This is a genomic window from Blastococcus capsensis (assembly GCF_030165005.1).
Taxonomy (GTDB): Bacteria; Actinomycetota; Actinomycetes; order Mycobacteriales; family Geodermatophilaceae; genus Blastococcus; species Blastococcus capsensis.
The window spans coordinates 1-56,835 of record NZ_JASNNW010000020.1 but is presented as its reverse complement, the minus strand read 5'-3'; the positions used below and the strand labels follow the sequence as shown (position 1 = coordinate 56,835).

The 56,835-nt window shown below is 74.2% G+C and carries 56 protein-coding genes (1 of these 56 only partly in view); 12 read left to right on the top strand and 44 right to left on the bottom strand.

Annotated elements, in window-relative coordinates; all coding sequences use genetic code 11:
• Positions 1-303 carry the 5' portion of a tautomerase family protein gene (locus tag QOZ86_RS15955; protein WP_284492969.1) on the bottom strand. 99 nt of this gene lie to the left of the window's left edge, so only the first 303 of its 402 coding nucleotides appear in the window; its start codon is at positions 301-303; the stop codon falls past the left edge of the window.
• Between the two features lie 167 nt (positions 304-470).
• Between QOZ86_RS15955 and malQ the strand changes: the two genes are divergently transcribed.
• On the top strand, positions 471-2,306 hold the full coding sequence (malQ, locus tag QOZ86_RS15950; RefSeq protein ID WP_284492968.1) for a 4-alpha-glucanotransferase: 1,836 nt from the start codon (positions 471-473) through the stop codon (positions 2,304-2,306).
• A gap of 91 nt (positions 2,307-2,397) precedes the next feature.
• On the opposite strand, the gene QOZ86_RS15945 is transcribed toward malQ, so the two are convergent.
• Positions 2,398-2,598: an LPXTG cell wall anchor domain-containing protein gene (locus tag QOZ86_RS15945; RefSeq protein ID WP_284492967.1), complete on the bottom strand. Its 201-nt coding sequence runs from the start codon at positions 2,596-2,598 to the stop codon at positions 2,398-2,400.
• A gap of 118 nt (positions 2,599-2,716) precedes the next feature.
• Between QOZ86_RS15945 and QOZ86_RS15940 the strand changes: the two genes are divergently transcribed.
• From QOZ86_RS15940 to QOZ86_RS15925, 4 genes are all read left to right on the top strand, one after another.
• A complete protein-coding gene (locus tag QOZ86_RS15940) occupies positions 2,717-3,046 on the top strand; it encodes a hypothetical protein (RefSeq protein WP_284492966.1) in 330 nt (109 codons plus the stop codon).
• Between the two features lie 78 nt (positions 3,047-3,124).
• Positions 3,125-3,325 (top strand): hypothetical protein, encoded by a 201-nt coding sequence (locus QOZ86_RS15935; RefSeq protein WP_284492965.1) that lies wholly within the window; start codon positions 3,125-3,127, stop codon positions 3,323-3,325.
• 70 nt (positions 3,326-3,395) lie between these two features.
• Entirely contained in the window at positions 3,396-3,635 is a 240-nt protein-coding gene (locus QOZ86_RS15930; protein ID WP_284492964.1) for a hypothetical protein, read from the top strand.
• Positions 3,623-4,405 (top strand): DUF998 domain-containing protein, encoded by a 783-nt coding sequence (locus QOZ86_RS15925; protein ID WP_284492963.1) that lies wholly within the window; start codon positions 3,623-3,625, stop codon positions 4,403-4,405. Before QOZ86_RS15930 ends, QOZ86_RS15925 begins: the two co-directional genes overlap by 13 nt.
• A gap of 193 nt (positions 4,406-4,598) precedes the next feature.
• On the opposite strand, the gene QOZ86_RS15920 is transcribed toward QOZ86_RS15925, so the two are convergent.
• Positions 4,599-5,345 carry an SDR family oxidoreductase gene (locus QOZ86_RS15920; protein ID WP_284492962.1) on the bottom strand — a complete coding sequence of 249 codons (747 nt, stop codon included), beginning with the start codon at positions 5,343-5,345 and terminating at the stop codon, positions 4,599-4,601.
• A 62-nt stretch (positions 5,346-5,407) separates the two neighbouring features.
• Between QOZ86_RS15920 and QOZ86_RS15915 the strand changes: the two genes are divergently transcribed.
• Both QOZ86_RS15915 and QOZ86_RS15910 read left to right on the top strand, forming a co-directional pair.
• Positions 5,408-5,788: an HAD family hydrolase gene (locus QOZ86_RS15915; protein WP_284492961.1), complete on the top strand. Its 381-nt coding sequence runs from the start codon at positions 5,408-5,410 to the stop codon at positions 5,786-5,788.
• Positions 5,789-5,802: 14 nt separating this feature from the next.
• Positions 5,803-7,347 carry a helix-turn-helix domain-containing protein gene (locus QOZ86_RS15910; protein WP_284492960.1) on the top strand — a complete coding sequence of 515 codons (1,545 nt, stop codon included), beginning with the start codon at positions 5,803-5,805 and terminating at the stop codon, positions 7,345-7,347.
• A 79-nt stretch (positions 7,348-7,426) separates the two neighbouring features.
• Here QOZ86_RS15910 and QOZ86_RS15905 read toward each other — a convergent pair whose 3' ends face one another.
• The 3 genes from QOZ86_RS15905 to QOZ86_RS15895 form a co-directional block, all read right to left on the bottom strand.
• Entirely contained in the window at positions 7,427-8,185 is a 759-nt protein-coding gene (locus QOZ86_RS15905) for an SDR family NAD(P)-dependent oxidoreductase (protein WP_284492959.1), read from the bottom strand.
• Between the two features lie 91 nt (positions 8,186-8,276).
• On the bottom strand, positions 8,277-9,035 hold the full coding sequence (locus QOZ86_RS15900) for a DUF5995 family protein (protein WP_284492958.1): 759 nt from the start codon (positions 9,033-9,035) through the stop codon (positions 8,277-8,279).
• 8 nt (positions 9,036-9,043) lie between these two features.
• Positions 9,044-10,909, bottom strand: a complete 1,866-nt coding sequence (locus tag QOZ86_RS15895; protein ID WP_284492957.1) for a PucR family transcriptional regulator — start codon at positions 10,907-10,909, stop codon at positions 9,044-9,046.
• A 337-nt stretch (positions 10,910-11,246) separates the two neighbouring features.
• On the opposite strand from QOZ86_RS15895, the gene QOZ86_RS15890 reads away from it, so the two are divergent.
• Positions 11,247-12,251, top strand: coding sequence for an oxamate carbamoyltransferase subunit AllH family protein (locus QOZ86_RS15890; protein ID WP_284492956.1), 1,005 nt, complete (start codon positions 11,247-11,249; stop codon positions 12,249-12,251).
• A gap of 9 nt (positions 12,252-12,260) precedes the next feature.
• On the opposite strand, the gene QOZ86_RS15885 is transcribed toward QOZ86_RS15890, so the two are convergent.
• The 27 genes from QOZ86_RS15885 to pyrR all read right to left on the bottom strand — a co-directional run bounded on the left by QOZ86_RS15885 (position 12,261) and on the right by pyrR (position 41,405).
• Positions 12,261-12,749: an SSI family serine proteinase inhibitor gene (locus QOZ86_RS15885; protein WP_284492955.1), complete on the bottom strand. Its 489-nt coding sequence runs from the start codon at positions 12,747-12,749 to the stop codon at positions 12,261-12,263.
• A gap of 50 nt (positions 12,750-12,799) precedes the next feature.
• Positions 12,800-13,666: an ATP phosphoribosyltransferase gene (hisG, locus tag QOZ86_RS15880; RefSeq protein ID WP_284492954.1), complete on the bottom strand. Its 867-nt coding sequence runs from the start codon at positions 13,664-13,666 to the stop codon at positions 12,800-12,802.
• A 93-nt stretch (positions 13,667-13,759) separates the two neighbouring features.
• The gene (locus QOZ86_RS15875) at positions 13,760-14,023 is read right to left on the bottom strand and encodes a phosphoribosyl-ATP diphosphatase (protein WP_284492953.1); all 264 of its coding nucleotides are present in this window, start codon (positions 14,021-14,023) and stop codon (positions 13,760-13,762) included.
• Positions 14,020-14,547, bottom strand: coding sequence for a 6,7-dimethyl-8-ribityllumazine synthase (gene ribH, locus QOZ86_RS15870; protein ID WP_284492952.1), 528 nt, complete (start codon positions 14,545-14,547; stop codon positions 14,020-14,022). Before ribH ends, QOZ86_RS15875 begins: the two co-directional genes overlap by 4 nt.
• A 97-nt stretch (positions 14,548-14,644) precedes the next feature.
• Positions 14,645-15,964 carry a bifunctional 3,4-dihydroxy-2-butanone-4-phosphate synthase/GTP cyclohydrolase II gene (locus QOZ86_RS15865; protein ID WP_284492951.1) on the bottom strand — a complete coding sequence of 440 codons (1,320 nt, stop codon included), beginning with the start codon at positions 15,962-15,964 and terminating at the stop codon, positions 14,645-14,647.
• Positions 15,961-16,584 (bottom strand): riboflavin synthase, encoded by a 624-nt coding sequence (locus QOZ86_RS15860; protein ID WP_284492950.1) that lies wholly within the window; start codon positions 16,582-16,584, stop codon positions 15,961-15,963. Before QOZ86_RS15860 ends, QOZ86_RS15865 begins: the two co-directional genes overlap by 4 nt.
• A 1-nt stretch (position 16,585) precedes the next feature.
• A complete protein-coding gene (gene ribD / locus QOZ86_RS15855; RefSeq protein WP_284492949.1) occupies positions 16,586-17,689 on the bottom strand; it encodes a bifunctional diaminohydroxyphosphoribosylaminopyrimidine deaminase/5-amino-6-(5-phosphoribosylamino)uracil reductase RibD in 1,104 nt (367 codons plus the stop codon).
• Positions 17,686-18,357 carry a ribulose-phosphate 3-epimerase gene (gene rpe, locus QOZ86_RS15850; protein WP_284492948.1) on the bottom strand — a complete coding sequence of 224 codons (672 nt, stop codon included), beginning with the start codon at positions 18,355-18,357 and terminating at the stop codon, positions 17,686-17,688. The genes ribD and rpe overlap by 4 nt, the downstream gene beginning before the upstream one ends.
• A 188-nt stretch (positions 18,358-18,545) precedes the next feature.
• Positions 18,546-19,931 (bottom strand): RsmB/NOP family class I SAM-dependent RNA methyltransferase, encoded by a 1,386-nt coding sequence (locus tag QOZ86_RS15845; protein WP_284492947.1) that lies wholly within the window; start codon positions 19,929-19,931, stop codon positions 18,546-18,548.
• Positions 19,928-20,908 (bottom strand): methionyl-tRNA formyltransferase, encoded by a 981-nt coding sequence (fmt, locus tag QOZ86_RS15840; RefSeq protein ID WP_284492946.1) that lies wholly within the window; start codon positions 20,906-20,908, stop codon positions 19,928-19,930. The genes QOZ86_RS15845 and fmt overlap by 4 nt, the downstream gene beginning before the upstream one ends.
• On the bottom strand, positions 20,857-21,390 hold the full coding sequence (def, locus tag QOZ86_RS15835) for a peptide deformylase (RefSeq protein ID WP_284492945.1): 534 nt from the start codon (positions 21,388-21,390) through the stop codon (positions 20,857-20,859). Before def ends, fmt begins: the two co-directional genes overlap by 52 nt.
• A complete protein-coding gene (locus QOZ86_RS15830; protein WP_284492944.1) occupies positions 21,387-21,641 on the bottom strand; it encodes a hypothetical protein in 255 nt (84 codons plus the stop codon). Before QOZ86_RS15830 ends, def begins: the two co-directional genes overlap by 4 nt.
• Entirely contained in the window at positions 21,638-23,599 is a 1,962-nt protein-coding gene (locus QOZ86_RS15825; protein WP_284492943.1) for a primosomal protein N', read from the bottom strand. Before QOZ86_RS15825 ends, QOZ86_RS15830 begins: the two co-directional genes overlap by 4 nt.
• A gap of 129 nt (positions 23,600-23,728) precedes the next feature.
• Positions 23,729-24,946 (bottom strand): methionine adenosyltransferase, encoded by a 1,218-nt coding sequence (gene metK, locus QOZ86_RS15820; protein WP_284492942.1) that lies wholly within the window; start codon positions 24,944-24,946, stop codon positions 23,729-23,731.
• Positions 24,947-25,093: 147 nt separating this feature from the next.
• A complete protein-coding gene (coaBC, locus tag QOZ86_RS15815; RefSeq protein ID WP_284492941.1) occupies positions 25,094-26,335 on the bottom strand; it encodes a bifunctional phosphopantothenoylcysteine decarboxylase/phosphopantothenate--cysteine ligase CoaBC in 1,242 nt (413 codons plus the stop codon).
• A gap of 187 nt (positions 26,336-26,522) precedes the next feature.
• Positions 26,523-26,786: a DNA-directed RNA polymerase subunit omega gene (gene rpoZ, locus QOZ86_RS15810; RefSeq protein WP_014376157.1), complete on the bottom strand. Its 264-nt coding sequence runs from the start codon at positions 26,784-26,786 to the stop codon at positions 26,523-26,525.
• Positions 26,787-26,846: 60 nt separating this feature from the next.
• Positions 26,847-27,446: a guanylate kinase gene (gene gmk / locus QOZ86_RS15805; RefSeq protein ID WP_284492940.1), complete on the bottom strand. Its 600-nt coding sequence runs from the start codon at positions 27,444-27,446 to the stop codon at positions 26,847-26,849.
• A gap of 41 nt (positions 27,447-27,487) precedes the next feature.
• Positions 27,488-27,844 (bottom strand): integration host factor, actinobacterial type, encoded by a 357-nt coding sequence (gene mihF / locus QOZ86_RS15800; protein WP_014376155.1) that lies wholly within the window; start codon positions 27,842-27,844, stop codon positions 27,488-27,490.
• A gap of 343 nt (positions 27,845-28,187) precedes the next feature.
• Entirely contained in the window at positions 28,188-30,278 is a 2,091-nt protein-coding gene (locus QOZ86_RS15795) for a GAF domain-containing SpoIIE family protein phosphatase (RefSeq protein ID WP_284492939.1), read from the bottom strand.
• On the bottom strand, positions 30,275-31,441 hold the full coding sequence (locus QOZ86_RS15790; protein ID WP_284492938.1) for an acyl-CoA dehydrogenase family protein: 1,167 nt from the start codon (positions 31,439-31,441) through the stop codon (positions 30,275-30,277). The genes QOZ86_RS15795 and QOZ86_RS15790 overlap by 4 nt, the downstream gene beginning before the upstream one ends.
• A 98-nt stretch (positions 31,442-31,539) precedes the next feature.
• Positions 31,540-32,418 carry an orotidine-5'-phosphate decarboxylase gene (gene pyrF / locus QOZ86_RS15785; protein ID WP_284492937.1) on the bottom strand — a complete coding sequence of 293 codons (879 nt, stop codon included), beginning with the start codon at positions 32,416-32,418 and terminating at the stop codon, positions 31,540-31,542.
• A 73-nt stretch (positions 32,419-32,491) separates the two neighbouring features.
• Complete coding sequence (locus QOZ86_RS15780; RefSeq protein WP_284492936.1) at positions 32,492-33,862, bottom strand: beta/alpha barrel domain-containing protein; 1,371 nt, start codon at positions 33,860-33,862, stop codon at positions 32,492-32,494.
• Positions 33,859-37,188, bottom strand: coding sequence for a carbamoyl-phosphate synthase large subunit (gene carB / locus QOZ86_RS15775; RefSeq protein ID WP_284492935.1), 3,330 nt, complete (start codon positions 37,186-37,188; stop codon positions 33,859-33,861). Before carB ends, QOZ86_RS15780 begins: the two co-directional genes overlap by 4 nt.
• Before the next feature lies 1 nt (position 37,189).
• Entirely contained in the window at positions 37,190-38,356 is a 1,167-nt protein-coding gene (gene carA, locus QOZ86_RS15770; protein WP_284492934.1) for a glutamine-hydrolyzing carbamoyl-phosphate synthase small subunit, read from the bottom strand.
• Positions 38,357-38,430: 74 nt separating this feature from the next.
• Positions 38,431-39,720: a dihydroorotase gene (locus QOZ86_RS15765; protein ID WP_284492933.1), complete on the bottom strand. Its 1,290-nt coding sequence runs from the start codon at positions 39,718-39,720 to the stop codon at positions 38,431-38,433.
• Positions 39,721-39,787: 67 nt separating this feature from the next.
• A complete protein-coding gene (locus QOZ86_RS15760; RefSeq protein ID WP_284492932.1) occupies positions 39,788-40,708 on the bottom strand; it encodes an aspartate carbamoyltransferase catalytic subunit in 921 nt (306 codons plus the stop codon).
• A 79-nt stretch (positions 40,709-40,787) separates the two neighbouring features.
• The gene (gene pyrR / locus QOZ86_RS15755; protein ID WP_284492931.1) at positions 40,788-41,405 is read right to left on the bottom strand and encodes a bifunctional pyr operon transcriptional regulator/uracil phosphoribosyltransferase PyrR; all 618 of its coding nucleotides are present in this window, start codon (positions 41,403-41,405) and stop codon (positions 40,788-40,790) included.
• Between the two features lie 233 nt (positions 41,406-41,638).
• Here pyrR and bldD point away from each other — a divergent pair, with 233 nt between their 5' ends.
• From bldD to QOZ86_RS15740, 3 genes are all read left to right on the top strand, one after another.
• Positions 41,639-42,196 (top strand): transcriptional regulator BldD, encoded by a 558-nt coding sequence (gene bldD / locus QOZ86_RS15750; protein ID WP_284492930.1) that lies wholly within the window; start codon positions 41,639-41,641, stop codon positions 42,194-42,196.
• A gap of 238 nt (positions 42,197-42,434) precedes the next feature.
• Positions 42,435-43,358: an ATP-binding cassette domain-containing protein gene (locus QOZ86_RS15745; RefSeq protein ID WP_284492929.1), complete on the top strand. Its 924-nt coding sequence runs from the start codon at positions 42,435-42,437 to the stop codon at positions 43,356-43,358.
• Positions 43,355-44,386 (top strand): ABC transporter permease subunit, encoded by a 1,032-nt coding sequence (locus tag QOZ86_RS15740; RefSeq protein WP_284492928.1) that lies wholly within the window; start codon positions 43,355-43,357, stop codon positions 44,384-44,386. Before QOZ86_RS15745 ends, QOZ86_RS15740 begins: the two co-directional genes overlap by 4 nt.
• Before the next feature lie 116 nt (positions 44,387-44,502).
• On the opposite strand, the gene QOZ86_RS15735 is transcribed toward QOZ86_RS15740, so the two are convergent.
• The 11 genes from QOZ86_RS15735 to aroC form a co-directional block, all read right to left on the bottom strand.
• Positions 44,503-46,218 carry a hypothetical protein gene (locus QOZ86_RS15735; protein WP_284492927.1) on the bottom strand — a complete coding sequence of 572 codons (1,716 nt, stop codon included), beginning with the start codon at positions 46,216-46,218 and terminating at the stop codon, positions 44,503-44,505.
• A gap of 178 nt (positions 46,219-46,396) precedes the next feature.
• Positions 46,397-47,644 carry a tetratricopeptide repeat protein gene (locus tag QOZ86_RS15730; RefSeq protein ID WP_284492926.1) on the bottom strand — a complete coding sequence of 416 codons (1,248 nt, stop codon included), beginning with the start codon at positions 47,642-47,644 and terminating at the stop codon, positions 46,397-46,399.
• Positions 47,645-47,676: 32 nt separating this feature from the next.
• Positions 47,677-48,450, bottom strand: a complete 774-nt coding sequence (locus QOZ86_RS15725; protein ID WP_284492925.1) for a class F sortase — start codon at positions 48,448-48,450, stop codon at positions 47,677-47,679.
• Positions 48,450-50,060, bottom strand: coding sequence for a DUF4331 domain-containing protein (locus QOZ86_RS15720; protein ID WP_284492924.1), 1,611 nt, complete (start codon positions 50,058-50,060; stop codon positions 48,450-48,452). The genes QOZ86_RS15725 and QOZ86_RS15720 overlap by 1 nt, the downstream gene beginning before the upstream one ends.
• Positions 50,061-50,627: 567 nt before the next feature.
• A complete protein-coding gene (gene nusB, locus QOZ86_RS15715) occupies positions 50,628-51,035 on the bottom strand; it encodes a transcription antitermination factor NusB (RefSeq protein WP_284492923.1) in 408 nt (135 codons plus the stop codon).
• A gap of 37 nt (positions 51,036-51,072) precedes the next feature.
• Positions 51,073-51,633, bottom strand: a complete 561-nt coding sequence (gene efp / locus QOZ86_RS15710; protein ID WP_348637984.1) for an elongation factor P — start codon at positions 51,631-51,633, stop codon at positions 51,073-51,075.
• A complete protein-coding gene (locus tag QOZ86_RS15705; protein WP_284492922.1) occupies positions 51,633-52,736 on the bottom strand; it encodes a M24 family metallopeptidase in 1,104 nt (367 codons plus the stop codon). Before QOZ86_RS15705 ends, efp begins: the two co-directional genes overlap by 1 nt.
• Before the next feature lie 23 nt (positions 52,737-52,759).
• Positions 52,760-53,194: a type II 3-dehydroquinate dehydratase gene (aroQ, locus tag QOZ86_RS15700; protein ID WP_284492921.1), complete on the bottom strand. Its 435-nt coding sequence runs from the start codon at positions 53,192-53,194 to the stop codon at positions 52,760-52,762.
• Positions 53,191-54,249 (bottom strand): 3-dehydroquinate synthase, encoded by a 1,059-nt coding sequence (gene aroB / locus QOZ86_RS15695; RefSeq protein WP_284492920.1) that lies wholly within the window; start codon positions 54,247-54,249, stop codon positions 53,191-53,193. Before aroB ends, aroQ begins: the two co-directional genes overlap by 4 nt.
• Complete coding sequence (locus QOZ86_RS15690; protein ID WP_284492919.1) at positions 54,246-54,779, bottom strand: shikimate kinase; 534 nt, start codon at positions 54,777-54,779, stop codon at positions 54,246-54,248. Before QOZ86_RS15690 ends, aroB begins: the two co-directional genes overlap by 4 nt.
• Positions 54,776-55,954 (bottom strand): chorismate synthase, encoded by a 1,179-nt coding sequence (gene aroC / locus QOZ86_RS15685; RefSeq protein ID WP_284492918.1) that lies wholly within the window; start codon positions 55,952-55,954, stop codon positions 54,776-54,778. Before aroC ends, QOZ86_RS15690 begins: the two co-directional genes overlap by 4 nt.
• Positions 55,955-56,098: 144 nt before the next feature.
• On the opposite strand from aroC, the gene QOZ86_RS15680 reads away from it, so the two are divergent.
• A partial coding sequence (locus QOZ86_RS15680) for an FAD-dependent oxidoreductase (RefSeq protein ID WP_284492917.1) occupies positions 56,099-56,835 on the top strand: 737 nt, incomplete at its 3' end.

Sequence of the window (56,835 nt, the reverse complement as noted above, 5' to 3'; positions counted from 1 at the left end):
CTTGAGGCGGCGCTCCTCCAGGCCGCAGGCGCGCACGCACACGTCGACGATCCGGCGGGCAAGGATCTCGCGGGTCGCAGCAGGCCGGCCGGCGCGGATGTCGCACATGACCAGTCCCGCCGGCTCGGGATCCGCCGCACCGCACCGCCAGACACCGCCGGGCCCGAGGTCGTGGATCGAGACCGTGATGAAGTCGGGCGGGACGTCCATCACCTCGGCGTAGACGGATCCGAGCTGCCTGGCCAGGGACCTCTTGGAGTCGAGGTCCATGCGGAGCGGGAGGTCGAGCTGCAACGACGGCACACCGCGTCCTTCCCGGTCGAGGAGCGCACCACCGGAAGGCGTGGCACCGGTGTCCACGCTGTCGGACCGGGCGGGTGCGGGCAAGCCGGCACCCGCGGCCACCGGACGAGACCAGCGCCACGCCGGCCCGAACTGCGGGCGCACCGCACCCCGGCGAGGATCGCGGGGTGACGACGAAGCCGACCACCGACGACTGGGGCATCGATGCGAGCTGGCTGGACGCGCTGGACGAGGAGCACCAGGTAGCCCAGGAGACGATCGACGCGCTGCGGGCGGTCATCGGCGAGCCGCCGGCCGCCCTCGACGACCGGGCACCCATCGTCGCCCGCCCCGGCGACGCGCTCGAGGTGGACGAGGCCGACGTCGTCTGCGAGGACGGCGAGGTCCGGCACATCGACGGCGAGCTGCCCGCCGACTTCCCGCTCGGCTACCACTGGCTGCAGTCGCCGGAGGGCCACCGCCGGCGACTGATCGTCTCCCCGGGCCGTTGCTGGCTGCCCGAGGACCGCGCGTGGGGTTGGGCGGTGCAGCTCTACGCCGCCCGTGGCAGGGACAGCTGGGGCATCGGCGATCTGGGCGATCTGCGGACCATCCGGCGGATGGCCGCCGAGCAGGGCGCGGGGTTCGTGCTGATCAACCCGTTGCACGCCGTGGCGCCGATCCAGCAGCAGGAGGCGAGCCCCTACCTGCCGGCCACCCGCCGGTTCCGGAACCCGATCTACCTGCGGGTGGGCGAGGTGCCCGGTGTCGACGGCGTCGACCTGGAGGAGGACGCCGGACGCGCACTCTCCGAAGGGCCGCTGATCGACCGGGACGCGATCTGGGCCCGCAAGCGCGAGGTGCTCATGCGGATCTTCTTCGCCCACGGCGGCGGGGAGGCGTTCGCCCGGTGGCGCGAGGAGCAGGGTCGGACGCTGCAGGACTGGGCGACCTGGGCGGCGATCACCGAGGAGCACGGTGCCGACTGGCACACCTGGCCGGCCGAGCTGCGCCGGCCCGGCGGCCCCGGCGTCGCCGCCTACGCCGAGCAGCACGGCGCCGTCGTGGCCTTCCACGCCTGGCTGCAGTGGGCGCTGGAGCTGCAGTTCACCGCCGCCACCGACGGCATGACCGTCGTCCAGGACCTGCCGATCGGTTTCGCCGGCGGCGGTGCCGACGCCTGGGCGTGGCAGGAGGTGCTGGCCGACGGCGTGAGCGTCGGCGCACCGCCGGACGCGTTCAACTCGGCCGGCCAGGACTGGGGCTCCCCGCCGCTGATCCCGTGGCGGTTGCGCGACGCCGACTACGAGCCGTTCATCCAGTCGATCCGCGCCACGATGGCCGGCGCGGGCGGCCTGCGGATCGACCACGTCATGGGCCTGTTCCGGCTCTGGTGGGTGCCCTCGGACGGCAGTGCCGCCGACGGCGCCTACGTCCGCTATCCCGCCGAGGACCTGCTGAACATCGTCGCCCTGGAGAGCCACCGGGCACAGGCGCTGGTGGTCGGCGAGGACCTCGGCACGGTCGAGGAGGGAGTCCGGGAGGCCATGGCCGAGCACGGCATGCTCTCCTACCGGCTGCTGTGGTTCGAGGACGACGACCCGGCGGAGTGGCCCGCCGAGGCCATGGCGGCGATCACCACCCACGACCTGCCGACCGTGGCCGGACTGTGGACCGAGGCCGACGTCGACGAGCAGCGCGAGTTCGGCACGGGCACCGACGAGGAGCTCGAGCGCGGGCGGAACTCGCTGCTCGAGCACCTGCCCGGGCTCTCCGACGACGCGAGCGTCGAGCAGGCGGTGCAGCGGGCCCACGAGCTGCTGGCGGCAGCGCCGTCGCTGCTGCTCTCGGCGACGCTGGACGACGCCCTCGGTGAGCAGCGCCGGCCGAACATGCCCGGCGCGGGTGAGCGACCCAACTGGTCGCTGCCGCTGCCGGTGCCGGTGGAGGACCTGCCGGGGCACCCGCTCCTGCAGTCGGTCGCCCGCACCCTGACCGACGGGATGGCCGGTCCCGCGAGCTGATCGGCCCGGTACGACGACGCCGGAGGCCGGCCCCGCATGCGGGGACCGGCCTCCGGTCGTGCGCGCGGGGTCCGGTGACACCGCAGGGCGGTCAGTCGGTGCTCGCCGACCGTCGGCGCCCGAAGACGAGCGCCGTCGCGCCGGCCGCGGTCAGCAGCCCGGCGAGGCCCAGCTTCGCGCCGACCTCGGTGCCGGTGTAGGCCAGCGACCCGCCCGTGAGGTCGTACCTCGGGCTCTTCCCGGAGCCGCAGCCGGAACCGCTGCCGTCCCCGGGTCTTGCGAGGGATGTCACTACCGCGCTTCCTGTGGCGGTAGCGGCTTCCTGTGGCGGTAGCGGCCGATCACCCGCCGGCGGTGACTCGTCGAACGTGTGTTCGACCGTCGTGCGACACTCGGGCGTGGCCGGCGGGATGAATCGGGGTAGGTCGGGACGCTCGCTGGGCGACCGGGCGGCGAGCTCCGGCGTCCCGGGAGACCGCGTTCCCGGCTTCTCCGAGGCGCCCCCGCGGTACGGACCCGTGGCGGGCGCGGCGCCCGCCGGCACCGGCGACGGCAAGGACGGCCGGCACTGCTGGGTGCACGACCCACCGGAGACCCCCGGCACCTGGCCGGGACTGCTCGTGGAGTGGCGGCGGCGGGACGACGGCTGGCAGGGCCGGGTCGTCTACACCCTGCCCCGGCCGCACGGACCGGCGCTCGTCGAGGCGTGGTTGCCGGCGGCCCGGTTGGAGCCGAGGTGATCGTCCTCCCGGTTAGGGCGTGCCATGCGCGGCTATGGCCCGTGGCGACCGCATCCCGATCGACCGGAGGACGCCACCATGACCGAGTCCCACGACCGCCCGACCCTCGACGACGTCATCGAGCCCCAGGAGTCCGCGCCGCGCGACCGGCAGGAGCACGCCAAGGACCCGCACCTCAGCGACGAGGCCCTCGAGCACCGCACGGAGCACGAGCGCCAGGCCGTGGGGTCCGACGACGCGAACCCGGCCGGCGCCGACGTGCACTCGGCCACCGACTGAGCGCCGTGCACCCCGGGCGGCGCGCTCCCGGCGGCTGCGCTCCGGGAGCGGGCCGCCCGCGGTGCAGCTCGTGCCCCGGCTGACCGCCGGCGACGTCGCGTGCTGGGTGCTCGAGACGTCCACACCGCCGGCGCAGCTCTCGCCCGACTGGTCCGCCGGTCACGACGGGCTGGTCATCCGGTGCGTCCGGCCCTGCTACCGCCTCGGGCTCATGGCCGCCGGGAGCAACCCGTCGTGGCTGACGGCCGGCCGGTTCGCCGCGGTCCTGGCCCGGATTCCCAGGAACGGCCTGGGACCATGGGTGCCGTGACTGCCACACGTCTCCGTTGGGGTGCCCTGGCCTGGGTGCTGACCCTGCAGTTCTTCGTGGTGGAGGCGCTGGCCGAGGCCCGCTACACCGCCCCGTACTCGCGGGTGGGCGACGTGATCAGTGCCCTGGGCGCGGCCGACTCCGCCGCCCGGCAGCTGATGAACGCCTCGTTCGTGGTCCAGGCGGCTCTCATCCTCGGTGGGGCCCTCCTGCTGCGCCCGGCGCTGCGCGGCGGCGCGGCCCGGGCGGTGCCGGCGCTGCTCGGCGCCGCCGCCCTGGGGGTGCTGCTGGTCGGGGTCTTCCCCACCGACGGCAACGGCACGGTGCACGCCATCGGCGCCTTCCTCTACCTGGTGGGGGGCGGGCTCGGTCTGGTGGCCCTCGCCTACGCCGTACGACCGCACTCGGAGGCGCTGGGCACGACCGTGGTGCTGCTGGGCATGGTCGCGATCGCGGCAACGGTCTTCTTCCTGGCCGGCGTGACCGGTTACCTGGGCGAGGGGGGCACGGAACGGGCCGCGGCCTATCCCCTCCCCCTCGCCCTCGCGCTCACCGGGGGGGCGCTGTGGTGGATCGACCGCCGTGGCGAGGAGGCCCCCGACTCGACGTCGCTGCGGGCCGAACGGGCACGGGAGCAGGCGCGCCGCGCCGAGCAGGCCCGTGCGCGCGACACCGCGCTGGATACGGCCACCCGGCGGCACGACGGCGCCGGGGAGAGCGACGACATCGACCCCGAGGACCCCTGGGCCGCCACGAGCCGACGCGACTGATCCCCGCGCAGCCGTCGGTCTCCACGCGCAGCACGTCGGACACCGGACGTCGGCCACTGTGCGCCGCTCCCGTGCCGACGAGGTCGCGGTCGCCCATCCGCAGGAGCACCTGCAGATGCCTCCCCATCGCCGCCCTCCGTCGGCACCCCCGCCCGGGCATCCACCCCGCGGACAGCCGCCGACCCGGCGCTGCTCAACCGCGCAGGTACTCCGCCCAGGTGCGCCGGCCGTGCTCGCCGCGGTGCGGGAGGACCCCGCCGTCCCGCACCGCCGACCCCAGCCGGCCCGGCATGGGCGTGGCGAGCACGTGAGCGGCCGGGGCGCGCACGGCCGCCCACGACCTGGCCAGATCGGCCACCGAGAGCTCCTCGGGGCCGCTGAACTCCACGACTCCGCCGGCAGGCGGGGCGGCCATCAGCCCGGTGAGGTGCGTGGCTGCGTCCGTGACGTCCACCGGCCGCGCGCGCCACCCCATGGGCACCGGCAGCAACCGCCCTCGCCGGGCGGTGTCCAGCAGCTCGTCGACGAAGTCGTGGAACTGGGTGATGCGCACGACGGTGAGCGGGAGCCCGGATGCCAGCAGCACCTGCTCGGAGGCGTACTTGGCCCGGTAGTAGCTCAGTGGGACGCGGTCGACCCCGACGATCGAGACGTGCACGAGGTGGCGCAGCCGGGAGCGGTCGACGGCCTCCACCAGCCGCCGGGCGCCGGCGACGTCGACCTCCCACGGATTCCCGCGCGGATCGCTCGCCGCGTGGACGATCACCTCCGCACCGGCCAGCGCCGGCCCCAGGTCCCGGCCGGTGGCGAGGTCGCCGCGAACCCCACCGGGTCCGGCGCCCCGGCGGGACATCTGCCGTACCCGGTGCCCGGCGTCCCGCAGCTGCGGTACCAGCACCCGTCCCAGCCGGCCGGTACCGCCGGTGACCAGTACCTCCATGCGAGCAGTGTGCCCCGGGCCGGCGCCCCGGCGCACGGCCACACCGGGCAGCATGTGGCGTCATGGCGGTCCGCGGCGTGCTGTTCGACTGGCGCGGCACGCTCGCCGTCACGCCGGACGAGGAGGACTGGGTCGCCACCGCGCTGCACCGGACCGGCCGCCCGGCCTTCGCCGCCGCCGGCCTGGACGGGCTGGTGGACGTCCTCACCCTCTCCTCCGAGCAGGGCGTGCAGAAGCCCGGGCCGCGCATGTTCACCCGCACGCTGGCGGCCCTGGGGTGCAGCCGGCCGACGCGCCCATGGTCGGCGACCGCTCGGGTCCGGACGGCGGAGCCGTGGAGATCGGCACCCCACCCTGCTGCTGCGCCGCTGACCGGCCCCGACGATCGGCGGCTGGACCGGGTGCTGGCGCTGTGCGGTCACCCGGACCGATCTCACATGTGAGATAACGTGGAGCAGTGACGCTGACCGACGCGCCGACCGATGACGCCATGCGACGGATCGGAGCTCTCGTCCGGGATGCCCGGCGACACCGCGGGCTGACCCAGCAACAGCTCGCCGAGCGGCTGGGCACCAGCCAGAGCGCCGTCGCCCGGATCGAGCAGGGCAGCCAGAACCTCACCCTGGAGTTCCTCGGCCGGCTGTCGGCCGCACTGGACAGCGAGCTGATCAGCCTGGGCCCGGCCGGGCCGGCCCACCTGCGCGTCACCGGGGGGCGGCCACTGCGCGGACGGGTGGCGGTGAAGTCGTCGAAGAACGCCGCGGTGGCGCTGCTCTGCGCGGCGCTGCTCAACCGCGGCCGGACCACCCTGCGCAACGTGTCGCGCATCGTGGAGGTCGAGCGGATCCTCGACGTGCTCCGGTCGATCGGCGTGGCGGCGACCTGGGACGAGCACGGCCACGACGTCACCCTCGTCGTCCCCGACGAGCTGGACCTCGACGGCGTCGACGCCGATGCCGCCCGGCGCACCCGCAGCATCATCATGTTCCTGGGTCCCCTGCTGCACCGGGCCCGCACCTTCTCGCTGCCCTACGCCGGCGGCTGCGACCTGGGCACCCGCACGGTGCAGCCGCACATGATCGCGCTGCGCCCCTTCGGTCTCGACGTGGAGGCGCACGCCGGCGAGTACCGGGCGACCGTCGACGGGCCGGCCGCCGCCGACCGCACGATCGTGCTGACCGAGCGCGGGGACACCGTCACCGAGAACGCGCTCCTGGCGGCCGCCCGCACCGACGGCACGACGACCATCCGCAACGCCAGCTCCAACTACATGGTCCAGGACCTGTGCCTGTACCTGCAGCTGCTCGGTGTCGGCATCGAGGGCCTGGGGACGACGACGCTGGTCGTGCACGGCCGCCCGGCGCTCGAGGCCGACGTCGACTACACCATCAGCGAGGACCCGGTCGAGGCGATGAGCCTGCTCACCGCCGGCATCGTCACCGGCTCCGAGCTGACCGTGGAGCGGGCGCCGGTGGAGTTCCTCCAGGTGGAGCTGGCGGTGCTGGCCGAGATGGGGCTTCGCTTCGAGCTGTCGGCTGAGTACCTGGCCGCCAACGGGCACACCAGGCTGGCCGACGTCACCATCCGGCCGTCGGAGCTGCACGCGCCGATCGACAAGGTCCACCCGATGCCGTTCCCGGGCCTGAACATCGACAACCTGCCGTTCTTCGCGGTGATCGCCGCCCAGGCGCAGGGGTCGACCCTCATCCACGACTGGGTGTACGACAACCGGGCGATCCACCTCTCCGACCTCACCCGGCTCGGTGCCGACGTGCGGTTGCTCGACCCGCACCGCGTCCTGGTCACCGGCCCCACCCGGTGGTCGAGCGCCGAGGTCGTCTGCCCGCCGGCCCTTCGCCCCGCCGTCTGCATCCTGCTGGCCATGCTCGCGGCCAAGGGCACGTCGGTGCTGCGCAACGTCGACATCATCGCCCGCGGCTACGAGCAGCTCTACGAGCGGCTGGTCGAGATGGGCGCCGACATCGAGGTCTTCCGCGACTGAAGAAGGACCACTCTTGCCCCGCGCCTCGCACGCTCGGCGCGGGACCCTGAAGGGTGGCCGTTGCATCACCTCACCGGGCTCACCGCTCCTGGTCGGTGGGGCGGACCAGTACCTCGTTGACGGCGACGTGCGGGGGCTGGCTGACGACGTAGCAGACCGCCCGGGCGATGTCGTCGGCGCGCAGCGCCCGCATGCTCGCGTGCATCTTCTCCGAGGCGGTCTTCGCCTCGGGCTGGGTGATGTGCGAGGTGAGCTCGGTGGTGACCGCACCCGGTTCGACGAGGGAGATCCGCACTCCGCGACCGGTGACCTCCTGGCGCAGCGACTCGCTGAAGGCGTTCACCGCCCACTTGCTGGCGTTGTAGACCCCGGCACCCTTGCGCGCGGTGCGCCCGGCGACGCTGGACATGTTCACGATGTCGCCCGAGCCCTGCTCGAGCATCCCGTCGATCGCCGCGGAGGTCATGTACAGGACGCCCATGACGTTGGTCTGGATCATCCGCCGCCAGTCCTCGGGGTCGGCGCCGGCGATCGTGCCCAGCAACATCACCCCGGCGTTGTTCACCAGGACGTCCAGGCCCCCCAGCTCCTGCCGGGTGCGGGCGACTGCGTCGGTGCAGGCCTGCTCGTCGGTGACGTCGAGGGCCAGCTGCAGCACCGTGGCCCCGCTGTCGCGCAACCGGCCGGCGAGCGCGTCCAGCCGGTCGGTACGCCGGGCACCGACGGCGACGGCGGCACCCGCCGCGGCGAGCGCGACCGCGGTGGCCTCACCGATGCCCGACGACGCCCCGGTCACCAGGGCGACCTTCCCGGCGAGTGGACGAGCTGGCTCGGTCATGCGGAACCCTCCTTCGCGCCGCCCGGTGCAGCGCACCGCTCCACCCTCTCCCCGGCGGCACGCCCCCGCCTCCGGAACGGCGCGTCCCCGGTCACCCCGGCCCGGTGGGTGCCGACCCGAGCGTGACCCCGAAGCCGTGGACGGCCAGCCGGATGAGCACCGGGCCCGGCCGCAGCAGGTCCTGCACCCGGTCGGTGGCCGCCCGCTCGAGCTCGGCGAGCCGGCGCGCGCAGGCCTCGGCGCTCTCCACCCGGGCGGCGTGCAGCGCGGAGGTGTTGGCCCACACCTTGCGCCGGGATTCCCGCAGGAGGAGCCGGCTCGCCCGCCGGTTGACCGGTGCCAGCACGCGGTCCACCCGGGTCCGGCGACCACCGGCCCGTTCCAGCGCCACGTCCTCCGCGGCCACCCGGGCAGCCAGGACGCCGTCGATGCGCTCGTGGTCCCGACGCCGGCGCGCGAGCACACCTGCGTCGGCGAAGTCCCGCGGTGGGATGACCCGCAGCAGCGACTGCGGCAGGTCCAGGTTGATGTGCGCGTTCATGCCCAGGAGCACGTGCGCCTCGGGCGGGAGCGCGGGGTCGGCCCCGAACGCCAGCCGCCACGGCCCGGGCACCGCGGCCTGGTCGTGCCGGTGCGCCTCCAGGGCGTCGAGGTACAGCTCGGCGAAGTCGACGTCCCAGTCCGACACCCACCCTGGATCCTCGAACAGCCCGGCGTCGAGAGCCGCTCCCACCGCACGGGTCGTGCGCAGGTAGGTGCCGAGGAAGTGCCGGGCGGGGTCGGCGGCACGCTGGAGCGGCTCGAGCAGCTCGGTCATCCGGGCGACGAGTGCGTCGACGGCAGCGGTCACGCCCGTGCTCAGAGCAGCGCGTCGAGCCCGTCGTCCGACCCCAGTGCCATGCCCGCGTCCAGCGGCGGCCGCGCCGGCTGGTCGAGCCCGCGCATGCGGGCGGCGTGCAGGGCGAGCAGCAGGTTCAGGCGGAGCGTCGGATCGGTGGTGAACGGCCCGAGGATCCGCTCCAGCTTGCCGATCCGGTAACGCATGGTGTTGTAGTGGAAGTGCAGCCGGCGGGCGGACTCGGCGACGTTGAGGTTGGTCTCCAGCAGCACCCGCAAGGTCTCCCGCAGGTCGGCGGAGTCGGCGTCGACCGCGTCGGCCAGCGGGCCGAGCACCTCGTCGACGTAGGAGCGCAGCTCGCTGCTGTCCGGGATGAGCGACAGCAGCCGGAACACCCCCAGCTGGTCGAAGTGCGTCACCGCCGTTCCGCCGTGGATCTCCTGCCCGACCCCCAGCGCGCGCTGCGCCTGACGGTGGGCCTCGGCGAGCCCGGGCAGCGAGCCGGCGGGGCGGCCGATGCCGGTGCCGAGCAGGCGGCCCACCCGGCGCAGCCGGCCGTTGACCCGTGCGGTGACCGCCGCCACCAGCGCGGAGAGCTCCTCCGGTGTGCGCCCGTCCAGCGGCAGCAGCGTCACGATCTCGGTGGCCAGCCCCGCGACGGCGGCGCCGGCCACCTCGGACTCCAGCGCGGCGCGCCAGCCGTCGGCCAGCCGGTCCAGCACGTCCAGGGCCCTCGTGGGGGCGACCACGGCGTCGGCGACCGTCTCGGTGGCGGTCACCAGTACCGCCACCGGGCCGTCCAGCCGCCAGCCGAACGAGCGGGTGTAGGCCAGGGTCCGCTCGGTGTGCCCGACGGCCCCGCCGACCAGCCGGCGCACCAGGTCGCCCTGGAAGCGCAGCTCGACCGAGTGCACCGCCTGCAGCCGGATCACCGACAGCGCGGCGATCACCGCGGCGCGCTCCAGCACACCGCCGGCACCGAGGAGCATCGCACCGGTGCGGTGCACGGCCACCAGCCAGCCGTGCCGCTGGTCACCGGCCATGATCGGCGCCACGGCGTACTCCCCCACGCCGCCGGGCAGCTCGTGGTGGCCGGGAACCAGCAGGATGCCGTCCGCGGGAGAGAGGTCGGCATCCAGGTCGGCGGGCGTCACGACGGTGCGGTCGGCACGGACCCCGGAGAGCCGGAGCGAGGGCGCCATGGTGGCGAGGGCGTCGTCGGCGGCGGCGTCCAGCAGCCAGAGCCAGTCGCTGATCTCCGCGACGTCGTCCGCGGGCCCGGCACTGGTGACGACCTCGCGATCGGGCCCCAGGCCCAGGACGGCGGTCCCCTCCAGCATCACGGCCAGCCGCTGGGTCACCTCGGCCAGGCCACCGCCGGTGAGGGCGACCCCGATGAACTCGTCGTCCATGCGCGAGGACAGCTCGAGCGCCTGACCCTGCTTGGCGACGACGGTGCCGAGCACCCCGGAGACGATGTCGTCGAGCCGGGTGGTCGGCGGGAGGGCGAGCACGGGCAGGCCCCGCCGGTCGGCCTCGGCCAGCACCTCGCCGGGCACGGCGGGCGGCCCGTCGGTGCGCCGGAAGGCCAGCGCCGCCGTGCCCATGGAGTCCAGCCGGTCGACCAGTGCCCGGTAGCTGGCCGGGTCCGCCGGCGGGAGCCGCGCACCGAACACGACCAGGACGCCGGGCCCGGCCGCCGCCAGCGGCTCGGCCGGATCGTCGACCACCATGTGCCGGATGGTCCGGCCCAGCCCGGCCGCTCCGGCCGCCACGGTGCAGCCGGACAGCACGGACAGCCCGAGGGCCTCCTCCACGGTCAGGCCCATGCGCTGCTGCCAGCTGGTCCGGTCGTCACGGGGCTCGGCGCGCGGCGACTCGTCCACGGCCCAGTTGCGACGGAACGGTGCGGTTCCATTACTGTGAGTAGAGGCACCGAGTGCCGAGTCACTCCGCGTCACGAGGCATCCCCTTCTCCGTCGTCGTCCAGGGTGCCATACCGCAGGATCCTGTCAGGTGTCCCCGGACGCCGCACCCCATTCTTGGCGAGATCCGCCATAAGAGGGCGTGCGACGCGCCGCTTAGGTTCGACCCGATCCACCCGCTCGCTGGATGGTAGGCGCTCCTCCGGGACGCCGCGCACCGTCCCCGGCGAAGGGTGGATCGAGCGACGGAGCGTCGATCCGCCGGCGTCCGTTCGTCCCGACGGATGGAGGGCGACCCATGCGCGCGATCGACGACACCGAGGTCCGGTCCAGTCCGGATGAGGCCACCGCACCGCGCGGCCGCGCCACCCTCGCGGGCGTTCCCACGATCCCGCTCCCCCGCGAATCGGCGCGGGCCACGGCCCGGAGCGCCCCCGCCGCGAAGTGCGCGTCCGCGGTGCCGGCCGCGGCGAGCACCGGCGTCGCCCACCTCCTGCGCGGGCCGGTCCGCCCGGCGCGCGTCCTGCTCACCGGGCCGGCCGCGGTCTACGTGCAGGTCGCCGGCGAGCGTGGCGGCGACGTCGTCGGTGTGCTTACCAGCGACGCCGCCCGCCTGCCCCTGGGCTGCGTCCTCTTCCGGCCCAGCAACGGCCGCCCGCTGGTGGGCCTGCCCCCCGGTGCCCCGGCCGAGGTGGGCGGCGGACGGATCGTCATCGGCGAACTGGCCGTCAGTGCGGCCGCCTGGTGGAATCCCCGCCCCCGGCTGCCCGGGGGACGACCGGCGCTGCTGCCCGAGGGCGTCCGGCAGCTGCGGAACACGCTCTACGGGGAGGGCATGCCGCACAGCGCCTTCACCCTGCCGGGCCTGCCGACCGGTCCCGGGGGCCCGCTGGCCGCGCTGCGTGGAGCGGTGCGCCGGGCCGACCTGGAGGCGGCGCTGCGGACCGCCACCAGGCTCATCGGGCTCGGCCCCGGGCTCACCCCGGCCGGGGACGACGTCATGGCGGGCACCATCGCGGGGCTGGTGCTGCTCGGGCACCCGGCCGCGGAGCGGTTCGCCGCGGGCGTCTGCTCCCTGGCGGCCGGCCGCACCACCGAGCTGTCCCGGGCGCTGCTCGCGCACGCGGCCGCCGGCCGGGTGAGCGGCGAGTACGCCGCGGTGCTGCGGGGCCTGGTCGGTGAGCGACCGCTGGCGCCGGCGATCGAGCGGCTGCTGGCCACCGGCTCGACCAGCGGCCGGGCGATGGCCCTGGGGCTGTCCACGGCGATCGACCTGGTGGACCGCACGGCGCACGAGCGCTGACGCCGCGGCTCAGCCCAGCGGTTCCACGCCCACGGGCACCGGCAGGACGGGGCCGAACGAGTCCCACTGGGAGATGAGGCAGCCGTCCACCCGGGACAGCTCGAGGTCGACCGGTTCCCCGCGCCACCGACCCGTGATGTGTGCGGTCTGCGGGCCGCCGTACTGCTGGCTGCACATCTGGTCCTCGGGCAGCGGCGCGAACGGTTCCGTCATGCCGTCCAGGTGCGCGCAGGCGTCCTCCGCCCGGGGGTGGGTGCCCTCGACGAACCCCACGCAGGTGAGCGTCCAGGTCTGCGGGGCCACGCCGTCGCCGAGGTCGACCTCGATCCGCAGGTCGTTCTCCGCCTGGGAGATCCCCGAGCCGCTGCCGGCGTCCGGGACGGCGCCGCCGGACCCCGCCACCGCGCCGTCGGCGCTGTCGGGCGCGGGGTCGGCCGAGGCACAGCCACCGATCACGACCGCCGACGTGAGAAGCAGCAGAGGCAGCAGACGTCGCATGACGGTCCGACGAACGGAGCCGGCGAAAAGTTGCCCGGAAGGTACCGGGCTCAGATCCGGGAGGCGTGGATGCTGGTGACCAGGATCGCCCGGGCGCCCAGTTCCCACAGCTCGTCCATCACGCGGTTGGTGTCGGCCTTGGCCACCATGGCGCGCACCGCCGACCACCCCGGCGTCTGCAGCGGGCTCACCGTCGGCCCCTCGATGCCCGGCGTCACCGCCGTCGCCTTCTCCAGCAGCTCGTTGGGGCAGTCGTAGTCCAGCATCACGTACTGCCGGGCCACCAGGACCCCCCTCAGCCGGCGCCGGAGCTGGGCGACGGCGGGGATCTCCTCAGCGCCCTGCCTCCGCACCAGGACCGCCTCGCTGGTGAGCACCGGGGCACCGATGATGTGCAGCCCGGCGGCCCGCAGGGTCGTCCCGGTCTCCACCACGTCGCAGACCGCATCGGCGACCCCGAGCCGGCAGGCGGTCTCCACCGCGCCGTCCAGCTTCACCACGCCGGCGCTGATCCCCGCGTCGTCGAGGAAGCGCTGGAGCAGGACCGGGTACGCGGTGGCGATCCGCTTGCCGGCCAGCTGGTCGACCCGCTCGATCTCGGACCCGACCGGGGTGGCGAACCGGAACGAGGAACGGCCGAATCCCAGCGGCATGACCTCGACGGCGGCCGGCCCCTCCCCGTCCCCGGGTGCGGTCTCCAGCAGCATGTCCCGGCCGGTGATGCCGACGTCCAGCGTGCCGGCCGCCACGTACACCGCGATGTCGCGTGGCCGCAGGTAGAAGAACTCGGTGTCGTTGTCGGGGTCGAAGACCGCGAGGTCCTTGGTGCTGCGTCGCTGGCGGTATCCGCTCTCGGCGAGCATCTCCGCCGCCGGCTCGCTCAGCACACCCTTGTTCGGCACAGCGACGCGCAGCACTCGAGGTCTCCTCGGACGTGAGATGACAGGGCGGCCCCGCTGCAGGGCCCCGCCGCGAGCGCAGCGAGCGGTGGGGGGCAGCGGGGTCCTTCTTCAGAGGTGAGCGTAGACGTCGTCGAGCGTCAGGCCCCGGGCCAGCATGAGCACCTGCACCCGGTAGAGCAGTTGGCTGATCTCCTCGGCGGTGCGGTCGGCGCCCTCGTGCTCGGCGGCCATCCAGGATTCGGCGGCCTCCTCGACGACCTTCTTGCCGGCCGCGTGGACCCCGTCGCGCACGGCGGTGACGGTCCCCGACGACGGGTCGCCGGCAGCGACCTTCCCGGCGAGCTCGGCGAACAGGGTGTCGAAGGTCTTCACGAACGGGCCTCCCGGCCGGCGGGGGTCACGGAGAAGCCGGTCTGCCGCTGCGGTCCCCGCAGCTCGCGGAGCACGAGCGCGGTCTGCAGCGCGGCGATCGTCGCCGCCCAGCCCTTGTCCTCGGCCGACCCCGGGAGGCCGGAGCGGTCCCGCGCCTGCTGCTCGTCGTCGGTGGTGAGGACCCCGTTGCCGACCGGCTTGCCGGCGTCGAGGGCCACCCGGGTGAGCCCGGCGGTCACCGAGTCGCAGACGTATTCGAAGTGCGGGGTGCCGCCGCGGATGACCACGCCCAGCGCCACGACGGCGTCGTGCCGCTCGGTGAGCGCCTGGGCGACCACCGGCAGTTCGACCGCACCGGGCACACGCACCACGATCGGCGCGACGACGCCGGACGCCCCGGCCGCAGCGAGCGCCCGGTCCAGCAGTGCGCCGGTGATCTCGGCGTGCCAGGTGGTGGCCACGATGCCGAGCGTGAGCCCCGCCGCGTCGACCGGCTCGGCCTCCGGTGCGCCCGCCCCGCTCACGAGTCCTCCTCGCTGTCCCCCGCAAGCGGGAGGTGCCCCCAGCTCGTCGTCCGCGTCAGCGGCGCTGCTGCGTTCCCTGGTGAAGCCGCAAGCTCTTTCACTGCGGCTGCTCGTTCCGGCCGAGTAGTACGTCGGTGCCGGGCACGGTGATCGTGCCCGGGGCGTCCGCGGGCCCCGACTCGGTTTCCGGCTCGATGATGTCCAGCAGGTGCCCCATCCGGTCGCGCTTGGTGCGCAGGTAGCCCAGGTTCTCGGCGGTGACGTGACTCGGCAACGACACCCGGCCGAGGACCCGCAGCCCGTAACCCTCGAGCCCGGCCCGCTTCGCCGGGTTGTTGGTGAGCAGCCGCATGGTCCGGACGCCCAGGTCGACGAGGATCTGCGCGCCGGTGCCGTAGTCGCGGGCGTCGGCGGGCAGCCCCAGGTCGAGGTTGGCGTCGACGGTGTCGGCGCCCAGGTCCTGCAGCTGGTAGGCCTGCAGCTTGTGCAGCAGGCCGATGCCGCGGCCCTCGTGCCCGCGGATGTAGAGCACCACGCCACGGCCCTCCCGGGCGACGGCGGCCAGCGCCGCCTGCAGCTGTGGCCCGCAGTCGCAGCGCAGCGAGCCGAAGACGTCGCCGGTGAGGCACTCGGAGTGCACCCGCACCAGCACGTCCTCGCCGTCGCCGATCTCGCCGTAGACGAAGGCCACGTGCTCGCGCTCGTCGTAGGAGCTGCGGTACCCGACGGCGGTGAAGGTGCCGGGGGTCAGCGGCACGATCGCCTCGGCCACCCGCTCGACCAGCTTGTCGAACCGCTTGCGGTAGGCGATCAGGTCGGCGATGGAGACCAGGCAGAGGTCGTGCTCGTCGGCGAAGACCCGCAGCTCCTCGCTGCGCGCCATGCCGACCGGGTCCTTCTCGCTGACGATCTCGCAGAGCACGCCCGACGGGCGCAGGCCGGCCAGGAGCGCCAGGTCGACGGCGGCCTCGGTGTGGCCGGGGCGGCGCAGCACCCCGCCGTCACGGGCCCGCAGGGGCACGACGTGGCCGGGCCGGGCCAGGTCGCCCGAGGTGGTCTCCGCGGCGGCCAGGGTGCGGATGGTGTGCGCGCGGTCGGCCGCGGAGATGCCGGTGGTGACGCCCTCGCGGGCGTCCACGGTCACCGTGTAGGCGGTGCCGAGCCGGTCCTGGTTCACCCGGTGCATGGGCGGCAGGTCGAGCCGATCTGCATCGGCCTCGGTGACCGCCACGCAGACGTAACCGGACGTGTACCGGACCATGAAGGCGACGAGCTCGGGGGTGGCCAGCTCGGCGGCGAAGATCAGGTCGCCCTCGTTCTCGCGGTCCTCGTCGTCGACGACGACCACCGGGCGACCGTCCTTGATCGCGGCGATGGCGCTCTCGATGGAGTCCAGCCGGGTACGGGGCTCGCTCATCGGCGGGCCTCCAGCAAGCGTTCCACGTACTTGGCGATCACGTCGACCTCCAGGTTGACGGGCTCCCCCGTGGCGCGCGCGCCGAGCGTGGTCTCGCGGAGGGTGGTGGGGATGAGGCTGACCTCGAACCAGGGCTCGGGATCGGCAGGAGCGCTGACCGCGCTGACGGTCAGCGAGACGCCGTCGACGGCGATGGAGCCCTTCTCCACGACGTAGCGGCCGAGCTCGGCGGGGAGCGCGATGCGCACGACCTCCCAGTGCTCGCCGGGCGTGCGGGACACGATCCGGCCCACGCCGTCGACGTGGCCCTGCATCAGGTGCCCCCCGAGCCGGGTGTGCGGGCTGACGGCGCGCTCCAGGTTGACCGGAGCGCCGTCGGTGACCGAGCCGAGGCTGCTGCGGCGCAGCGTCTCGGCCATCACGTCGGTGGTCCAGACACCGGCGCCGCCGGCGTCCGGCTGCACGCCGGTGACGGTGAGGCAGACGCCGTTGACCGCGATGGAGTCGCCCAGCGAGACGTCGGTCAGGACGGTGCGGGCGCGGATGCTCAGGACGGCGGAGTCGCCCTGGTCCTCCCGGCCGGCCAGGGTGCCCACCTCTTCGACGATGCCGGTGAACACCTCAGCTCCCTCCGTCCGTGCCGTCCCCGCTGGTGCGGGTGCCCCCACCAGTGTGCCGGGTGGGATGCAGCCGGATCTGCACGTCCCCGCCCAGGGGGGTGAGATCGGCGACCGAGAGGGACAGCGCCGAGCCGATCGCGCTGATTCCCAGGTCGCCCACCAGGGACGGCCCGGTCCCCAGCAGCTTCGGGGCGAGGTGGACGACGGCCTCGTCCACCAGCCCGGCGCGGAGGAACGCCGCGGCAAGCGTGGGCCCGCCCTCGAGCAGCACGCGGCGGACGTCCCGGGCGAACAGCTCGGCCAGCAGCTCCGCCGGCTCCGCGGCGCGGCTGATCAGGGTGCGAGCGGCGTCGTCCAGCACCCGGGCGGTGGCCGGCAGCCGGTCCCGGCGGTCGACGACGACGCGCAGCGGCTGGCGTGCGGCATCGCGGCCGTCGGCGTCCCGGACGGTGAGCTGCGGGTCGTCGGTGAGCGCGGTGCCCGAGCCGACGACGACGGCGTCGCAGCCGGCGCGCAGCCGGTGCACCTCGGCGCGCGCCTCCGGCCCGGTCACCCACCGGCTGCTGCCGTCGGCGGCGGCCACCCGCCCGTCGAGGGTGGCGGCGACCTTCCAGATCACGTACGGGCGCTGCTCGCGGACGCCGGTCAGCCAGCCGGCCAGCGCACCGCGCTCGGCGGCCTCCTGCTCGACGCCGACGACGACGTCGACGCCGGCCGTGCGCAGCCGCTCGGCTCCCCCGCCGGCGAGCTCGGTCGGCTCCGGCACGGCGACGACGACCCGGGCGATACCGGCGGCGAGCAGCGCGTCGGCGCACGGCCCGGTGCGGCCGGTGTGCGCGCACGGCTCCAGGGTGACGACGGCGGTGCCCCCGAGTGCGCCCGCACCGGCCTGGGCCAGCGCGCGCACCTCGGCGTGCGGCCCGCCTGGCGGGGCGGTCGCCCCCTCCCCCGCGACCCTGCCGTCGGCCGCCAGGACGACGGCGCCGACGGCCGGGTTCGGACTGGTCGTGCCGAGCACGGTCGCGCCCAGCTCGCGGGCGCGCCGCATGGCGCTGGACTCGCGCGCCGGGATGCTCGCGGCCGCCTCGGCGGGTGCGACGTTCACCCGGTCATCGCCGCGGCGGCCTGCGCGCGCAGCGCGGCGATCGCCTCGGCGGGATCGTCGGCGCCGTAGACGGCCGACCCGGCGACGAACATGTCGACGCCGGCCTCGGCGGCCTGCTCGATGGTGTCGGCGTTGATGCCGCCGTCGATCTCGACCAGCAGCCGGAGCTCTCCGGCGTCCACCAGTTCCCGGGCACGGCGCACCTTCGGCAGCACGTCGGCGATGAAGGACTGGCCGCCGAAGCCGGGCTCCACGCTCATCACGAGCAGGGTGTCGAAGTCGCGCAGGACGTCGAGGTGGTCCTCCAGCGGCGTGCCGGGCTTGATCGCCAGGCCGGCCAGTGCCCCGGCGGCCCGGATGTCGCGGGCCACCGCGCGCGGGTCGCGGCAGGCCTCGGCGTGCACCGTCACGTTGCGGGCCCCGGCCTCGGCGTACCCGGGCGCCCAGCGCTCCGGGTCCTCGATCATCAGGTGGCAGTCCAGCGGCACGGGGCTCACCCGCTGGATCGCCTGGACGACCGGCAGGCCGAGGGTCAGGTTGGGGACGAAGTGCGCGTCCATGACGTCGACGTGCAGCCAGTCGGCGGCGGCCACGCGGGCCACCTCGTCGGCGAGGCGGGCGAAGTCCGCGGACAGCAGGCTGGGCGCGATCAACGGTTGCCGGGACACGTCCGCCGAGTCTAGGCGGATCGCGATCACCGACGTGCCGCCTCCCGGCCGGGACCCCGGGGCATGCGACCGGTCCACCGTCCTCGCCACGGGGTCGCCGACCTCACGGTGCAGCACGAGGTCGGCGACCGTGCCGCGCGGGTCGCGCGCCGTCAGGAACCCCGACCGACACGTGAGGACCCGGCGGGTCAGCGGGTGCGGCGGAGCAGCGCCATGAACATGGCGTCGGTGCCGTGCCGGTGCGGCCACAGCTGCCCGTGGTCGCCGCGGGCGATGTCCGGCACCTCGGGGAACAGCGGGGCCACCGGCAGCACCTCGACGTCGTCCCGCGCGGCCGCCGCCTCGATCACCGCGACGGTCTCGGCGGTGTGCGGTGAGCAGGTCACGTAGGCGACGACGCCCCCCACGCGGGCCGACCGGAGAGCGCTCTCCAGCAGCCGGGTCTGCAGCTCGGCCAGCGGAGCGACGTCGTCGGCCGTCCGTCGCCAGCGCACCTCGGGGCGCCGCCGCAGAGCGCCCAGCCCGGTGCACGGTGCATCCAGGAGCACCCGGTCGAACGAGCCGGGCGCCCACGGCGGCTGCGTGCCGTCGGCGGCCAGCACCTCGGTGTCCTGTTCGTCGCGCAGCGCCTGCCGGACCAGTTCTGCGCGGTGCGGCGCACGGTCGGCGGCGGTGAGGCGCACGCCGTCGGGCCGCGTCGCGGCCAGCAGCCCGGACTTGCCGCCCGGGCCGGCGCACATGTCCAGCCACGCCGTCTCCGGGCCCTCGAGCGGCGCACGGGTGAGCAGCAGCGCGGCGAGCTGGCTGCCCTCGTCCTGCACGGCCGCGCGGCCCGAGCGCACCGACGCCAGCCGGCCGGGGTCTCCCCCGCCCAGCCGGACCGCGTACGGCGACCAGGGGCCGGGCTCGCCCCCGGACTCGGTCACCAGCTCATCGCGGTCCATGCGCCGCGCGACGAGGTGAACCTCCGGCGCGGCGTCGTCGGCCAGCAGCGCGGACTCCAGGTCCTCGTCGCCACCGAGCGCATCCCGCCAGGCGTCGACGATCCAGCGAGGGTGGTCCGTGGCCAGCGCCAGCCGCTCGTCCGCCCCGGCTGCCAGCGCCTCGAGCCACGCGGCCCGGTCCCCGCCGGCGGCGACCTTGCGCAGCACCGCGTTGACCAGGCCCGACGCGCCGGTGCCGACGATCGCGCGGGTGAGGTCGACGGTGGTGTCGACAGCGGCGTGCGACGGAACCCGGAGGTCGACGATCTGGTAGGCGCCGAGCCGCAGCAGGTCCAGCACCCGCGGGTCCAGCTCGGCCAGCGGGCGGGACACCAGCCCGGTCAGGATCGCGTCCAGCGTGCCCCGGGCGCGCAGCGCGCCGTAGGCCAGCTGGGTGGCGAAGCCGGCGTCCCGCGGGTCGAGCTGCCGCTCGCGCAGCAGCTGCGGCAGGAGCAGGTTGGCGAACGCCTCCCGGGAGGAGACGGCGTCGAGAACGTCGTAGGCGGTCAGCCGGGCGCCGTCGAGGACCGGACGCCGCGTCGCGGGATGCCGGCGCCCATTCCGGCCGCCCTTCCGCGGTGGGCGGGTCACGCGCCGCCCAGCCGCTCGCCCGGGGCCGGTCGCGCGCCACGCGCCCAGTCGGCGGCGGGGATCATCCGCTTGCCGGCCGGCTGCACGAGGTCCAGCCGCACTCCACCGCTACCCGTCCCGACGTAGACCCCACCGGAGTCGACCAGCACCTCGCCGGCGGCCGGCGACGGGCCGTCGGGCAGCGGCGAGACCGGCCCCAGGCGCATGCGTTCCCCCCGCCACGTCGTCCACGCCCCGGGCGCCGGCGTCACGCCGCGGACCCGCCGGTCCACGACGTGCGCGGGCAGCGCCCAGTCGACACGGGCGTCGGCGGCCTCGACCTTCGGCGCGACGCTGATCCCGTCGGCCGGCTGCGGCCGTGGCTCGACCACGCCGGCGGCGATGCCGTCCAGCGTGGCCACGAGCAGGCCGGCGCCGCTGCGGGCCAGCCGGTCGAGCAGGTCGCCCGCGGTGTCGCGGGGCCTGACGGCTTCGGTGAGCGTGCCGAACACCGGGCCGGTGTCCAATCCCGCCTCCAGCAGGAAGGTGGACGCCCCGGTGACCTCGTCGCCGGCCATGAGCGCGTGCTGCACGGGTGCCGCACCGCGCCAGGCGGGCAGCAGGGAGAAGTGCAGGTTGACCCAGCCGTGCCGCGGCAGATTCAGCGCGGCCTGCGGCACCAGTGCGCCGTAGGCGACGACCGGCGCGCAGTCGACGGCGAGGTCGACCAGTTGTCGGAGGAACTCCGGCTCCCGCGGCGACCGCGGCTGCAGCACCGGGATGCCCGCCGCGTCGGCGCGCTCGGCCACCGGGGAACGGCTCACCTGCCGGCCCCGGCCGGACCGGGCGTCGGGGCGGGTGAGGACGGCGACGACCTCGTGATCGGACGCCAGCAGCGCCTCCAGCGAGGGAACGGCGGGTGCCGGCGTGCCGGCGAACAGGAGCTTCAGTGCGGGCTCACCTTCATGACGGGGAGGTAGCCGCCCTCGCCGGCCCACTCCGCGGTCCGGATCTCGGCGAGCGCTAGCTCGCGGGCGGCCTCGCCGAGCCGGTCGACGAACAGGACGCCGTCGAGGTGGTCGGTCTCGTGCTGGATGGCACGAGCCAGCAGTTCCGACCCCTCGACGCGGAGAGGGTCACCGTGCAGGTCCCAGCCGGAGGCGACCACGTGCAGGTGCCGGCGGCAGTCGTACCGCAGGCCGGGGATGGACAGGCACCCCTCGGGCCCGTCCTGCTCCTCCTCCCCCACCGCGGCGACGTCGGGGTTCACCAGGTGGCCGACATCTCCGTCCACGTGCCAGGTGAAGACGCGCAGGCCGACGCCGATCTGCGGCGCGGCCAGACCTGCGCCGCCGGCGGCCAGCATGGTGTCGGTCAGGTCGGCGACGAGCTGCCGGAGCTCCCTGTCGAAGTCCACGACCGGCGCCGCGGACCGGTGCAGCACCGGGTCGCCGTACAGCCGGATCGGGGTCACGCTCACCCGTCGATCGTAGTAGAAGGGCCCCTCGGCCCCCCGCCGCTCGCAAACTCGCGACGGGCCCCTGCCGAGGGGCCATCAGCGTCGGCCAGCGCGGCCCGCACGGCGGCGGCCACGTGCAGCGCCGTCGTCGGGAAGGCCGGCACGTCGACGTCGTCCGGCCCGATGAGCAGCTCGATCACGGTGCACCCGAGCACCACACCCTGGGCGCCGCGGGCGACCAGCCGGCCGACCTTCTTCGCGTGGGTCCTCACACCAAGTCGAGCGGGTCCAGCTGGACGCGCACGTGCTCGGGCACCTTCTTCGCGCTGCGCACGCCCTGCACCTCCGCCAGCGCATGCGCCAGGGCGGCCCCACCGGCGCGTGGCACCCGCACCAGGTACCGCTCCCGCTCGCCGTCCTGCCCGGGCCGGGGCCGCTCCGGAACGGGACCGAGCAGGTCGGCGTCGGCGGGCAGCCGGGCGGTCGCCAGGAACTCGGCCAGCGCCGCCGGCGAGCCCGACAGCGACGCCATCCGGGTGACCGGCGGGAAGCCGAGCTGCCGCCGGTCGGCCAGCTCCCGCTCAGCCAGCCAGGCCGGATCCCAGCGCACCAGCGCCTGGACGACGGCGTGCGCCGCGTCCGCGGCCACGACGACCAGCCCTCCGGCAGCGGCCGGCCGGACCAGGGCGGCAGCGTTCGTCCACCGGCGCAGGGTCTCCTCCCCTGCGCGCAGGTCCGCGCGGCCCAGCAGTGCCCACGAGTCCAGCAGGAGCGCGGCGCCGTAGCCGCCGTCGGCCACGGGTTCGGCGCCGGGGGTGGCCACGACCAGCGCGGGGCCGCCCGGTACCGAGGCCAGCACACCGGAGGTGCTGCCGGAGGTCCGGACGGTCGTACCCGCGAAAGCTCGGGCGAGCTCCTCGGCGGTGCGCGACTCCCCGACCACCGCGGCGCGCAGCTTCGTCGCGTGGCAGTGCGGGCAGTCGAAGGTGGCCGCCGGGCGGGCGCACCAGCGGCAGGCCGGTATCCGGGCCCCTTCCGGGCCGGGGCGCGGCGAGATGCCCAGCGGCCCGGCGCAGTGGGCGCAGCGGGCGGGCGCCCGGCAGCGGGCGCAGGACAGGGACGGGACGTAGCCCCGCCGGGGCACCTGCACGAGCACGGGGGCGCCCGCGGCCAGTGCCTTGCGGGCGGCCTCGTACGCCAGCGAGGGCAGCCGGGCAGTGCGGGCGGCCGGGTCGCGGGCCAGTTCGAAGTCGTCCCCGAGCGCCTGCACGCGGGGCGCCGCGCTCCGCAGCACCGCGCGGTCGGCGACGAGCTCGTGCGCCCACCCGGACTCGACCAGCAGCGCGGCCTCGGCCGTGCGGGAGGTGCCGGCGACCACCGCGGCGCAGGAGTCGAGCCAGGCCCGCTGGACCAGCACGTCACGGGCGTGCGGGTAGGGCGCGTGGTCGTCGGAGTGCAGGTCGTCGCCGTCGTCCCAGACGATCACCAGGCCGAGGTCCCGGACCGGCGCGAACATCGCCGCCCGGGTGCCCAGCACGACCTGGGCGGCGCCTCGCGAGGCGGCCAGGAACCGGCGGTAGCGCAACTCCTTCGAGTCGTCGGCCCGCAGCACGGTGAACGAGTCGGCCGGCAGCAGCCGCTCGGCCGCCGCAGTGAGCCGGTCGAGGTCCTTGCCGTCGGGCACGACCACCAGTGCCCCGCGCCGGCCGGAGAGGGCGGCGCGGCACAGCTCGACGAGCCGGGTGGGCCAGTCCTCGCCGGGCAGAGCCGTCCACACCGCCCGCGCCGGACGACCCTCGGCCAACGCGGTCAGCAGCGCCGGCCCGGCCGGGTAGCGGGCGAACCCGGCCTGGTCCGGCGGTGGGGGCAGCTCCTCCGGCGTCGGCGAGGGCCGTTTCTCCGCGGCGGCCCGGCGCGGCGGCAGGGCGAGGCGGAGCACGTCGCTCGCGGTGCCGGCGTACCGGTCGGCGACCGCACGGACCAGCCGGGCGACCTGCGGCGTGAGCACCGGCTCACCGGAGGGCACGTGCGAGAGCGGCTGCAGCGCGCCGGAGAAGTCGGTGGTGTCGCCCAGCTCCCAGACGACGCCGTCGACCAGCCGGCCGTGGAAGCGGACCCGCACCCGGCAGCCGGCCTGCACGGTCTCGGCGAACTTCTCCGGCACCGCGTAGTCGAAGGGCCGGTCGAGGTGTGCCAGCGGGACATCGACGACGACCCTGGCCACCTGCACCGGACCAGTCTCCCCGCTCCCACCGACAGTCCCGCGGCCCGTCCCCGGCTCGGGACGGCTACTGGAACGGACCCGCTGCAGGGGCCCGCGCCGAGCCTGCGAGGCGTGGGGGGCAGCGGGGTCCTCTTACTACGCCCCCACGGCCGAGCGCAGCGCCTCGATGCGGTCGAGGCGCTCCCACGGCAGGTCCAGGTCGGCCCGGCCGAAGTGCCCGTAGGCAGCGGTGGGCCGGTAGATGGGCCGCAGCAGGTCGAGGTCGCGCACGATCGCGCCCGGCCGCAGGTCGAACACCGAGGTGATCGCCTTCTCCAGGACCTCGTCGGCGACGGTGCCGGTCCCGAACGTCTCCACGAACAGCCCGACCGGGTGGGCGGCGCCGATCGCGTAGGCCACCTGGACCTCGCAGCGGCGGGCCAGGCCCGCGGCGACCACGTTCTTGGCAACCCAGCGCATCGCGTAGGCACCCGACCGGTCGACCTTCGACGGGTCCTTGCCGGAGAACGCGCCACCACCGTGCCGGGCCATGCCGCCGTAGGTGTCGACGATGATCTTGCGGCCGGTGAGCCCCGCGTCGCCCATCGGGCCGCCGATGACGAACTTCCCGGTCGGGTTCACCAGCAGCCGGTGACCGGTGGTCGGCAGGCCCAGCGCGGCGAGCTCCGGCTCGACGACCAGTTCCTCGATGTCGGGGGTCAGCAGGGTCTCGATCGAGATGTCCTCGGCGTGCTGCGAGGACACGACCACCGTGTCGACGGCGACCGGCCGGTCGTCCTCGTAGACGACGGTGACCTGGGTCTTGCCGTCGGGCCGCAGGTAGGGCACCGAGCCGTCCTTGCGCACCGCCGACAGCCGGCGGGAGAGCCGGTGCGCCAGCGCGATGGGCAGCGGCATGAACTCGGGGGTCTCGTCGGAGGCGTAGCCGAACATCAGGCCCTGGTCACCGGCGCCCTGGCGGGCGATGGCGTCCTCGGTGGCCTCGGTCTGAGCCGCGAGCTCGGCCTGGGTGCGGGACTCGTAGGCGGTGTCGACGCCCTGGGCGATGTCCGGCGACTGGGCGCCGATCGACACGCTGACGCCGCAGGAGGCACCGTCGAAGCCCTTGCGCGAGGAGTCGTAGCCGATGGCGAGGACGGTTTCCCGCACGATCGCCGGGATGTCGACGTAGCCGGCCGTGGTCACCTCGCCGGCGATGTGCACCTGACCTGTGGTGATGAGGGTCTCGACCGCGACCCGGCTGCGGGGGTCCTCGGTGAGCATCGCGTCCAGGATCGAGTCGCTGATCTGGTCGGCGATCTTGTCCGGGTGGCCCTCGGTCACCGACTCGGAGGTGAAGAGACGGCGTGGCACTCGGTACTCCCTGGGACGGTAGGTGGGTGGGTGGGTGGGTGGCGGCAGAGCGGCGATGAGCGACGGCGGTGCCGCGCGCGACGTCCGTGCGGAGCACCTGGGTGCGCACGTTACCGGCGGGCTCCGGCTACGGCACCGCGGCGTACGTCAGGAGCCGGCCGGCGGGGCCAGCCGGGCGGTCACGGCGGTCCAGATGCCGGCGGCCACCGCGTCCTTGCTCCCGTGCGGCACCTCGGTGTCCGGCCCCTCGGCGGCGAGCACGACGACGGCGTTGTCGGCGCGGCCGAACACCTGCCCGGCCGAGACGTCGTTGACCACCAGCAGGTCGCAGCCCTTCCGGAGCAGCTTGGCGCGCGCGTGGGTCAGCACGTCGGCGTCGCCGTCGCCGGTCTCGGCGGCGAAACCCACGACCAGCTGACCGGGCGGCCGCTTCGTGACCAGCTCGGCCAGCACGTCGGGGTTGCGCACCAGCGCGATCGCGCTCGGCTCGCCGGCCGTGCCCTTCTTCAGCTTGGTGGCGGCGACGGTGACCGGCCGGAAGTCGGCGACCGCGGCGCTCATCACCACGACGTCGGCCATCGCCTCCCCACCCGCCCCGGCCTCGGCGAGCATGGCGGCCCGCAGCTCCTCGGCCGTCCCCACCGGGACGACGCGGACACCGAACGGCGCCGCGATCTCCACGTTCGCCGCCACCAGCACCACATCGGCCCCCCGGGCGGCGGCGACCCGCGCCAGCGCCCACCCCTGCTTGCCCGAGGACCGGTTCCCCAGGTACCGCACCGGGTCCAGCGGCTCACGGGTGCCGCCGGCGCTGATGACCACCCGTCGCCCCGTGAGGTCCCCCGGCAGCGCCGCGGCACCCCCGGCGAGCACGACGCCGGCCAGTGCGGCGATGTCGGTGGGCTCCGGCAGCCGGCCGGGCCCGGAGTCCGGGCCGGTGAGCCGGCCGATCGCCGGGGGCAGCACGACCGCGCCCCGGCGGCGCAGCGTGGCGACGTTGTCCTGGGTGGCCGGGTGCAGCCACATCTCGGTGTGCATCGCCGGGACGAAGACCACCGGGCAGTGCGCGGTGAGCAACGTGGCGGTGAGCAGGTCGTCGGCCCGGCCCATGGCGGCCCGGGCCAGCAGATCCGCGGTGGCCGGGGCGACGACGACGAGATCGGCCTCCTGGCCGATCCGGACGTGCGCCACCTCCGGCACGTCGGACCAGACGTCGGTGGTGACCGGGTTGCCCGACAGCGCCTCGAAGGTGGCCGCGCCGACGAAGTGCAGCGCGCCCGGCGTCGGGACGACCCGCACGTCGTGCCCCGCCTCGGTGAACGCCCGCAGCAGCAGCACGGCCTTGTAGGCGGCGACGCCACCGCTGACGCCCAGCACGATCCGGCTCATGACGTCATCCTCCACAACGCACCTCCGGTGTGTGACCGGAGCCTGCGGCCCTGCCCCCATAGAGCGACGCACCTCCGGTGTGTGACCGGAGCCTGCGGCCCTGCCCCTGAAGAACGAAGCCCCCGGCGGATGCCGGGGGCTTCGTCATCACTTCTGGGGTGCCGGGTTGCTGGACCTGCAGCCTCGCTCAGTTCTCGCCGGCGGTGTGGGCCAGCAGGCCCTCGTTGATCTCGCGCAGCGCGATCGACAGCGGCTTCTCCTGCGGCGCGGTGTCGACCAGCGGGCCGACGTACTCCAGCAGGCCCTCGGAGAGCTGGCTGTAGTAGGCGTTGATCTGGCGCGCGCGCTTGGCGGCGAAGATGACCAGCCCGTACTTGCTGCTGGTGCGCTCGAGCAGCTCGTCGATCGGCGGGTTGGTGATGCCCTCGGGGGCGGGTGCGACTCCGGACACGGGCGGGCGGGTCTCCTCGATCGTTCGGCGGGAGTGGGCGGCGGCCGGCGGGCCGGCCGCTCACTCGTGGGCGCTGCCGCCCGGACAGAGGCTGGGTGACGGCGCAGTCAGCAAGCCTACCAACTCGTCCGCAGCGCGGGCCACGTCGTCATTGACGACGACCACGTCGAACTCCCCGGACGAGTCGAGCTCGGCCTGCGCGATGGCCAGCCGGCGCTCCTGGACGGCCGCCGGCTCCGACCCGCGGCCGGCCAGCCGGCTGACCAGTTCCCCCCAGGAGGGCGGGGCGAGGAAGACCAACTGCGCCTCCGGGGCCCGGGCCCGCACCTGCCGGGCGCCCTGCAGCTCGATCTCCAGCAGCGCCGGCCGGCCGGTGGCCAGCTGCGCCGCCACGGGAGCGACCGGGGTGCCGTAGCGATTGCCGGCGTACTCGGCCCACTCCAGCAGCCCGTCGGTGGCGATCAGGTGGTCGAATTCGGCGTCCTCGACGAAGTGGTAGTGGACGCCGTCGACCTCACCGACGCGAGGACGACGAGTGGTCACCGACACCGACACCCACACATCGGGGTGCCGCTGCCGGACCGCGGCGACCACGGTGCCCTTGCCCACCCCGGAGGGTCCGGAGAGCACGGTCAACCGTGCCGATGTCGCTGCAGCCACTCGTCGTCCTCGCCCGGGTCGTCAGCGGTGCCGGCGGCTCCTCAGACGGCGCCGTCGACGGGGACCTGTTCGGCGACCACCTGGTCGCTGCCGAACTCGGCCTCCAGGGCCCGCCGCTGGTTGGCGCCCAGACCCCGCACGCGCCGCGTCGGGGAGATCTCCAGGCGTTCCATGATCTTCGCAGCCCGCGCCTTGCCGACTCCCGGCAGGGACTCCAGGACGGCGGAGACGCGCATCTTGCCGATCACTTCGTCCGTCTCGCCCTGCTTGAGGACGTCGCCGACCGTGGCGCCCTTGCTCTTGAGTCGCTCACGCAGTTCGGCACGCGCCTTGCGGGCTGCGGCCGCCTTCTCCAGGGCGGCGGCCCGCTGTTCCGGGGACAGGTCAGGCAGGGGCATGGTGCAACCCAATCGTGTCGTCGCCGGCCGTGCGAGGGCCGGCGCTCGTTCGGTTCGTCGAGACGTGGTGCGCCTCGCGACCGAGCCTCTCGGTCACGGTGGTCCAGGGCAAATCCGCTGGTCACGCACCCCCTGCGGGGCCGCGCGCCGGACCTGGGGACGCACCGTCACACTCAGGTGACCCAGCTGGCCACTCCTCGTGATCGCCGCAGGTCAGGACCGGTATGTGGACGGACCTGTTCCGTGGCCACACCTGCCTGCCCAGCTGCGGGAACCCGCCCCGACACGCCGACGAGACGACACGCCGACCGCTGGGGCGCAGGCTCACGTCGTCCGATCCGCCTCAGCCGCGGGGCCCCGCCTCGGCCGGCCGTGGGCGCACGGCGACGACGGCCACGTCGTCCTGCCCGCCCTGCGGCACCATCCGGCCGAGCACCGCGTCGCAGAGGTCGTCGAGCCCGTCGTGCGCGTGGCGCTCCAGGATCTCCAGCAGCAGCGCCAGCCCGTCGTCGATGGTGTGGTCGCGGGCCTCGATCAGCCCGTCGGTGTAGAGCAGCAGGGTCGCGCCGGCCGGCACCGTGGTCTCCTCGGTGTGCCGCGCGCTGGTCGCATCCACCCCCAGCAGCAGGTCCGCCCGCCCCGTGCCGTAGTCGAGCAGCTGCGCCCGCCCGTCGGGGCCCAGGAGCGCCGGCGGCGGATGGCCGGCGTTCGACCAGCGCAGCACGGCCCCGCCGTCCTCCCGTGGTGACAGCTCGGCCAGGACGGCGGTCGCGATGGTGGACAGCTCGAGGCCGTCGATGGCCTCGTCGACGGCGGTGAGCACCTGCGCCGGCGTCCCGGCGGTGGTGAACCCGATGCCGCGCACGAGTGATCGCAGCTGCCCCATGGCCGCCGCCGCACGGGTGTCGTGACCGACGACGTCGCCGATGACGATCGTGAGGTCGCCGCGTCGCTGCCGGAAGGCGTCGTACCAGTCGCCCCCGACCTGCGCCTCCCGCGCGGCGGCCACGTAGCGCACCGCGATGTCGGCGAAGGGCAGCTCCGGCGGCTCGGTCAGCAGGCTCTGCTGGAGCTCGGTGGCCACGTGGCGCTGTCCGGCGTAGAGCCGGGCGTTGTCCAGCGCGATCCCGGCCCGGCGCCCGATCTCGGTCGCCAGTGACATGTCGTCGCTCACGAAGCCCGGGCTGCCGGGGGTCCGTGCGAGCAGGAGCGAGCCCAGCACTCCACCCCGGCCGGGGACGGGGACGGCGAGCACGCTGCCCGTCCCCAGCTGGGTCACGAGCGACCGCAGGTCGGCGTCGGGCACCTGGTCGTCGAGGGTGGCCGGGTCGACGGCTGGGAACAGGACCGCTTCCCCGGCGGCCGCGCGCCGGCTGGCCTCGCTGCCGACCCCGCTACGCGCGACGAGGGCCTCGACGCGGCGGGCGACGGCCGCGAGGGAGGCATCACGGTGCCGGACGGCGAGGGCGGCGAGCTGGTCCCGCTCCGAACGGAACTGGATGCTCGTCCAGTCCGCCAGCGCGGGGACCAGCACGTCGGCCAGCCGGGACAGCGACTCGGCGACGTCCAGCGACCCGACGAGGGTCTCGGAGACGCGGGCGAGCAACTGGACCTGGGACGCGAGCCGGTCCCGCTCCCGCTCCGCCTGCCGGTGCGCGGTCACGTCGGTGGCGAGGAGGAGCACCACCGGCCGCCCGTCGTCGGTCTGGCTGCGCACGGCGGTCAGCTCGACGTCGACCCTCCCGGCGATCCGCACCTCGAGCGGAGCCGGCGCGACGTCCGTCCCCCCAGCAGCCCCGGCCCCGGACACCAGGGGAGCCATGAAAGCGACCGCGCCGGGGATGACGGTGTCCACCGAACGGCCGGTGCGCGCCTCCCGCAGGTCGAGGAGGTGCTCGCCGCGACGGTTCCACCCCAGCAGCTCACCCGAGGGGGCGGCCACGAGCACCGCGATCGGCGCGTGCTCGAGCAGCGACCCGACGGCCGCCGGGATCGTGGGAGCACGGCCGTCGGCGGCAGCGGCACGGCGCACCACCGCGGCCAGGACGGCGGCGTGCCGGCGTCGGTCGCCCGTGGACCGCCGGAGCTGGTCCAGCTGCTCCACCAGGTCGTCCTCGGCGGCGGAGGCGACCAGCAGGTCGAGGGGCACGCCGGGGGCGTAGGAGGCCTGCCCGCGGATGCCGGCGACGTCGTCGGTGAGCAGGGCGACGCCGGCGTCGGGCACCAGCCGGTGCACCCGCTGGACCAGCGCCAGGGGCGCGGTGGCCAGCGAGCCGATCACCACCAGGTCCACCGGCTCCGCAACGCCGCTCAGCCGGGCGTCCAGCTCGACCACCGAGACGCTGTCCTGTCCCGGCAGCCTCCGCAGCAGCGCCGCCTCGGCCGCCGAGAGGTCGACGAGGAGACAGCGGCCAGGTTCGCCGTGGCCGCTCACTCGCCCAGTAGCGGCAGGCCCAGCGCGGCCCGGCCCGTCCACGTGCGCAGGATGTCGGTCGTCGGGCTCATGACGTCGGCCGCCCGCGCGTCGCGCAGGTGCCGCTCCAGCGGTGACCGGTCGCGGTAGCCGATGCCGCCCACCAGGGTCATGGCCTCGTTGGTCACCTCCACGGCGCACTGCGCCACCTCGGCCTTGGCCGACGTGAGCGCTGGGAGCGCCGACGGGCCGCCGGAGTCACCCTCCTCGGCGGCCCAGTGCACCAGGCGGCGGGTGCGCTCCACCTGCGCCCACAGCACTCCCAGCCGGTGCTGCAAGATCGGCTCGCCGGCCAGCCGTCGCCCGGTGTGCGCGTGCGCCCGGCGGGACAGGTGGCCGGTCGCCTCGTCCAGCGAGGCCTGCGCCACGCCCACGTACGTGCCCGCCATGGCCATCAGGAAGTAGGGCGCCACGACCTCGAAGACGTACCAGATCTGGTCGCCCTCGGCACCGAGCAGGTGGTCGGGCCCCAGTACGACGTCGTCCAGGCGCAGGCCCCGGGAGGAGTTGCCCCGCATTCCGATGCCGGTCCACTCGCCGCCCCACGTCAGGCCGTCGGCCCCCGCCGGCACCACGAAGCAGGAGAACTGCCCCATGGGCGCCTCGGGATCGGCCGCCACGGTGCTGACGACGTAGGAGTCGGCGTGCGAGCCGTTGGTGATGAACGACTTCTCACCGGTGATCCGCAGCCCCGCCGCATCGCGCGTCATCCGGGTCTGCGGCAGCCAGAACTGGGCACCGGTGCCCGGCTCGGACACGGCCAGGGTGGTCAGGTGCTCGCCTGCCACGATCGCGTCGAGGAACTCCGTGCGCTGCCGTTCGGTCGGCTTCGCGGCGAGCACCGCGGTGGCCACGCAGTGCATCCCGAAGCAGAGCGCGGTCGAGGCGCACACCCGGCCCAGCACCTCGCACACCGCCGCGACGCCGCGCAGTCCGAGGCCCGCTCCGCCGACCGAGCGAGGCGCGGCCAGGCCACCGAGCCCGGCGGCCTGCAGGGCCCGGATCGCCTCGGCCGGCCAGACGCCCGAGTCGGTGCGGTCCGCGAGCGGACCCGCGACCGTCTGCGCCACCTCGTCGGCACGGGCGACGGCCTCCGCCACGCTCGTCGGCCCCGTCGTCGTCACGATGGCCCAGCATAGGGGCCCGGAAACGGGTCTTGCCCCACGCCGGTCGGGTGGTCAGCCGGTTGTGGGCGTCGCACGCCGACCGGACCGGCGGCGCCTCACGCCGCCAGCGCCTCAGCCCAGCGCGCGGCGGCGGCCCGCAGCGCGGCCGGGTCGGGGCCGGCGCCGAGGACGTCGCGGGAGACGGTCGGGACGACGGCCGTGCCCGCGCCGAACAGCCGGCGCAGATCACTCACCGAGCCGCCCTGCGCGCCGAGACCGGGGGCGAGGACCGGCCCACCGAGACCGTCGAGGTCGACGTCGAGCGCATCCAGCGTGGCACCCACGACGACGCCGAACGACCCCGTGGACGGGCCCCACCCGCTGCGGGGGTCCACGGACGACGCCAGGTCCGTCGGCGGATCGCCGACGAACTCGTCCGGTGCGTTCCAGCCGCGGACCGTGTCGACGACGACCTGCGCGACCGACCGCTCCCCGACCGTCGCGTGCTGGAAGGCGCCCGCATCCGGGTTCGAGGTGCGGGCCAGGACGAAGAGGCCCCCGCCGAACCTCGTCGCGGTGCTGACGGCGGGCCGCAGCGACTCCGGCCCGAGATAGGGGCTGACGGTCATCGCGTCCACCTGCATCGGGTGGTCGCTGCGCAGGTAGTCGGCGTAGGCGGCCATGGTCGAACCGATGTCGCCACGCTTGGCGTCCAGCAGCACGAGGGCGCCCGCCTCGTGGGCCCTCACCACCGCGTCCTCGAGCACCGCCAGCCCGCGCGAGCCGAACCGTTCGTAAAAGGCCAGCTGCGGCTTCAGCACGGCCACCGATCCGGCGAGCGCGTCGACCACCGCATCGGTGAAGCGGCGCAGCCCGTCCAGCGAGTCGCCCACCCCCCAGTCCAGGAGCAGCTCCTCGTGCGGGTCGATGCCCACGCACAGCGGGCCGCGAGCGGCCACGGCCGCCGCCAGGCGCTGCCCGAAGGGGACGGTCACGAGTCCTCCTCGCTGGCGCTCGTCGAACCCGCGCCCGGCGGTGCTGCGCCCATGCGTGACCTCGCAAGCTCGGTCACGAGACCTCCACGGCTCGGGGCAGGGTGCCCCCCAGCGCGGCGATGCAGCGCTGGGCGAGGAACGGGTCGGCGAAGGCGCCGGAGGCGGACTGGACGGCGTCGGCGCCGATCGCGAACAGCGCCCCGAAGGACGCCGGATCGGTGACCCCACCCATGGCCAGGACGTCGAAGCGCAGCCCGCCGGCCTCGCGCAGGGCGACGAGCCGCCGGGTGAAGTCCAGCGCGGAGCCGTGCACCGCGACGCCCGACAGCCCGGCGAGTTCCCGGCCGGGGAAGGTGGGAGCGCCGTCGCTGCGGCGGACCCGGCTCTGCAGGGTGTTGATCCCGGCGATGCCGTCGACCAGCGGCGCCAGGCGCGGGACGAGCGCGGCCAGCTGCTGCTCGTCGAGCCAGGACAGCTTGGCGACCAGCCCGGTGCGGTCGTCCAGCGCCCGCCGCACGGCCTCCACCACGGCCACGGTCGCGTCGGCGTCCAGGCACAGCGGGGGCTTCACCCCGCCCGCGGAGGCACTGAGCGTGTTCGGGCACGACAGGTTCAGCTCGATCACCGGGGCCCCGGCCTCCTGCGCCAGCCGCGCGGTCCGGGAGAAGTCCTCGACCAGGTCGGTGCCGTTCCCCTCGCCCATGACGCTCACCAGGAGCAGTGCGTCCTCCCCGACGGCGGCCAGCGACCGCTCCAGGTCGGCCATCCACTCCTCCGGTGGCGGCGACGGCACCCCGAAGGAGTTGACCGTGCTCACCTCCGGGGTCCCGGGGGCCACCCAGTCCCACGGGTCGGCGACGACGTCGGCCTCGGCACCCGGGGGCAGGCTCGCCGTCTCCCGCGGGGCGAAGGTCCAGTTCGGCTGCTCGTTCGGCGGGTGCTCGCGGCCGCGGACGGTCTTGTACGTCAGCACGCTGTAGCCGTTCGCCAGGTTGTGCCGCACCCACGCCTCGCTGCCGTTGAGCACGCAGGCCGGCACGCCGATCGGGAGGCCGACCGAGCGCCCGAGCACCCGCCAGCGCCGCGCGCCCGCCGTCGGCCGCTCGGGCAGCCGCGGGCCCAGCGGGCGGGCGAGGTTCTCCCGGAAGGTCCCGAGGACGTCGTACCCGGGTACCGGCAGGCCGGCCACGGCGAGCACGTCGGCGTGGCCGGCGAAGTACAGCACCCGGGTGAGCAGCGGCAGGTCGCCGTCCCCGGCGTCGCCGCCGGCCAGCCGCCGGGTCAGGGCATCGGCCTGCGCCGCCAGCGCGTCGAACTCGGCCTGCGGCGGGCGGGCGAAGCGGGTGACGCCGGCGAGGAACGCGGCGGGCAGCCCGTCGACCAGGTCCCGGTGGACCAGCTCGGTGCGTACCTCACGGACCGCCGCGCTCCCCGCCCCCGTCACGCCGAGGTACCGGCGAACGTGCTGGGGCCGCCGGACGTGCCGCCGGCCAGCGCCGCGTGCACCTCCTGCAGGCTGCGCACGCCGACGTCCCCGCGCCGCAGCGCCTCGATCCCCTGGACGGCGGCCGCGAGGCCCTGGACCGTGGTGATGCACGGGATGCCGGCGCTCACCGCGGCGGTCCGGATCTCGTAGCCGTCCAGCCGGGGGCCGCTGTTGCCCGGCGAGCCGAACGGCGTGTTCACCACCATGTCCACGTCCCCGGCGAGGATGGCCTCGACGACGTTGCCCGGCCCCTCGCTGTACTTGCCGACCAGCTCGCAGGCAACCCCGTGGCGGCGCAGCACCTGGGCGGTACCGGCAGTGGCCAGCACGCGGAAGCCGAGGTCGGCCAGCCGCTTGACCGGGAACACCGCCGAGCGCTTGTCGCGGTTGGCCAGGGAGACGAAGACCGTGCCCTCGAGCGGCAGCGAGCCGTAGGCCGCCGCCTGCGACTTGGCGAACGCGGTGCCGAACTCGTCGTCGAGGCCCATCACCTCGCCGGTGCTCTTCATCTCCGGGGAGAGGACGGTGTCGACGCCGTGACCCTCGACGGTGCGGAAGCGGTGGAAGGGCAGGACCGCCTCCTTCACCGCGATCGGCGCGTCCGCGGGCAGGTCGGTGCCGTCGCCGGCTGCGGGGAGCACGCCGGCCTCGCGCAGGCCGGCGATCGTCTCCCCGACCGCGATGCGGGCCGCGGCCTTGGCCAGCTGCACCGCCGTCGCCTTGGAGACGAACGGCACCGTCCGGCTGGCCCGTGGGTTGGCCTCGATGACGTAGAGGATGTCGTCCTTGATCGCGTACTGGACGTTCACCAGGCCCCGCACGCCGATCCGCCCGGCCAGCTTCTCGGTGGCGGCGCGGATCTTCAGCAGGTCCGCCGAGCCCAGCGTGATCGGCGGCAGGGCGCAGGCGGAGTCACCGGAGTGGATGCCGGCCTCCTCGATGTGCTCCATGACGCCGCCGAGATACAGCTCCGCGCCGTCGTAGAGCGCGTCGACGTCGATCTCCACCGCGTCCTCGAGGAACCGGTCGACCAGCACCGGGTGGGCGACGCTGACGTCGGTGGCCTTGGCGATGTAGGCCTCGAGCGTGGCGTCGTCGTAGACGATCTCCATGCCGCGGCCACCGAGCACGTAGGACGGCCGGACCAGCACCGGGTAGCCGATCCCTGCGGCGATCTCCTGCGCCTCGGCGTACGTGGTCGCCGTGCCGTGCTTGGGTGCCAGCAGGCCGGTGTCGGCGAGCACGCGGGAGAAGGCCCCCCGGTGCTCGGCGTCGTCGATCGCCTCCGGCGAGGTGCCCAGCACCGGCACGCCGGCGTCCTTGAGCCGCTGGGCCAGGCCCAGCGGGGTCTGCCCGCCGAGGGTGCAGATGACCCCGGCCACCGGGCCGGCCGCGCGCTCGGCCTCGACTACCTCGAGGACGTCCTCGAAGGTCAGCGGCTCGAAGTACAGCCGGTCGGCGGTGTCGTAGTCGGTGGAGACGGTCTCCGGGTTGCAGTTGACCATCACCGCCTCGTAGCCGGCGTCCTGCAGGGCCATCACCGCGTGCACGCAGGAGTAGTCGAACTCGATGCCCTGCCCGATCCGGTTGGGCCCGGAGCCCAGGATCAGCACCGCCGGCTTCTCGCGGGGCCGCACCTCGGTCTCCTCGTCGTAGGACGAGTAGTGGTACGGCGTGCGGGCGGCGAACTCGGCGGCGCAGGTGTCGACGGTCTTGTAGACCGGCCGCACCCCCAGCCGCCAGCGCAGCGTTCGGACGCCGTCCTCGCCGGCGAGCTCCGGCCGCAGCGCCGCGATCTGCCGGTCGGACAGGCCGTGCCGCTTCGCCCGCCGGAGCAGCTCCGGGGTGAGCGACGGCGCCTCGCGGACGGCCTCGCCGACCTCCCGGACCAGCGCGATCTGGTCGACGAACCACGGGTCGAAGCCACTGGCGTCGGCGACCTGCTCGGCCGTTGCCCCCGCGGCGAGCGCCTGCTCGGCCAGGTACAGCCGGCCGTCGACCGGGGTGCGCAGTGCCCCCAGCAGCTCCTCGGCCGGCCGCTGCTCGGGAGCCCCGGTCCAGAAGCCGGCCACCTTCGTCTCGGTGGAACGCATGGCCTTGCCCAGCGCCTCGGTGAAGTTGCGGCCCATGGCCATCACCTCGCCGACGCTCTTCATCGTCGTGGTGAGCCGCGGATCGGCGCCCGGGAACTTCTCGAACGCGAACCGCGGGATCTTCACCACGACGTAGTCCAGGGTCGGCTCGAACGCCGCCGGGGTGACGCCGGTGATGTCGTTGGTGATCTCGTCGAGGGTGTAGCCGATGGCCAGCTTCGCGGCGATCTTCGCGATCGGGAAGCCGGTGGCCTTCGACGCCAGCGCGCTCGACCGGGAGACGCGCGGGTTCATCTCGATGACGACCAGGCGCCCGGTCCCGGGGTGGACGGCGAACTGGATGTTGCAGCCGCCGGTGTCCACGCCGACCTCGCGCAGCACGGCGATGCCGACGTCGCGCATCTGCTGGTACTCGCGGTCGGTGAGCGTCATCGCCGGGGCGACGGTGACCGAGTCACCGGTGTGCACGCCCATCGCGTCGATGTTCTCGATCGAGCAGATGACCACCACGTTGTCGCTGCGGTCGCGCATGAGCTCGAGCTCGTACTCCTTCCAGCCGAGCACCGACTCCTCGATCAGCACGGTGTGCACCGGGGAGTCGGCCAGCCCGTGGCCGGCCATGCGGCGCAGCATCGCCTCGTCGGTCGCGATGCCCGAGCCGAGCCCGCCCATGGTGAAACTGGGCCGGATGACGACCGGGTAGCCGACCTCCTCGGCGGTGGTCAGCGCCTCCTCCACGGTGGCGCACACCGTCGAGCGGGGAGCGTCGGCCCCGATGGAGCGGACGATGTCCTTGAACAGCTGCCGGTCCTCGCCGCGGTTGATCGCGTCGACGTCGGCGCCGATGAGCTGGACGCCGTACTTCTCCAGCACACCGTTCTCGTAGAGCCCGATCGCGATGTTGAGCGCGGTCTGCCCGCCGAGGGTGGCCAGCAGCGCGTCGGGGCGCTCCTTGGCGATGACCTTCTCGACGAACTCCGGCGTCAGCGGCTCGATGTAGGTGGCGTCGGCGACCTCGGGGTCGGTCATGATCGTGGCCGGGTTGCTGTTGACGAGGCTGACCCGCAGGCCCTCGGCCCTCAGCACGCGGCAGGCCTGGGTACCGGAGTAGTCGAACTCCGCCGCCTGCCCGATGAGGATCGGCCCGGAGCCGATGACCATGACGTGCTGGATGTCGGTGCGCTTGGGCATCTCAGGCGTTCTCCCCCGTGCTGTGCTCCACGACGGGAGGCGGGCTCACCGCGTCGTCGCCCTGACGCGCGGCCTCCATCAGGTCGACGAAGCGCTGGAACAGCGGCGCGGCGTCGTGCGGGCCGGCCGCCGACTCCGGGTGGAACTGCACGCTGAACGCGGGCACCTCCAGGCAGCGCAGCCCCTCGACGACGTCGTCGTTGAGACCCACGTGGCTGACCTCCACCTGCCCGTAGGGCGTGTCGGTCGGCCGGTCCAGGGGGGCGTCGACGGCGAAGCCGTGGTTGTGGCTGGTCACCCGCACCGTGCCGCTGACCCGATCGAGCACCGGCTGGTTCAGGCCGCGGTGTCCGAAGCGCAGCTTGTAGGTGCCCAGGCCCAGTGCCCGGCCCAGGATCTGGTTGCCGAAGCAGATGCCGAACAGCGGCCGGCGGGCATCGAGCACCCCGCGCACCGCGGCCACGGCGTAGTCGGCGGCGGCCGGATCGCCGGGGCCGTTGGACAGGAACACGCCGTCCGGGCCGGCGGACAGCAACTCCTCGGCGGTCGCCGTCGAGGGCAGCACGTGGGTCTCCACGCCGAGCTCGGCCAGGTGCCGCGGCGTCGCTGTCTTGATGCCGAGGTCCAGGGCCGCGATGGTGAACCGCTTCTCCGCCACCGCCGGGACGACGTAGGCCTGCCCGGTGCTCACCTGCGGGGCCAGGTCGGCCCCCGTCATGCTCTCGGCCTCCCGCACCCGCGCCAGGAGCTCGTCCGAATCGGTGATCTCGCTGCTGATCCCCGCCCGCATGGCCCCCCGCTCGCGCAGGTGGCGGGTGAGCGCCCGGGTGTCGACGCCGCTGATCCCGACGACCCCCTGCCCGGCCAGTTCGCCGTCCAGGGTGCCGGTGGCCCGCCAGTTGGCCGGCCGGCGGGCGGGATCGCGGACGACGAGGCCGGCCACCCACATGCGGCTGCTCTCGTCGTCCTCGCCGTTGACACCGGTGTTGCCGATGTGCGGCGCCGTCATGACGACGACCTGCCGGTGGTAGCTGGGGTCGGTCAGCGTCTCCTGGTAGCCGGTCATGCCGGTGGCGAACACCGCCTCGCCGACCGTCGTCCCGATCGCCCCGTAGGCCTCGCCCCGGAACGTGCGCCCGTCCTCGAGCACGAGGAGCGCTTCCTTCACTTGCTCTGCCCTTCTGTTCGATTCCGCGCTCGCTCCGCTCCTCGCTCGTTCCTCGCTGCGATGCTCACTCACTGTCATCGAACGGCCTTTCCGTCCAGAACGGTCGGCGTCCCCCGGAGGAACGTCGCGACCACCCGGCCGGGGAGCTCCCGGCCGGCATAGGGGCTGTTGCGGCTGCGGCTGGCCAGGGCCGCCGGGTCGACGACGGCCCGGTGCCCGGGGTCGACCAGCAGCAGGTTGGCCGGCTCGCCCACGGCGATGGGCCGGCCGTGCGACTCCAGCCGGCCGATGGCCGCCGGGCGCACCGACATCCGGTCGGCGACCCCGGCCCAGTCGAGCCGGCCGGGCTCGACCATCGTCTCGATGACGACCGAGAGCGCCTGCTCCAGCCCGAGCATCCCGGGCCGGGCCTGCGCCCACTCGCTCTCCTTGTCCTCCACCGCGTGCGGGGCGTGGTCGGTGCCGACGGCGTCGATCGTCCCGTCCGCGAGGCCGGCCCGCAGCGCCTCCACGTCGGCGTCGGTCCGCAGCGGCGGGTTGACCTTGAACACCGGGTCGTAGCTCTCGGCGCAGGCGTCGGTGAGCAGCAGGTGGTGCGGGGTCACCTCGGCGGTCACCTGGACGCCGCGGGACTTCGCCCAGCGCAGGATGTCCACCGACCCGGCCGTCGAGACGTGGCAGACGTGCAGCCGCGCGCCGACGTGCTCGGCGAGCAGCACGTCGCGGGCGATGATCGCCTCCTCCGCGGCGGCCGGCCAGCCGGTCAGGCCGAGCCGCGCCGAGCGGTCGCCCTCGTGCATCTGGGCGCCGGTGGTCAGCCGCGGCTCCTCGGCGTGCTGGGCGACGACGCCGTCGAAGGCCTTCACGTACTCCAGCGCCCGGCGCATGAGCGCGGGGTCGGCCACGCAGTGCCCGTCGTCGGAGAAGACCCGCACGCGGGCAGCGGAGTCGGCCATCGCGCCGAGCTCGGCCAGCCGCTCCCCCTTCAACCCGACGGTCACCGCGCCCACGGGGACGACGTCGACCAGGCCGGCCTCCTGGCCCAGCCGCCACACCTGCTCGACGACCCCGGCGGTGTCGGCGACCGGGTCTGTGTTGGCCATCGCGTGCACCGCGGTGAACCCGCCCAGCGCTGCCGCGCGGCTGCCGGTCTCCACCGTCTCGGCGTCCTCGCGGCCGGGCTCGCGCAGGTGGGTGTGCAGGTCGACCAGCCCGGGGAGCGCGACGAGTCCGCCGGCCTCCACGACGTCGGCGCCGGCCGGCGACAGCGACTCGCCGATCGCCGCGATGCGGCCGTCCTCGACGAGGATGTCGGCGGCATCGCCGCCGAGCGGCCGGACGCCCTTGATCAGGTAGGTGGTCACTGTCCTCTTTCCTCGCTCCGCTCGGCCGGACGCTGAGTCCTCGCTCGTTCCTCGCTGCGATGCTCACTCACTGGGGAGACCCTCCGAGCAGCAGGTAGAGCACGGCCATGCGGACCGACACCCCGTTGGCGACCTGCTCGACGATGGTCGAGCGGACCGAGTCGGCGACGTCGGCGGCGATCTCCATGCCGCGGTTCATCGGGCCGGGGTGCATGACGATGGCGTCGTCGGGCAGCGCGCCCATCCGGTGGGCGTCCAGGCCGTAGCGGCGGCTGTACTCCCGGGCGCTCGGGAAGAACGAGGCGTTCATCCGCTCGGCCTGCACGCGCAGCATCATCACGACGTCGCTCTTGGGCAGGACGGCGTCCAGGTCGTAGCCGACCTCGGCCGGCCAGCTGCCCACGCCCACCGGCAGCAGCGTCGGGGGCGCCACCAGGGTGACCTCGGCACCGAGGGTGTGCAGCAGCCCGACGTTGGACCGGGCCACCCGGCTGTGCAGCACGTCGCCGACGATCGTCACCCGCACGCCGTCGAGGCGGCCCAGCCGCTGCCGGATCGTGTAGGCGTCCAGCAGCGCCTGGGTCGGGTGCTCGTGGGTGCCGTCACCGGCGTTGACCACGCTGCCGCGGACCCAGTGCGCCAGCCGGTGCGGTGCGCCCGACATGTGGTGCCGGACGACGACCGCGTCGCTGCCCATGGCCTCGAGGGTGAGCGCGGTGTCCTTGAGGCTCTCGCCCTTGGAGACGCTGCTGCCCTTGGCCGAGAAGTTGATGACGTCGGCCGAGAGCCGCTTGGCGGCCAGCTCGAAGGAGATGCGGGTGCGCGTGGAGTCCTCGTAGAAGAGGTTGACCACGGTGCGGCCGCGCAGGGTCGGGAGCTTCTTCACCTCGCGGCCGGCCAGCGCCTGGTCGATCTGCGCCGCGGTGTCGAGCACCAGCGTCGCGTCGTCCCGGTCGAGGTCAGCGGCCTCCAGCAGGTGCCGCTTCATGCGCTGTCCCCCGTTCGGCTCCGCGGTCGCTCCGCTCCTCGCTCGCCGGCGCTCGCTGCGATGCCCATTTCCTGTCGCCTCACAGCTCCCCGTCCAGGACCACGACCTCGTCGCTCCCGTCGGTCTCGGCGAGGTGCACCTTCACCTGCTGGCTCCGCGAGGTCGGCACGTTCTTGCCGACGAAGTCGGCCTTGATCGGCAGTTCCCGGTGCCCGCGGTCGACCAGCACGGCCAGCTGGACGCTCCGCGGCCGGCCGAGGTCGCGCAGCGCGTCCAGCGCGGCCCGGACGGACCGGCCGGAGAACAGGACGTCGTCGACGAGCACGACGAGCCGGTCGTCGATGCCCGCGTCGGGCAGCACGGTGGGCTCCAGCGCGCGGACACCGCGCAGCCGCAGGTCGTCGCGGTAGAGGGTGATGTCGGCGGTTCCGACGTCGACCGTCGTCCCGGTGAACGCCTCGATCCGGGCGGCCAGGCGGCGGGCCAGCGGGGCACCGCGGGTGGGGATGCCCACCAGCACGAGGTCGGAGAGCCCTCCGTCGGCCGATCCACCGCCCTCCGGGCGGCCGCTCGCGGCCCGTTCGATGAGCTGGTGGGCCATGCGATCGACGACGCGCGCGACGTCGGCGGAGGAGAGCAGGGTACCGGGGGTGCTGCCGGGAGTCGTGCTCCGGGCAGGCTCGGAGGAGCGGGCCATGAGGCCTCCTTCCCCGCCTCACTGGACGGGTCGTTAAAGGAGTGGTCGGACCGGGCTCGACGGTACTGCACCGCGCCGGACGACCCGCGCGGCGGGGCGTCGCGCACCCACCGTGGCGGCCTTTCACCGGCATCCCCCGCTCGCGTCAGCCCGCCTGTTGGAATTCCGGCTCGGCAAGTACGCTGCGTGACGACCAGCCCGCACCCGAGACGACGGACAGTGAGCAGACAGCGATGAGCACCGACTACTCACGGGCCCTCGGCGCCCGGCTCCGCGCGATCCGCAACCAGCAGGGACTGTCCCTGCAGGGTGTGGAGGACAAGTCGCACGGCCGCTGGAAGGCGGTCGTCGTCGGCTCCTACGAACGAGGCGACCGCGCCGTCACCGTGCAGCGCCTCTCCGAGCTGGCCGTCTTCTACGGCGTCCCGGTGTCGGAGCTGCTGCCCGATCCGCGGCCGAGCTCCGCGGTCACCTCGACGAACAAGATCGTGCTGAACCTGGAGTCGCTGGGCTCGCTGCCCGCGGACGAGGCCGGCCCCCTGGCCCGCTACGCCTCGACGATCCAGGCCCAGCGGCACGACTACAACGGCAAGGTCCTCTCGATCCGGGCCGAGGACCTCAAGTCGCTGGCGATCATCTACGACATGAGCCCCGACGAGCTGACCACCCGGCTCATCGAGTGGGGCGTCCTCTCCCCCGGCATGGAGGGCATCATCAGCAGCGGCGGTGACGACGACCTCGAGGAGGACGTCGACGACTCGTGGGGGGACCGCCGGCGCTCGCCGCGCTGACGCTCCGCTCCCTCGACGAGAGCCCCTACCGATCCGGTAGGGGCTCTCGTCGCGTCCGGGGGAGCCGCTCATCCGGTCGCATGCCTCCGGCGGCACGCGGTGGTGCACCGGGGCCCGGCCGGTCGTGGGTTACGGGGCCGCACGGTTCCGACGCGCGCCCCAGACGCTGTTTCACCGACCCCCGCTGTGCCAGGGTGCTGGCACCCGGGCGCCTGATCCGGAACCCAGGGAGGTCCGGATGCCGGCGGTGGAGATGGTGGAGGTCTCGAAGACCTACCGCGGACGGGGTGGCCAGCCCCTCAAGGCGCTCGACGGCCTGGACATGGTGGTCGAGTCCGGCGGCGTCCACGGCCTCCTCGGCCCGAACGGATCGGGCAAGACCACCTCCATCCGGGCGCTGCTGGGCCTCGTCGGCATCGACGGCGGTGCCGGTCGGATGCGGTTGCTGGACGAGCCCGTGCCCTCCGGCCTCCCGGGAGTCATCGGGCACGTGGGCGCGCTCGTGGAGACGCCGCTGTTCTTCCCCGGCTTCTCCGGTCGCCGCAACCTCCGGCTGCTGGCCGAGACCGCCGGCGTCCCCAGGGGGCGCGTCGAGGAGTGCCTGGAGATGGTCGCCCTGCGCGAGCGTGCCGACGACCGGTTCAGGGGCTACTCCCTCGGCATGAAGCAGCGGCTCGGCATCGCGGCGGCGCTGCTCAAGTTCCCCCGGCTGCTCATCCTCGACGAGCCCAGCAACGGCCTGGACCCGGCCGGCATCCGGGACGTGCGAGAGCTGATCCGGCGGCTCGGGACCGACGGCCGGACGACGGTGCTCGTGTCCTCGCACCTGCTGGCCGAGATCCAGCAGGTCTGCGACTCGGTCACGATCCTCGCCCGCGGCCGTCGGGTCGCCACCGGGCCGGTCTCCTCGGTACTGACCCTCGCCGGCGCCGCCGACGTACGCGTGGTGGTGCCGGATCCGGCCGCCGCGGCCGCCGTCCTCGCCGGCGGCGGCTTCTCCGTCTCCCCGGCACCGGACGGGCAGATCCTGGTGCACGGAGCACCGGCCCCCGGCGACATCACCCGCCTGCTGGCCGAGCACGGCCACTACCTCGAGGAGCTGGTCCGCGTGACCCCCGACCTGGAGAGCGCGTTCCTCGCCATCACCGGGGAGCGGGCATGAGCGCGATGACCCAGCAGCCGACCGTCGAGCCGGAGCCAGGAGCGGCCCACCGGTCCGGCAGCCTGTTCCGCGCAGAGCTGCACCGGTTCCGTGCCCGCCGGTTCATCCAGGTACTGCTCGGGCTGTCGGTCGTCGGCTGGCTGGCCGCCGTCTGCATCGGCCTGCTCAACTTCGGCGCCCCCACCGAAGCCGACTACGCCGACGCCCGGGAGCGGATGCAGGAGTTCATCGCCGCCGAGGAGGCCTGGCGGGCGGACTGCGCCAGGGAGGCCGAGCGCGGCGGGCAGGACCCCGAGGTGTTCTGCGGACCACCCCTCGACACCTCGACCTGGCGGGTCGAGGACTACCTCGACACCGCGCCCTTCGACTTCGCCGCGGCAGGCCCCGCCGGCGCAATGGCCTTCGCGGCGGCCGCCGCCGTGCTGGCCTTCCTGATCGGGGCGACGTGGATCGGAGCCGAGTGGTCGCACCGGACCATCGTGGCGCTGCTCTTCTGGGTGCCGAGCCGGCTGCGGGTGATGGGCACCAAGATCGGTGTCCTCGCGCTGGCGGCGGCGGCCATCGGGGTCGCCGCGCAGGTCGGCTGGCTGCTCATGGCCTGGATCCTGACCACGTTCGTGGGCAACGATCAGGAGCCGCCGGACGGCTTCTGGGCCGACCTGCTGGCCGCGCAGGGCCGATCGGTCCTCCTCGTGGTGCTGATCTCGCTGATCGGTCTCGGGCTGGCCAACCTCGTGCGGAACACCGGGGCGTCCCTGGGGGTCGGCTTCGTCTACTTCGCGATCGTGGAGAACGCGCTGCGGATCTACGACCCGATGCTGGACCGGTGGCTCCTGTCCACCAACGCGATCGCCCTGGTCCTCCCCGCCGGCCTCCGGGTGTACGACTACAGCGCCATGGGGTCGGGGATGAGCGAACCGCCGTCCTACCTGGTCACCAACCTGCAGGGCGGTCTGGTGGTCGGTGCGTTCGCCGCGGTGATCGTGGGTGTCGGCGTCTGGCTCTTCGCCCGCCGCGACCTGCACTAGGACCAAGGCCGTCCACTCGAGCGAACGGCCTCGCCGCGGCAGTCGTGACCCGGATGCCTCGCTGCGGACCGGGCCGGCGTCTCGCGGGCGCCGCCGAGTGCGTGGACAGGACCGCATCAGGCGCCGAGGACCACTCCTCGCGCCATCAGCGCCAGGCCGACGAGGAGCACGAAGGAGGCGGTGACCACCGGTGCGCTGCGGGCCACGCGGCCCAGCAGCGCGGGAGCCCGCCGCGTGGCCAGCCGGTGGTCGAGCCGCTCGCGCAACCCGACCAGTGCCAGGCCCACAGCGGTGAGGGTCGCGGCCATGCCGAGTCCGTAGGCGATGACCAGCAGGACGCCGAAGACCGTGCGCCCGAGCCCGATCGAGGCGACCAGCACGATGAGCGCCGACGGGCTCGGCACGAGACCGCCGGCGACTCCCATGCCGACCAGTCCGCCGCGGCCGGGGCCATGGGTGTGGCCGCCCGGACCATGCTGGTGGACGCCGGACCACCAGGCACCGAGGCTGTGCTCGTGGCCGTGCCCGCGCCCGTGCCCGTGCCCGTGGCCGTCCTCGTCCTCGTGCCCGTGCTCGTGACCGTGGCCGTGCCCGTGCCCGTGCCCGTGCCCGTGGCCGTGGCCGTGGCCGTGGCCGTGCCCGTGCCCGTGCCCGTGCCCGTGCCCGTGCCCGTCGGGAACTGGTACGTCATGGACCACGACCGAGGGCCCACGGCTAGCGCCCGCGAGCGCCGGGACGCCGGCCGCCAGCGCCGGCTCGGGCAGCTGATCGGTCGACGCGGCGCCGCCGGCCCGGCTCCGCAAGGCCCCGCGCAGCATGAAGGCACCGATCACGGCCACCAGGAGACCGCTCACCACGCCGAGCCAGCGCAGCACCTGGTCACCGGCCAGCGCGCTCGACAACGACAGGGCGGCGCCCAGCAGCAGCACCCCGACGGTGTGCGTGACGGTGACGGTGGCTCCGACGGTCACTGCGTCGCGCGGCCGCCCGGCTCGACCGGCCAGATAGGCCGCCATCACCGTCTTTCCGTGTCCGGGCAGCAGGGCGTGACCGCAGCCGAGGAGGACGGCGAGGGCCAGGGCCAGCCCGCCGACCAGCGGCGTCAGGTCGCCGTCACCGATCATCGTCTGCAGTCGGCGGTCGAGGGCGGCCATCGCCGAGGCGAAAGGATCGCCCGACCGAGGTGCGACCGTCCCGCCGCTGCCGGTGTTCTCACCCGGCTCGGTGGCCACCTCGAAGGAGCGGACGTCGACCGGCGAGGAGAGCAGGTCCTCGGGGTAGCTGCGCAGCTGGTCGGTCGGGCTCTCCGCCGGTACCGGGCTGTCGACCAACCGGACGCCGTCGCCGTCGGCGGTGATCTCCCGCCACCCGACCGGCCCGTCCAGGTGGTCGTCGGTGAAGGCGACCGTCGCCGGGCCGCTCAGCTCGACCTCCGCCCGCAGGTCGCAGGCCAGCCGCAGCGTCGGGAGGTTCGCCGCTCCGGGCACCGTCTCCAGATCGGTCGCCCGGATCGTCCACGCGACCGGCGCGCCGTCCACGGTCAGCCGCAGATCACCGGCGAGATCCGCGCACTGATCGGCCGCAGCCGACGCGAGCTGGTCGGCGTCGGGAGTGCCGTCGGGCGCGACCTCCTGCAGCGCCTGGACGGTCGGGATCTCCGCCCGGTCGACCACCGCGGTCAGCAGGACGGCGTCGGGGGTGAACAACAGGTGATCGGCGTGATTGACGGTGAAGTTGCCGAGCGGATGCGCGGAGGCCGGTGCCGCCGGGACAGCGGCGAGCAGCAGCACCGCGCCCGTGGCGACGACGGCGGCAGCCCGTCCGCGCGTCACGGCCGGCCGCCCGGATCGACGGTGCTCCGTACCCATGCCACCGCCCCGGTTTTCGTCTGCCGGCCGCCTGGCACGCCGGTCGACCAGGCCGGCCTTCCACTGGCCGGCATGGTGTCCTCGCTCATGTCATCCACCGAGCACGCCCTCGTCGCACTGGTCGCCTTCGCCGCTCTCGCGCCTACAGCGCGGCCAGCGCGGCTGCGGCAGCCACGCCGTCCACGGAGTACGGGTTGATGTCCACGGCGCGTTGCAGGGTGGCCCGCGCCTCCGGGATCCCCAGCGCCGCCTCGATGAGACCGCGGTGGTAGGCGAAGGCGCCGTTCTGGCTGCTGAGTCGCTCCGCGGCAAGGGCATGCGGCAGCGCTTCCTCATCGCGACCGGCGACGTGCAGGGCGTAGGCCAGCGCGTCCTCGGTGTGGACGGTCACGCGGCGGTCGTACTCCCGCTGCGCCGCAGCCACGGCCGCGTCGCCGTTGCCCAGCCCGGCTTCGTAGTGCGCCAGCTCCAGGTCCACCACCGAGCCGCCCTCCTGCAGCAGCCGGTAGACCACCCGTACGGTCTGGTGCTGCTGCTGCGCCTCCTCGTTCCGTCCCGCCGCCGCCAGCACCGTGGCGTACTCGGCGAGATGACCAGGATCCGGCAACCGCGCCACGCTGGCCTCGTAGTCCTCCAGTGCGCCCGCCACCTGCCCGATGGCCGCTCGCGCCTCGGCTCGCGCCGCGAGCAAGGCGGGGTCGCCGGGACGCAGGCGCAGCCCGGCCTCGTAGTGCTGCAGCGCGGCGTCGGGGTCGCCGTGCGCGAAGGCCAGCTCGCCCAGGTACTGCAGGGCGAACAACTTGTCGGACTCCACCGAGGCGAAGGCCAGCGCGTCCTCCAGGGCGAGTCGCGCGCCAGGGATGTCGCCGTGCAGCTCGCGGTAGTACGACGCGCGAGCCAGGCTGGCGGTCGAGGGCTTGACGTCGAGCATGCGCTGCAGCGCACGCTCCGCCTCCTCGTACCGTCCCAGCTCCACCAGCGCGTCCACCTGCACACCCAGCGCGGCCGCGCTGTAGGGGTTGATGTCCAGCGCGCGCTGCGCCAGCGACAGCGCGGTGCCGAAGTCGTGCCGCGAGCCCGCCAGCGCGCCCTGGCCGGTGAGGGCGCCGTCGTTTCCCTCCGGCCGCAGCTCCAGCGAGCGGGCGAACGCGCCTTCGGCGCGGCTGTAGTAGCCGGGGTCGGCGGTGGCGACGCCCTGGCGCAGATAGGCGTCGCCCAGCGCGTTCCACGTCGTCCAGTCGCCGGGCACCCGCTCCAGCCGCGCCTGCAGCGCCGTCATGCCGGTGGGGTCGACAGCTGGTGCCGCCGCAGGTGGGTCGATGGGCGGTAGCCCGCGCGGCTGTGCCACGACCGCGGAGATGCTGAACGACGCGACCGCCAGCCCGGCCACCACCGCAGCGGCTGCCCCTCGTCTCCTCCAGCTCAACTCTCGTTCCCTTCGTCCTCCGGTACGGCCTGGTCGGGCGGCGTGCCGGGATCCTCCACCAGGTCCGCGAACACCACCACGTTGTCCCGGTAGTTACCGGTCGCGCGGTCGAACGTCCCGCCGCAGGTCACCAGGTGCAGCGACGGCTTGCCGTCGCTGCGGTACACCACCTCGTCGGGGATGGCTTCCTTGCTGAAGGTCTCCGAGCCCTGCACCACGAACTCGGCCGTGGTGCCGTCGGAGCGCCGCACCGACACGACGTCGCCCGGCTGGAGCTCCCGGAGCCGGTAGAAGACCGCAGGGCCCTCCTGGCTGTCCACGTGCCCGACGAAGAGTGCCGCACCGGGGTCCCCGGGTGCCGGGCCGGCGCTCCACCAGCCCGCATCGCCGTAGTCCTCGGGCGCCTGCAGTTCGCCGTCGGGCCTGACCCGCAACCCGATGAGGCTCTCCTGCACACCGATGGCCGGGATGCTCACCTCCACCGGCGGCGCCGCGCCGGTGTCGCGGGACACCGCGGGCACGCTGGTGAGCGGCTCGATCCACCGCGCGGCGGGTTCCTGGGCAGGCGTGTCGCTGGAGATCTGCTCTGCGGCCGCGACAGGCTGCGCCGGCGCGCTGGACTCCGCGTACACCATGCCCGCGAAGAAGCTGGTCACCAGCAGCGCCGCGGCGACCAGCCCCGCTCCCGCCGCGCGGACGCGACGGGAGCGGGAGCCGGACCCGGCTCGGGCGCGACGGTGCGCGCCCGAGCCGGGCTGAGGGGAGTGCACTACTGCGCGACCTCGCCGTTACGGCCGCGCCGCAGCACCAGCACACCGCCGGCCAGCAGCGCCGCACCGCCGGCCAGGCCGGCCAGTGCGCCCGCACCCTGCGCCGACGCCGAAGCGGTGTCCACCGCGGTCCCGCCACCGCCGGCGGCCACGCCGCCGGTCGGGTTGGTGCCCAGCGAGCCGGCCACGTCGGTGGCCGAGTACGGCAGCGCCAGGTACGGGAAGCTCTCCCCGAACTCGCGGTCGTTGCTGCTGACCAGGTCGCCCTTGGCCAGCGGCTCCACGATCTCCACCCCGGTGAGGCTGCCACCGCGGCCATCGACGTTCACCGCCCCCTCGAGGGCCTGCAGCTCGATGTCCACCACGTCGTCGACCAGCCGGCGGCCGTTGGGGAAGCCTGCGAGGTCGCCACCCAGCGCGCCGAGCGGGTTGGGCTGCGCGGTCGGCGGGATGGAGGTGTTGAGCCGCAGCATCTCCGCCGGCGTCACGTTGGCGGGCTGGTTGAGGCCCTGGATGCCGGTGAGGAAGATGGTGAAGAGGTCGTCGCGCGGCCCTTCCGGAGCCGGGATGCCGTAGAGCTTCTCGACCACCTGCGGCACCTCGGGGTTGAGGACCCGGTCCACCAGCATCTCGACGGTGGAGTCCTGCGCCGGCGGCAGGCTGTTGAAGGGGTCCTTGAGACCGATCGGCACGACGACCTCGTTGACCAGCGGGTTGCCCAGACGCGAGACCTGGACGTAGTCGCCGTCGTAGGCCTGCGTGCCGTCCGCCGCCATCGTGCGCGTGGACGGCCGCTCGGTGGTGCTCCACACGCCGATGACCGGCTCGCCGTCGGCGGTGACGGCGTCGATCGGCAGCTGCAACGCGATGGAGTTCACGTTGTAGCCCGCCAGCGTGTCGTCGCCCCGCTCGGAGAGGTCGGCGCCGTAGATGAGGTCGAAGACCCGGATGTCGAGGAAGAACGGGTCCTCGGCGCGGCCGGCGAAGGCCGTGCCACCGTTCTGCAACTGCGAGATACCCGACTCCCGCAGCGAGGCGTAGTTGGGCATCGATGCCTCGCCGACGAAGTCCGGTGCCACCGGCGAGTTCTCCACCAGCACCGTCTCCGTGCCGTCCGCAGCCACCTCGGTGACGGTGTAGAACTGCTTGAACAGCAGGTTCTCGTCATCGAAGGAGTCCACGACGCCGTTGTTGTAGAGGAAGGTGCCGTCGGCTGCCTCCTCGTACGTCACCTCCGGCCGCAGGTCCTGGGTGGTGAAGGTGAACCGGTACGTCTTGTCCGGCTGTGCGTCGCCGTTGCTGTCGACCTTGATGTTGTACCGAGCCGTGTCCTCGGTGGCCCACGGGTAGTAGTTCGGCCCCTGGCCCGGCACCGAGAACGGCGCGAAGTTGGCGATCAGCGTCACCGTGTCGGCCTTGTCGGGCGACACGAAGGCGTACACGTCGGTGTTGTCGACCAACGGGTCGTTCAGGATCAGTGGCGCCTCCCGGTGGCTGGAGGCCGACCCCACCGCGGGGCCCACCAGCAGCGAGCTGGAGACCGCGACGGCGGTGGCACCCGCCACCGCCATCGAGCCGCCCATGCGTCGGCTTCTGCTCTTGTTGTGCATCTGCCCTCTCCTCCGGAACCGCGCCGGCCCAGATGAGAGGCCTACGAGCGCGTTTCCGCCAGCGATCGGACCACACCGCCCGGCTCGCCCGCGAGTCGGAAACCGAGCCACGCCGGTCGGCACAGAAGGATCCACCCGTTCGTGTCCCATCACATGACGATCGTGTGACGATCTTGGTTTCAGCGGACGATGTCCCTGGACACGGTGTAGTCGACCGGAGGCCGAATTCGTCGGCATGGTGCTGGCCGCGTGGCCGGCGCGTGCCTTCCGGAACCAGCCGAGGTCACCGCTCACGCCGGTGACCGCCGTCCTGGAGGGGCCATTCCCTCGAGCCATGACTGGCGGCTCCCGCCGCCACTGGAGGGCACGCTCGAGCGCCGTGATCGAGCAGCCCGCAGCGATCCGCCGGAGGCGGGGTGCCCGCCCGGGCAGATCCTCCCCGCGGACCGTCCTCGCCGCCCCGCTGGCGTTCGGCCAGACCACCGCGAGAGGAGAATCGTGCGATCCGCGTAAGCACGTGGTCACTCCGCTGCCCGGAGTGCCGCAGATGTTCAGCGGTACAGCGAGTCAGGCGGTCGGCACCTCGGCGGCCAGGATCGCGCCGAGCACGCCGTTGACGTAGCCCGGCGAGTCGTCGGTGGAGAGCGCCTTGGCCAGCTCGACCGCCTCGTCGATGACCACGGCGTCCGGGACGTCGTCGGCCCACAGCAGCTCGTAGGTCGCCATCCGCAGGATGGCGCGGTCGACGTCGGGCAGCCGGTCCAGCGACCAGTTGGCGGCGTGCCCCTCAATCAGCTCGTCGATGCGCGCAGCCTGCTGGTCGACGCCCTCGACCAGCCGGACGGCGTGGTCGGGCACCGGCGGGTTCCCGTCGGCGACCCGCTCCCGGAGCAGCTCCAGCCGGTCGCGACCGCGGACGTCGGCCTCGTAGAGGACGTCGACGGCACGCTTGCGCGCCTTGCTCCGCGCGGCCATCAGCGGGCGGGGCGGGTGGGCGACATCGGCACGACGCTCAGTTGGCGCGGCCGAGGTACCGGCCGTCGCGGGTGTCGACCTTCAGCTTCTCGCCGGTGCTGATGAACAGGGGCACCTGGATCTGGGCGCCGGTCTCGAGCGTCGCCGGCTTGGTGCCACCGGTGGAGCGGTCGCCCTGCAGGCCCGGGTCGGTGTGCTCGACGACGAGCTCCATCGTGACCGGCAGCTCGACGTAGAGCGGGTTGCTGTCGTGCATGGCGACGGTGACCTCGGTGTTCTCCAGCAGGTAGTCCGCGCCGCCACCGAGGGTCTGGGCCGGGACCGGGATCTGGTCGAACGTGTCGCCGTCCATGAAGACGAAGTCGGCGCCGTCCTTGTAGAGGTAGGTCATCGACCGCTTGTCGACGTTGGCCGTCTCCACCTTGGTGCCGGCGTTGAAGGTCTTGTCGACGACCTTGCCCGAGAGGACGTTCTTCAGCGTGGTGCGCACGAAGGCGCCGCCCTTGCCCGGCTTGACGTGCTGGAACTCGGTGACGGTCCAGAGCTGGCCGTCCAGGTTGAGGACCATGCCGTTCTTGAGATCGTTGGTGGTAGCCATCAGAGAACCAGCAGTTCCTTGCTCGTGAGGGTCAACAACTCGGGCGCGTCGTCGGTGACGATCAGGGTGTCCTCGATCCGGACACCGCCGTGGTCGGGTAGGTACACGCCCGGCTCCACGGTGACGGCCATGCCGGCGGCCAGCGTACCTGCGCCCAGCTGGCCGATGCCCGGCGCCTCGTGGATCTCCAGGCCGACGCCGTGCCCCAGCCCGTGTGGAAAGTGGTCGCCGTGACCGGCCTCGATGATGGCGTCCCGGGCGGCGGAGTCCACCGCGACGACGTCCGCACCCACGGCCAGCGCGGCCCGACCGGCCGCCTGCGCCGCGGCCACCAGCTCGTAGATCTCGCGCTGCCAGTCGGCCGCGTGGCCGAGCACCAGCGTGCGGGTCATGTCGGAGTGGTAGCCGTCGACGGTCGCGCCGAAGTCGATCTTGAGGAAGTCGCCCTCGCGCAGCACCGTCGCGTCGGGCCGGTGGTGCGGGATCGCGGAGTTGACGCCGGTGGCGACGATCGTCTCGAACGACGGCGCCTCCGCGCCGAGGGCCAGCATCCGTGCGTCGAGCTCGCGGCCGACCTGCAGCTCGGTGCGGCCCGGCCGCAGGGCGCCCTCCGCGGCCAGCTCGGCGAGCGCCTGGTCGGCGACCGCGCACGCACGGCGCAGCGCCTCGATCTCGCCGTCGTCCTTGATCGCGCGCTGGGCCTCGACGGCCCGGCGCACGGAGGCCAGTTCCGGGACCGTGCCACCGGCGGCGGCGTCGGTGAGCACCCGCTGCAGCCCGTGCAGACCGTCGACGGTCAGATCGTGGGACTCGTAGGCCAGCCGGCCGGCGCCGCGCCGCACGGCCTCGCGCGCCAGCGCGGCCACCGTCGCCCGGTCGACGACGACCTCCACGTCCGGCACCTGGGTCGCGGCCTGCGTGGTGTACCGCCCGTCCGTGCCGAACAGGTCGGCACGGTCGACGCGCACCAGCAGGGCGCCGTTGGACCCGGTGAAACCGGTCAGGTAGCGGACGTTGAGCAGGTTCGTGACCAGGACGGCGTCGAACCCGCGCTCGGCGGCAGTGGCGCGGAGCGCGTCCCGCCGCGCCGCTCTGCTGGCCACCCGCCCCTGCGCCCCGGCCGCATTCATGACAGGCCCCGGAGCACCAGCCACTGCAGCGCCAGCACGTAGCCGTGCACGCCGAGCCCGACGATGGCGCCGTCGGCGACCCGGGACACGTAGGAGTACCGGCGGAACTCCTCGCGGCGGTGGATGTTGCTGATGTGCACCTCGATCACCGGTGCGTTCACCGCGGCGAGCGCGTCGTGCAGGACCACCGAGGTGTGCGTCCAGCCGCCCGGGTTGACCACGACCGGGTGCCCGGCGTCGGTGGCCTCGTGGATCCAGCGCAGCAGCTCGCCTTCGTCGTCGGTCTGGCGCACCACCACCTCGACGCCGAGCTCGCGGCCGGCCGTCTCCAGCAGCTCGACCAGCTGCGCGTAGGTCGTCGTCCCGTAGATCTCCGGCTCGCGGGTGCCGAGCCGGCCGAGGTTGGCGCCGTTGAGCACCTGGATGGTCATGCCGTCTCCGATACTGCGGCCCACGCCGCGTCGAGCCAGGCCTGGTCGGGGTCGGTCAGGATCCTGGGGTTGCCCAGGCCCTCGAGGACGACGAACCGCAGCGACGCGCCGCGGGCCTTCTTGTCCACGCGCATCACCTGCTGCAGCCGGTCCCAGTCGCCGGCGTACCGGATGGGGAGCTCCATGGCGGCGACGAGGTTGCGGTGCCGGACCACGTCGGCCGGGGTCAACAGCCCCGCCTGCCCGGCCAGCTCGGCGGCGAAGACCAGTCCGACCGCGACCGCCTCGCCGTGCCGCCAACCGAAGTCCTCCACCCGCTCGATCGCGTGGCCAAGCGTGTGCCCGTAGTTGAGGAACTCGCGCACGCCGGTGTCGTAGAGGTCCTCACCCACGGCGTCGGCCTTGACCCGGACCGCGCGTTCGATCAGCTCCTCGGTGTCCCGGCGGCCCGTGGGATCGACGTCGAGCAGCCGCAGGATCTCGCCGTCGGCGATGAAGCCGCACTTCACGACCTCCGCCATCCCGGACCGGAACTCCGCCTCCGGCAACCCGGCCAGCAGGTCGGTGTCGGCCAGCACGGCAGCCGGGGGGTGGAAGGCACCGACGAGGTTCTTGCCGGCCGCGGTGTTGATGCCGGTCTTCCCGCCCACGGCGGCGTCGACCATGCCCAGCACGCTCGTGGGCACCGTCACGAACCGGATGCCACGGGTCCAGGTCGCGGCCAGGAAGCCGGCGAGATCGGTGACCGCTCCCCCACCGATCCCCACGACCGCGTCGGAGCGGGTGAGCCCGAGGCGGCCGAACTCCTCCCACATCTCAGCGGCGACCTGCGCGGTCTTCGCCGCCTCGCCATCGGGGACGACGAGCGCCTCGGCGGCCACGCCGGCCGTCTGCAGGATCTCGACGGCGGCGCCGGCGGCAGCGGCCAGCGGCGGCGCGTGGACGACGGCGACCCGGGGCGTGCCGGCCAGCACCAGCGCGAGCTCCCGCTGCGCGCCGGCGCCGATGGTCACCTCGTAGGGCTTCTCCCCCGCGACGGGAACGCGCCGGGTCACCGGGCGCTCTCCTGCGTCAGGACGGCGAGCACGTCGGCGACGACCTCCTCCGGTGCGCGCCCCGCGGTGGCGACCGGGTGGGTGGCCACCCCGGCGTAGAGCGGGGCACGCTCCTCCAGCATGGTGCGCAGCATCGCGCGGGGGTTCACGGCCAGCAGCGGCCGGTCCCGGGAGAGGCCGACCCGGCGGGCCGCCGAGGCGACGTCGACGTCGAGCCAGACCACGGTGCCGCCGCCGCGGCCGTAGGCGACCAGCAGCTCGCGGGTGGCGGCGCTGATCACCGCGCCGCCGCCGAGCGCCAGCACACCGGCGTGCTCGGCGAGCGCGCGGGCGACGGCCCGCTCCTCCAGCGCCCGGAAGTGCGGCTCGCCGTGCGCCACGAACAGGTCGGCGATCGTCGTGCCCGTCTCGACCTCGATGTCCCGGTCGCTGTCCCGGAACGGGAGGTCCCGCGCGGCGGCGACGGCCGTGCCGACCGTCGTCTTGCCCGACGCCGGGGGGCCGACGAGGACCAGTGCCGGGGAGGTCATCGGTAGGGCAGCGCGTCGAGGTAGGCCTGCGCGTTGCGGCGGGTCTCGGCCACGGAGTCGCCGCCGAACTTCTCCAGCACGACGTCGGCCAGCACGAGCGCGACCATCGCCTCCATCACCACGCTGCCGCGGGGCACCGCGCAGGCGTCGCTGCGCTGGTTGATGGCCACTGCCGGCTCCCCGGTGGCGACGTCGACGGTCTGCAGCGCCCGGGGCACGGTGCTGATCGGCTTCATGGCGGCGCGGACGCGCAGCACCTCGCCGTTGGTCATACCGCCCTCGATACCGCCGGCGCGGTCGGTGAGCCGCCGGATCCGCCCCTCGGACGCAACGATCTCGTCGTGGGCCACCGACCCCCGGCGGCGGGCGGTCTCCAGCCCGTCGCCCACCTCGACCGCCTTGACCGACTGCACGCCCATGAGGGCGGCGGCGAGGCGGGCGTCGAGCCGGCGGTCCCAGTGCACGTGGGTGCCCAGACCCGGGGGCAGCCCGTGGACGACGACCTCGATGACCCCGCCGAGGGTGTCCCCCGTCTTCCGCGCGTCGTCGATCTCGGCGACCATGCGCCCGCTGGTGGCCGGGTCGGCGCAGCGCACCGGGTCCTCGTCCAGCCGCGGGTTGTCGTCGGGACCCGGCACGATCCCGTCGGGGGCGACGACCGGGCCGATGCCCACCACGTGGCTGACCACCGAGACACCGACGGTCTGGCGCAGGAACGCCTGGGCGATCGCGCCGAGCGCCACCCGGGCCGCCGTCTCCCGCGCACTGGCCCGCTCGAGGACGGGCCGTGCGTCGTCGAAGCCGTACTTCTGCATGCCGGCGAGGTCGGCGTGGCCGGGGCGCGGCCGGGTCAGCGGCGCGTTGCGCGCCTGGCCGGCGAGCACGTCGGCGTCCACCGGATCGGCCGACATCACGGTCTCCCACTTCGGCCACTCGGTGTTGCCCACCTGTACCGCGATCGGTCCGCCCTGCGTACGGCCGTGCCGCACGCCACCGGTCAGCGTCACGACGTCCTGCTCGAACGACATGCGGGCCCCCCGCCCGTGTCCCAGGCGGCGACGGGCCAGCTGCAGGTCGAGGTCGGACGTCTGGACCTCCACCCCGGCGGGGAGGCCCTCGAGAATGGCGGTGAGCTGCTGGCCGTGCGACTCACCGGCGGTCAGCCAGCGCAACATGCGGGGGATTCTGCCAGGCGGCTCCCCGCTGCCGATCCGAGGCAGGAAAACCGCGGAGCCGCGGATGGTGTTCCGTACACCAGGCACTAGTCTCGCTCACGGGGCACCGATCGATGGCGCCCGTCCGCAGAGGATCGGAAGACGATGACAGTCTCTCGCTTCGCCGTCGTCGGCGGCGGCATCATCGGTGCCGCGGTCGCGCGCCGGCTGCTCCAGCTCCGGCCCGATGCCCAGGTCACCCTGCTGGAGAAGGAGGACCGGCTCGCCGCCCACCAGACCGGCCGCAACAGCGGCGTGGTGCACGCCGGCCTGTACTACGAGCCGGGTTCGCTCAAGGCCCTGCTCTGCCGCCGCGGGGTGAGCCTGCTGAAGGAGTTCTGCGCCGAGAAGGGCCTGGGCTACTCCGAGGTCGGCAAGGTGCTGGTCGCCCTCGACGCCGCCGAGCAGTCCCGGCTGGACGCCATCGCCGAGCGGGCCCGCGCCAACGGCGTCCCCGGCATCCGGATCATCGACCGCGCCCAGCTGGCCGAGCTCGAGCCGCACGTCACCGGCGTCGCCGGCCTGCACTCCCCCACCACCGCGATCGTCGACTACGCCGGGATCACCCGGCAGCTGGCCGCCGACGCGCAGGCATCTGGGGCCTCGGTCCGCACCGGCTTCGCCGTCACCGGACTGCGGCACACCACCGGCGGGCCGGCCGAGGAGGTCGTCGTGCAGGGAGCCAACGGCGAGGAGCTCGCCGTCGACCAGGTCGTGCTCTGCGCCGGCCTGCAGGTCGACCGGCTCGCCGAACTCGCCGGCGACGTCCCCGCCCCCCGCATCGTGCCCTTCCGCGGCGAGTACTTCGCCCTGGTCCCCGAGAAACGCTCCCTGGTCAACGG

Excerpts from the sequence above, each read along its gene's own strand:
- QOZ86_RS15940 (WP_284492966.1), top strand. The coding sequence starts at position 2,717 with ATGAATCGGGGTAGGTCGGGACGCTCGCTGGGCGACCGGGCGGCGAGC.
- QOZ86_RS15915 (WP_284492961.1), top strand. The coding sequence starts at position 5,408 with ATGGCGGTCCGCGGCGTGCTGTTCGACTGGCGCGGCACGCTCGCCGTC.
- QOZ86_RS15740 (WP_284492928.1), top strand. The coding sequence starts at position 43,355 with ATGAGCGCGATGACCCAGCAGCCGACCGTCGAGCCGGAGCCAGGAGCG.
- QOZ86_RS15920 (WP_284492962.1), bottom strand. The coding sequence starts at position 5,345 with ATGGAGGTACTGGTCACCGGCGGTACCGGCCGGCTGGGACGGGTGCTG.
- QOZ86_RS15720 (WP_284492924.1), bottom strand. The coding sequence starts at position 50,060 with ATGCACAACAAGAGCAGAAGCCGACGCATGGGCGGCTCGATGGCGGTG.
- aroC (WP_284492918.1), bottom strand. The coding sequence starts at position 55,954 with ATGTTGCGCTGGCTGACCGCCGGTGAGTCGCACGGCCAGCAGCTCACC.
- aroQ (WP_284492921.1), bottom strand. The coding sequence starts at position 53,194 with ATGACCATCCAGGTGCTCAACGGCGCCAACCTCGGCCGGCTCGGCACC.
- QOZ86_RS15865 (WP_284492951.1), bottom strand. The coding sequence starts at position 15,964 with ATGAGCGAGCCCCGTACCCGGCTGGACTCCATCGAGAGCGCCATCGCC.
- QOZ86_RS15760 (WP_284492932.1), bottom strand. The coding sequence starts at position 40,708 with ATGAAGCGGCACCTGCTGGAGGCCGCTGACCTCGACCGGGACGACGCG.
- efp (WP_348637984.1), bottom strand. The coding sequence starts at position 51,633 with ATGGCTACCACCAACGATCTCAAGAACGGCATGGTCCTCAACCTGGAC.
- QOZ86_RS15690 (WP_284492919.1), bottom strand. The coding sequence starts at position 54,779 with ATGACCTCCCCGGCACTGGTCCTCGTCGGCCCCCCGGCGTCGGGCAAG.
- QOZ86_RS15890 (WP_284492956.1), top strand. The coding sequence starts at position 11,247 with ATGCGCGCGATCGACGACACCGAGGTCCGGTCCAGTCCGGATGAGGCC.
- QOZ86_RS15925 (WP_284492963.1), top strand. The coding sequence starts at position 3,623 with ATGGGTGCCGTGACTGCCACACGTCTCCGTTGGGGTGCCCTGGCCTGG.
- nusB (WP_284492923.1), bottom strand. The coding sequence starts at position 51,035 with ATGGCCGCGCGGAGCAAGGCGCGCAAGCGTGCCGTCGACGTCCTCTAC.
- mihF (WP_014376155.1), bottom strand. The coding sequence starts at position 27,844 with ATGCCCCTGCCTGACCTGTCCCCGGAACAGCGGGCCGCCGCCCTGGAG.
- QOZ86_RS15885 (WP_284492955.1), bottom strand. The coding sequence starts at position 12,749 with ATGCGACGTCTGCTGCCTCTGCTGCTTCTCACGTCGGCGGTCGTGATC.
- QOZ86_RS15745 (WP_284492929.1), top strand. The coding sequence starts at position 42,435 with ATGCCGGCGGTGGAGATGGTGGAGGTCTCGAAGACCTACCGCGGACGG.
- pyrR (WP_284492931.1), bottom strand. The coding sequence starts at position 41,405 with ATGGCCCGCTCCTCCGAGCCTGCCCGGAGCACGACTCCCGGCAGCACC.
- QOZ86_RS15905 (WP_284492959.1), bottom strand. The coding sequence starts at position 8,185 with ATGACCGAGCCAGCTCGTCCACTCGCCGGGAAGGTCGCCCTGGTGACC.
- QOZ86_RS15935 (WP_284492965.1), top strand. The coding sequence starts at position 3,125 with ATGACCGAGTCCCACGACCGCCCGACCCTCGACGACGTCATCGAGCCC.
- coaBC (WP_284492941.1), bottom strand. The coding sequence starts at position 26,335 with ATGAGCCGGATCGTGCTGGGCGTCAGCGGTGGCGTCGCCGCCTACAAG.
- carB (WP_284492935.1), bottom strand. The coding sequence starts at position 37,188 with ATGCCCAAGCGCACCGACATCCAGCACGTCATGGTCATCGGCTCCGGG.
- bldD (WP_284492930.1), top strand. The coding sequence starts at position 41,639 with ATGAGCACCGACTACTCACGGGCCCTCGGCGCCCGGCTCCGCGCGATC.